Origin of the sequence: Scytonema hankhaensis NUACC26, from assembly GCF_045865695.1 — a bacterium.
In the GTDB taxonomy this organism is placed as follows: domain Bacteria; phylum Cyanobacteriota; class Cyanobacteriia; order Cyanobacteriales; family Nostocaceae; genus Scytonema.
Genome location: NZ_BAACAP010000194.1, coordinates 1 through 57,671 on the forward strand (window position 1 = coordinate 1; position 57,671 = coordinate 57,671).

Annotated in this window: 46 protein-coding genes, 5 pseudogenes and 1 CRISPR repeat array (1 of these 52 running past the window's edge); of the genes and pseudogenes, 25 read left to right on the forward strand and 26 right to left on the reverse strand. The window is 41.4% G+C overall.

The features are described 5' to 3' along the window. Both ACKTT2_RS20705 and ACKTT2_RS20710 read left to right on the forward strand, forming a co-directional pair. The coding region (locus ACKTT2_RS20705) for a hypothetical protein (RefSeq protein WP_407890332.1) at positions 1 to 220 on the forward strand (220 nt) is incomplete at its 5' end. Between the two features lie 33 nt (positions 221 to 253). Further along, positions 254 to 816 (forward strand): annotated as a pseudogene (locus ACKTT2_RS20710) (cupredoxin domain-containing protein). Positions 817 to 1,150: 334 nt separating this feature from the next. Here ACKTT2_RS20710 and ACKTT2_RS20715 read toward each other — a convergent pair. Next, entirely contained in the window at positions 1,151 to 1,510 is a 360-nt protein-coding gene (locus ACKTT2_RS20715) for a hypothetical protein (protein WP_407890333.1), read from the reverse strand. Positions 1,511 to 1,560: 50 nt separating this feature from the next. Between ACKTT2_RS20715 and ACKTT2_RS20720 the strand changes: the two genes are divergently transcribed. From ACKTT2_RS20720 to ACKTT2_RS20750, 7 genes are all read left to right on the forward strand, one after another. Continuing rightward, positions 1,561 to 1,767, forward strand: a complete 207-nt coding sequence (locus ACKTT2_RS20720) for a hypothetical protein (RefSeq protein WP_407890334.1) — start codon at positions 1,561 to 1,563, stop codon at positions 1,765 to 1,767. Positions 1,768 to 1,840: 73 nt separating this feature from the next. Beyond that, entirely contained in the window at positions 1,841 to 2,143 is a 303-nt protein-coding gene (locus ACKTT2_RS20725; RefSeq protein ID WP_407890335.1) for a hypothetical protein, read from the forward strand. Positions 2,144 to 2,403: 260 nt separating this feature from the next. After that, on the forward strand, positions 2,404 to 3,627 hold the full coding sequence (locus tag ACKTT2_RS20730) for a tyrosinase family protein (protein WP_407890336.1): 1,224 nt from the start codon (positions 2,404 to 2,406) through the stop codon (positions 3,625 to 3,627). 497 nt (positions 3,628 to 4,124) lie between these two features. After that, positions 4,125 to 5,015 carry a phytanoyl-CoA dioxygenase gene (locus ACKTT2_RS20735; RefSeq protein ID WP_407890337.1) on the forward strand — a complete coding sequence of 297 codons (891 nt, stop codon included), beginning with the start codon at positions 4,125 to 4,127 and terminating at the stop codon, positions 5,013 to 5,015. Positions 5,016 to 5,176: 161 nt separating this feature from the next. After that, positions 5,177 to 6,910: a CRISPR direct-repeat array (repeat unit 37 nt; unit sequence GTTTCAATCCCGCAAGCGGGTTTCATTTAATTGAAAG). Between the two features lie 521 nt (positions 6,911 to 7,431). Beyond that, positions 7,432 to 8,724 (forward strand): FAD-dependent oxidoreductase, encoded by a 1,293-nt coding sequence (locus ACKTT2_RS20740; RefSeq protein WP_407890338.1) that lies wholly within the window; start codon positions 7,432 to 7,434, stop codon positions 8,722 to 8,724. A 452-nt stretch (positions 8,725 to 9,176) separates the two neighbouring features. Then, positions 9,177 to 10,274 carry a choice-of-anchor A family protein gene (locus ACKTT2_RS20745; protein ID WP_407890339.1) on the forward strand — a complete coding sequence of 366 codons (1,098 nt, stop codon included), beginning with the start codon at positions 9,177 to 9,179 and terminating at the stop codon, positions 10,272 to 10,274. Positions 10,275 to 10,673: 399 nt separating this feature from the next. After that, positions 10,674 to 14,129 (forward strand): non-ribosomal peptide synthetase, encoded by a 3,456-nt coding sequence (locus ACKTT2_RS20750; RefSeq protein WP_407890340.1) that lies wholly within the window; start codon positions 10,674 to 10,676, stop codon positions 14,127 to 14,129. Positions 14,130 to 14,277: 148 nt separating this feature from the next. Here ACKTT2_RS20750 and ACKTT2_RS20755 read toward each other — a convergent pair whose 3' ends face one another. Next, positions 14,278 to 15,330, reverse strand: a complete 1,053-nt coding sequence (locus ACKTT2_RS20755) for a methyltransferase (RefSeq protein ID WP_407890341.1) — start codon at positions 15,328 to 15,330, stop codon at positions 14,278 to 14,280. Positions 15,331 to 15,953: 623 nt separating this feature from the next. Between ACKTT2_RS20755 and ACKTT2_RS20760 the strand changes: the two genes are divergently transcribed. The 3 genes from ACKTT2_RS20760 (at position 15,954) to ACKTT2_RS20770 (ending at position 19,671) form a co-directional block, all read left to right on the forward strand. Continuing rightward, positions 15,954 to 16,970 (forward strand): DMT family transporter, encoded by a 1,017-nt coding sequence (locus tag ACKTT2_RS20760; protein ID WP_407890342.1) that lies wholly within the window; start codon positions 15,954 to 15,956, stop codon positions 16,968 to 16,970. Positions 16,971 to 17,244: 274 nt separating this feature from the next. Continuing rightward, positions 17,245 to 18,414 (forward strand): TauD/TfdA family dioxygenase, encoded by a 1,170-nt coding sequence (locus ACKTT2_RS20765; RefSeq protein ID WP_407890343.1) that lies wholly within the window; start codon positions 17,245 to 17,247, stop codon positions 18,412 to 18,414. Positions 18,415 to 18,438: 24 nt separating this feature from the next. Next, positions 18,439 to 19,671 (forward strand): MFS transporter, encoded by a 1,233-nt coding sequence (locus ACKTT2_RS20770; protein WP_407890344.1) that lies wholly within the window; start codon positions 18,439 to 18,441, stop codon positions 19,669 to 19,671. Between the two features lie 21 nt (positions 19,672 to 19,692). Here the strand turns inward: ACKTT2_RS20770 and ACKTT2_RS20775 are convergent. The 4 genes and pseudogenes from ACKTT2_RS20775 to ACKTT2_RS20790 all read right to left on the reverse strand — a co-directional run bounded on the left by ACKTT2_RS20775 (position 19,693) and on the right by ACKTT2_RS20790 (position 24,614). Then, positions 19,693 to 21,026, reverse strand: a pseudogene (locus tag ACKTT2_RS20775) (ATP-grasp domain-containing protein). Between the two features lie 39 nt (positions 21,027 to 21,065). Next, the gene (locus ACKTT2_RS20780; protein ID WP_407890345.1) at positions 21,066 to 22,463 is read right to left on the reverse strand and encodes an ATP-grasp domain-containing protein; all 1,398 of its coding nucleotides are present in this window, start codon (positions 22,461 to 22,463) and stop codon (positions 21,066 to 21,068) included. 82 nt (positions 22,464 to 22,545) lie between these two features. Continuing rightward, a complete protein-coding gene (locus ACKTT2_RS20785; RefSeq protein ID WP_407890346.1) occupies positions 22,546 to 23,379 on the reverse strand; it encodes an O-methyltransferase in 834 nt (277 codons plus the stop codon). Next, a complete protein-coding gene (locus ACKTT2_RS20790; RefSeq protein ID WP_407890347.1) occupies positions 23,379 to 24,614 on the reverse strand; it encodes a sedoheptulose 7-phosphate cyclase in 1,236 nt (411 codons plus the stop codon). The genes ACKTT2_RS20785 and ACKTT2_RS20790 overlap by 1 nt, the downstream gene beginning before the upstream one ends. 1,077 nt (positions 24,615 to 25,691) lie before the next feature. Here ACKTT2_RS20790 and ACKTT2_RS20795 point away from each other — a divergent pair. Both ACKTT2_RS20795 and ACKTT2_RS20800 read left to right on the forward strand, forming a co-directional pair. Beyond that, positions 25,692 to 26,231 (forward strand): GAF domain-containing protein, encoded by a 540-nt coding sequence (locus ACKTT2_RS20795; protein WP_407890348.1) that lies wholly within the window; start codon positions 25,692 to 25,694, stop codon positions 26,229 to 26,231. Positions 26,232 to 26,331: 100 nt separating this feature from the next. Beyond that, positions 26,332 to 26,526, forward strand: coding sequence for a hypothetical protein (locus tag ACKTT2_RS20800; RefSeq protein WP_407890349.1), 195 nt, complete (start codon positions 26,332 to 26,334; stop codon positions 26,524 to 26,526). A 270-nt stretch (positions 26,527 to 26,796) separates the two neighbouring features. Here the strand turns inward: ACKTT2_RS20800 and ACKTT2_RS20805 are convergent, their stop codons facing one another. Beyond that, on the reverse strand, positions 26,797 to 28,164 hold the full coding sequence (locus ACKTT2_RS20805; RefSeq protein WP_407890350.1) for a pentapeptide repeat-containing protein: 1,368 nt from the start codon (positions 28,162 to 28,164) through the stop codon (positions 26,797 to 26,799). Positions 28,165 to 28,404: 240 nt separating this feature from the next. On the opposite strand from ACKTT2_RS20805, the gene ACKTT2_RS20810 reads away from it, so the two are divergent. Both ACKTT2_RS20810 and ACKTT2_RS20815 read left to right on the forward strand, forming a co-directional pair. Then, positions 28,405 to 29,982, forward strand: coding sequence for a sensor histidine kinase (locus ACKTT2_RS20810; RefSeq protein WP_407890351.1), 1,578 nt, complete (start codon positions 28,405 to 28,407; stop codon positions 29,980 to 29,982). After that, positions 29,879 to 30,547: a response regulator transcription factor gene (locus ACKTT2_RS20815; protein ID WP_407890352.1), complete on the forward strand. Its 669-nt coding sequence runs from the start codon at positions 29,879 to 29,881 to the stop codon at positions 30,545 to 30,547. Before ACKTT2_RS20810 ends, ACKTT2_RS20815 begins: the two co-directional genes overlap by 104 nt. A gap of 203 nt (positions 30,548 to 30,750) precedes the next feature. Here ACKTT2_RS20815 and ACKTT2_RS20820 read toward each other — a convergent pair whose 3' ends face one another. Beyond that, positions 30,751 to 30,948 (reverse strand): hypothetical protein, encoded by a 198-nt coding sequence (locus tag ACKTT2_RS20820; RefSeq protein ID WP_407890353.1) that lies wholly within the window; start codon positions 30,946 to 30,948, stop codon positions 30,751 to 30,753. A 191-nt stretch (positions 30,949 to 31,139) separates the two neighbouring features. Between ACKTT2_RS20820 and dps the strand changes: the two genes are divergently transcribed. The 3 genes from dps (at position 31,140) to ACKTT2_RS20835 (ending at position 33,639) form a co-directional block, all read left to right on the forward strand. After that, positions 31,140 to 31,712 (forward strand): DNA starvation/stationary phase protection protein Dps, encoded by a 573-nt coding sequence (gene dps, locus ACKTT2_RS20825; RefSeq protein ID WP_407890354.1) that lies wholly within the window; start codon positions 31,140 to 31,142, stop codon positions 31,710 to 31,712. Positions 31,713 to 32,250: 538 nt separating this feature from the next. Next, complete coding sequence (locus tag ACKTT2_RS20830) at positions 32,251 to 32,967, forward strand: pirin family protein (RefSeq protein ID WP_407890355.1); 717 nt, start codon at positions 32,251 to 32,253, stop codon at positions 32,965 to 32,967. A gap of 492 nt (positions 32,968 to 33,459) precedes the next feature. Further along, entirely contained in the window at positions 33,460 to 33,639 is a 180-nt protein-coding gene (locus tag ACKTT2_RS20835; RefSeq protein WP_407890356.1) for a hypothetical protein, read from the forward strand. A 122-nt stretch (positions 33,640 to 33,761) separates the two neighbouring features. Here ACKTT2_RS20835 and ACKTT2_RS20840 read toward each other — a convergent pair whose 3' ends face one another. After that, positions 33,762 to 33,887, reverse strand: a complete 126-nt coding sequence (locus tag ACKTT2_RS20840; RefSeq protein ID WP_407890357.1) for a hypothetical protein — start codon at positions 33,885 to 33,887, stop codon at positions 33,762 to 33,764. 276 nt (positions 33,888 to 34,163) lie between these two features. On the opposite strand from ACKTT2_RS20840, the gene ACKTT2_RS20845 reads away from it, so the two are divergent. Beyond that, positions 34,164 to 36,887 carry an ATP-binding protein gene (locus tag ACKTT2_RS20845; RefSeq protein WP_407890358.1) on the forward strand — a complete coding sequence of 908 codons (2,724 nt, stop codon included), beginning with the start codon at positions 34,164 to 34,166 and terminating at the stop codon, positions 36,885 to 36,887. Positions 36,888 to 36,908: 21 nt separating this feature from the next. On the opposite strand, the gene ACKTT2_RS20850 is transcribed toward ACKTT2_RS20845, so the two are convergent. The 4 genes from ACKTT2_RS20850 to ACKTT2_RS20865 all read right to left on the reverse strand — a co-directional run bounded on the left by ACKTT2_RS20850 (position 36,909) and on the right by ACKTT2_RS20865 (position 39,448). Next, a complete protein-coding gene (locus tag ACKTT2_RS20850; RefSeq protein WP_407890359.1) occupies positions 36,909 to 38,210 on the reverse strand; it encodes a phthiocerol/phthiodiolone dimycocerosyl transferase family protein in 1,302 nt (433 codons plus the stop codon). 180 nt (positions 38,211 to 38,390) lie between these two features. Continuing rightward, positions 38,391 to 38,549 (reverse strand): ribbon-helix-helix domain-containing protein, encoded by a 159-nt coding sequence (locus ACKTT2_RS20855; protein ID WP_407890360.1) that lies wholly within the window; start codon positions 38,547 to 38,549, stop codon positions 38,391 to 38,393. A 174-nt stretch (positions 38,550 to 38,723) separates the two neighbouring features. Then, positions 38,724 to 39,059, reverse strand: coding sequence for a XisI protein (locus tag ACKTT2_RS20860; protein WP_407890361.1), 336 nt, complete (start codon positions 39,057 to 39,059; stop codon positions 38,724 to 38,726). Beyond that, positions 39,047 to 39,448, reverse strand: coding sequence for an element excision factor XisH family protein (locus ACKTT2_RS20865; RefSeq protein ID WP_407890382.1), 402 nt, complete (start codon positions 39,446 to 39,448; stop codon positions 39,047 to 39,049). Before ACKTT2_RS20865 ends, ACKTT2_RS20860 begins: the two co-directional genes overlap by 13 nt. Between ACKTT2_RS20865 and ACKTT2_RS52350 the strand changes: the two are divergent. Together ACKTT2_RS52350 and ACKTT2_RS20870 are read left to right on the forward strand one after the other, a co-directional pair. Next, a pseudogene (locus ACKTT2_RS52350) lies at positions 39,381 to 39,683 on the forward strand (DUF7779 domain-containing protein); the annotation flags it as partial. The gene ACKTT2_RS20865 and the pseudogene ACKTT2_RS52350 sit on opposite strands and share 68 nt — an antisense overlap. Beyond that, on the forward strand, positions 39,681 to 40,526 hold the full coding sequence (locus tag ACKTT2_RS20870) for a tetratricopeptide repeat protein (RefSeq protein WP_407890383.1): 846 nt from the start codon (positions 39,681 to 39,683) through the stop codon (positions 40,524 to 40,526). The pseudogene ACKTT2_RS52350 and the gene ACKTT2_RS20870, both read left to right, overlap by 3 nt. 221 nt (positions 40,527 to 40,747) lie before the next feature. On the opposite strand, the gene ACKTT2_RS20875 is transcribed toward ACKTT2_RS20870, so the two are convergent. The 3 genes and pseudogenes from ACKTT2_RS20875 to mads6 all read right to left on the reverse strand — a co-directional run bounded on the left by ACKTT2_RS20875 (position 40,748) and on the right by mads6 (position 43,925). Continuing rightward, positions 40,748 to 40,939 carry a hypothetical protein gene (locus ACKTT2_RS20875; RefSeq protein ID WP_407890362.1) on the reverse strand — a complete coding sequence of 64 codons (192 nt, stop codon included), beginning with the start codon at positions 40,937 to 40,939 and terminating at the stop codon, positions 40,748 to 40,750. 6 nt (positions 40,940 to 40,945) lie between these two features. After that, positions 40,946 to 42,325: pseudogene (locus ACKTT2_RS20880) on the reverse strand (serine/threonine protein kinase); the annotation flags it as partial. Positions 42,326 to 42,335: 10 nt separating this feature from the next. Beyond that, on the reverse strand, positions 42,336 to 43,925 hold the full coding sequence (mads6, locus tag ACKTT2_RS20885; protein WP_407890363.1) for a methylation-associated defense system protein kinase MAD6: 1,590 nt from the start codon (positions 43,923 to 43,925) through the stop codon (positions 42,336 to 42,338). A gap of 372 nt (positions 43,926 to 44,297) precedes the next feature. On the opposite strand from mads6, the pseudogene ACKTT2_RS52355 reads away from it, so the two are divergent. After that, positions 44,298 to 44,469, forward strand: a pseudogene (locus ACKTT2_RS52355) (transposase); the annotation flags it as partial. 127 nt (positions 44,470 to 44,596) lie between these two features. Here the strand turns inward: ACKTT2_RS52355 and ACKTT2_RS20890 are convergent. From ACKTT2_RS20890 to ACKTT2_RS20935, 10 genes are all read right to left on the reverse strand, one after another. Then, entirely contained in the window at positions 44,597 to 45,817 is a 1,221-nt protein-coding gene (locus tag ACKTT2_RS20890) for a hypothetical protein (RefSeq protein ID WP_407890364.1), read from the reverse strand. Further along, positions 45,762 to 46,295: a hypothetical protein gene (locus ACKTT2_RS20895; protein ID WP_407890365.1), complete on the reverse strand. Its 534-nt coding sequence runs from the start codon at positions 46,293 to 46,295 to the stop codon at positions 45,762 to 45,764. Before ACKTT2_RS20895 ends, ACKTT2_RS20890 begins: the two co-directional genes overlap by 56 nt. Then, a complete protein-coding gene (locus tag ACKTT2_RS20900) occupies positions 46,292 to 49,324 on the reverse strand; it encodes a hypothetical protein (RefSeq protein WP_407890366.1) in 3,033 nt (1,010 codons plus the stop codon). Before ACKTT2_RS20900 ends, ACKTT2_RS20895 begins: the two co-directional genes overlap by 4 nt. Positions 49,325 to 49,498: 174 nt before the next feature. Beyond that, positions 49,499 to 49,924, reverse strand: a complete 426-nt coding sequence (locus tag ACKTT2_RS20905; RefSeq protein WP_407890367.1) for a hypothetical protein — start codon at positions 49,922 to 49,924, stop codon at positions 49,499 to 49,501. 571 nt (positions 49,925 to 50,495) lie between these two features. Then, on the reverse strand, positions 50,496 to 51,980 hold the full coding sequence (gene glpK / locus ACKTT2_RS20910; protein WP_407890368.1) for a glycerol kinase GlpK: 1,485 nt from the start codon (positions 51,978 to 51,980) through the stop codon (positions 50,496 to 50,498). 50 nt (positions 51,981 to 52,030) lie between these two features. Beyond that, complete coding sequence (locus ACKTT2_RS20915) at positions 52,031 to 52,858, reverse strand: DUF4007 family protein (RefSeq protein ID WP_407890369.1); 828 nt, start codon at positions 52,856 to 52,858, stop codon at positions 52,031 to 52,033. A 52-nt stretch (positions 52,859 to 52,910) separates the two neighbouring features. Then, the gene (locus tag ACKTT2_RS20920) at positions 52,911 to 53,075 is read right to left on the reverse strand and encodes a DUF8639 family protein (RefSeq protein WP_407890370.1); all 165 of its coding nucleotides are present in this window, start codon (positions 53,073 to 53,075) and stop codon (positions 52,911 to 52,913) included. Positions 53,076 to 53,910: 835 nt separating this feature from the next. Next, positions 53,911 to 54,132, reverse strand: coding sequence for a hypothetical protein (locus ACKTT2_RS20925; protein WP_407890371.1), 222 nt, complete (start codon positions 54,130 to 54,132; stop codon positions 53,911 to 53,913). 40 nt (positions 54,133 to 54,172) lie between these two features. Then, a complete protein-coding gene (locus ACKTT2_RS20930) occupies positions 54,173 to 54,385 on the reverse strand; it encodes a hypothetical protein (RefSeq protein ID WP_407890372.1) in 213 nt (70 codons plus the stop codon). Positions 54,386 to 54,440: 55 nt separating this feature from the next. Then, a complete protein-coding gene (locus ACKTT2_RS20935) occupies positions 54,441 to 55,607 on the reverse strand; it encodes a cysteine desulfurase family protein (RefSeq protein ID WP_407890373.1) in 1,167 nt (388 codons plus the stop codon). 604 nt (positions 55,608 to 56,211) lie between these two features. On the opposite strand from ACKTT2_RS20935, the gene ACKTT2_RS20940 reads away from it, so the two are divergent. Then, a complete protein-coding gene (locus tag ACKTT2_RS20940) occupies positions 56,212 to 56,784 on the forward strand; it encodes a hypothetical protein (protein WP_407890374.1) in 573 nt (190 codons plus the stop codon). A 1-nt stretch (position 56,785) separates the two neighbouring features. Continuing rightward, positions 56,786 to 57,671, forward strand: the 5' end (the start) of a protein-coding gene (locus tag ACKTT2_RS20945; protein ID WP_407890375.1) for a DNA sulfur modification protein DndB. Its footprint extends 1,094 nt past the window's final position; 886 of the gene's 1,980 nt are visible here — the first part of the coding sequence; its start codon is at positions 56,786 to 56,788; its stop codon lies beyond the right edge, outside the window.

Here is a 57,671-nt window from a genome sequence, read left to right on the forward strand (position 1 = left end):
AATTCAACTTAGTCGCGCCACAATTCGTAACATTCGCCAAAACCTATTCTTCGCTTTTATCTACAACGTTGCTGGTATTCCCATCGCCGCCGGGATTCTTTTCCCCATCTTCGGTTGGTTGCTGAACCCCATCATCGCTGGTGCAGCAATGGCTTTTAGCTCGGTTTCCGTAGTCACTAATGCGCTGCGTTTGCGTAACTTTCAACCAAAAACACACTAACAACTTACTTTCATTTGGGCAGGAGGTTTTTCAATGGCGAACAAAACAGCATTCATTGGTAGTATAGCCAGTTTAGGCATTCTATTAGGAATTGCATCTGGTGAAGCAGTCGCACAAACATCCCATGATACACACTCATCTACAACAGTCAAAATCAATCAATTTCAACGTATCGAGCAGCCATTAGCGAGCAAAATAGCCGTCACCCTCGGCGGGTTGGGACTAATTGGCTTACAACTTTGGTGGTTTTTGCTAAGTAAACCTAAGTCTGAGAAAGCAGTTGCAACAGATGGGAATATTCAGGAGGTAACTGTCACCGTCGATGGGGGATACGATCCAAGTCGAATTGTGGTACGAGCAGGGCACCAGTACGACTGAAATTTGAACGCAAAGACCCTAGCAGTTGTTTAGAACAAGTTGTGATTCCAGACTTTCACATTGCCGCTGATTTACCTCTTAATCAAGTAACTTCTGTAGAATTTACACCCAAAAAACCAGGAACTTATCTCTTTAGCTGTGGAATGAATATGTTTCGTGGTGCGATAAGCCGGGTACGGCTTGCGCTTCGCGATCGCAGTCCAAACCGCAGCCACTAGTAAAGAAATAGTTCCTACTCAAATTAATGTTTAATAAGAGAGACTGAATGATATAAGTTGAAGACAAAAATCTCAGCCTAATTTAAATAAATTCCAGATACACGGCGATAAAATACCTTTGTGCATTTGTCTTGAAAAGTTCTAAGTACCGGAAGCCTACACTTAGAACTTTTTGATATGGTTATCTGTGATTGATTTTTTCATGTTTTTTATTTTTCCTCTTGACTCTCCAGATAGATGAGAAATTGTGGTGGAATGGGAGACTGAGGAAGCAAGTGCAGAACTAGACTGTAAGGTATAAAATTTTTCTCTCTGTAAAGAATGATAGAGAGTTTTATGAAATCAAATCGCGTCTTACCGCTTCTGAAATGATACGCCGCAGGTAACTCACTCTATCTTCTGCAGGTAGCCCGTGCAATGCTTCATGCACATCTTGCGGGAGTCTAATACCTGTTACTTTTTTTGAGAGAGGAATGCTATCTATCTCCCCATAAGCTTGAAACTGCTTGCTAATAAACGCTTTTGTTTGAACCGGATTGGGATTGCCTTTTGACATACAGTAGATGGATGCGATCGCCACTTCAACATTATGACATAAATCCCAGTTAACTGCGATTAATAGGTTTTTGAATTGTTGAATTTTTTCCTGAGAATTTGGATTGGGGATTGTATCCCCTGTTAACAGGGAAGACAATTGAACTATGAGGGACAACAAAAAATGAAACCCTCACAGGAGGCAATAAATTGACAGACCCAAATCAAAGTCGCAATGGGAGAGGCGAAGGTTGGATGCCCGTCTTCCGCATCTTCCAATTCCAGTTCAAACAACGAATCTGGGTTGAGATAGATCCCGTATCGGGACAAGAAACTCCAGTAGATAGAGAGGACATCTTGGATGACCTCGACATCCGGGGGGACGAAGAAGAGGAAAACGGTAGCAGCCAACGCTAATCCCTAAACCTCCAAGTGGCCTCCAACTAACCCTTGGGGGCTTTCCTAATTGCAGTTTATCCTAGGAGCAGATATGCAAAAAATAGTTTACCCTATTGAATACCGAGTGATTCAACGCAATATCACTTCAGAAAAGTCTTATTGGCACTTCCTGAAAGGCAGAGTATTTTACAATCCTTTAAATTTGCCAAGCGAGGGTGATATTGAATTCATGTTTGGTACGACAAAAAAGAAAGTTGCCATTGAGTTATTCCGAATCAATGGAGGTAAGCCAGGATATTACTTGGCAAACTTATTAGAGAATAAATACTACTACTGTGGACTTAATTGGGGAGATGTGAAAAATACTTTATCATGTCTTGGAATTGGTCAATAAGTATCGAATTTCAAAACAATTTTCAAATAAATGAACCTAGTATTTTATTGTAGAATAGGTTCTAGTAAAATAGTTTCTTGTAGTACGGGCGTCCTCGCCCGTTTATTTTGAGTGGGTAGCTAAAGACACATACTCAACAAAAGGTTTTTTCTTCTCAGGCATCTTTATTTAACTTGTAAAGAATTGATTACTATTCTTGTGCGTTTTTACTAAAACACTGTATAAGTCATGAAGATTACGCTAGTAATAATACAGGACTCATGAAATACTTGCGAGAAATCATCATAGCATTAAGTGTTGCCTTGATAGTTATTATGACGGCAACAAATACTCCGGCAAAAGATGTCGTCTCAGTGAGAAAGAACGTTATTAACCTAACACAACAGGAAAAATTAGACTTTGTTAATGCTATTAAAGAGTTAAAAACACGACCTGGTACTAACAACAAAAATGTCAGTATCTACGACGAGTTTGTTGGTATTCACATGGGAGCAATGTCATTCACAACAATGCATTTGGGTGGTTTAGTTACGCTACCACAGGATACACCTCCCACAGGTTTGGCCTCAGGAATTGACGCGGCTCACGAAAATGGAGGTTTTCTACCTTGGCATCGTGAATATTTAAACCGATTGGAAAAAGCCTTGCAGTCAGTCAACCCTAAAGTCACTATCCCCTACTGGGATTGGGCAGATCCTAGATCTGTTGATGTTATTTTCGACCCCGACTTTTTGGGGTCAAATGGTTCAGGAGATTTTGTTGACCTTCCAAATGGAGAGAAGCTTGAAGGGGGTCGCGTGGTGTCTGGTAATTTTTCTGAAGCTAACGGCTGGTCATTAATTCCAGAATTGCATTTTAAAATAGACACAGCTGAAACTTTAGGTACGTCACTCATACGCTATTTACCTCCACAATCTGCACCCGGCGTTCTGGGATTCCCCTTAGATAAAGAACAAACAGACAGAATACTCCAATCTAAAGACTATAAGACATTTCAGCTTTTCGTTGAAGGACAGATTATCGTCGATGTGAATGGTGTCGAACAACGATGCGAGCGAGAACCATGCAATCATAACCTCATTCATGCATTGCTGGATGGCAATATACAAAATCCTATTGGTCCGGGTCCCGCACTACGAAGCACTTTGAACAATGTTCCGGCTTCTCCTAACGATCCTGTTTTCTGGTTGCTTCATGCCAACGTAGATCGTCTTTGGGCAGAATGGCAGAATAATGGTCGCCAAGGCAGCAAGTTTTATGCTATTCCGGGTACAGAACTATATGGACACAATCTTAAAGACAAGATATGGCCTTGGGATGGAGGTGATTCCATACCAGGGTCGGTTGGTAGCATTGATATACGTCCCTACTTACCAGTTATTGCACCTGATGATATTGTCAGACCCAAAGATACATTGTCTCTCCGAAAGTATGGCTATACTTATGACACTCTTGTCAAATACTCTTTCAAAACTTTTCACTAATAATATGTTAGTCATCAACAAGGTTTGAGTTGAGAAGTCTTCTTTATACAGAGCTAATTCTATCAACATTTGCAAAAGTAAAGATGCGCCATGGCGCGTCTTTACATAAAATCTTGCTAGAGCTAATTTGTCTTATTTGAACAGTATTGTATACCAGTTTTCAATAAGAATCTAATATTAGAAGTATTTATAATTAATTAAAAAATAAGGTGGTCGTTTTTAAAGTATCAGTACTTGTGTTTGTAATTTTAGATAAAAGCTTGCCAATCTTTAAAGAATAAATATGTAGATTTTTTGGGTGAAATGCTAATTGCTTTCTCAGCATAATTACTTATATATTTCATGAAAATTTTGTCGTATCCGCAAAGAAGATTGGCAATTTATCCCTACTTTTTTATTTTTGTAAGTATCCGGATAAAGTTCATGAAATATGGATTATGAACAGAGCCGCCTCAATTTCTAACTGACAAATATTAAAGTTTAAAGGGACATATATCATGTTCAATTCTATTAAACGTAAAATGCTGGCTGTGTACTCTGACTCAATGTGTCAAATTGCGCGTTGGAAGTATAAGAAAAATTTGCCAGCATTGGAAGAAAGAGATCGGTGGATTGTTGATACTCTTAAACGTGATGGCGTTTGCGTAACAACAGTTGCAGATTTAGGATTAAATTCAAGCTCAGAACTGCTTAAAGCTGCCGAATGTCAGTTGTCTCGTATGGAAAAGCTAAATAATGAGCATCTCGATGAAAGATGGCCACAAATTCACACGGTTACAGGTTTACCAGAGTTCTTTCGTTGGGCAACAGAAAAAAGATTACTCAACATTATAGAAAATTATATTGGTCTTCCTATTACTTTTCATGGCGTACATTTACGGAAAGATTTTCCCAGCGAGCGCCAATTCGGTACATTACTATGGCACAGCGATGCAGAAGATCGGCGTTTAATCAAGATTTTCCTTTACTTGCATAATGTAGAAGAACAACATGGAGCATTTCAATACATTCCACGTTCTTTAACCTCTGTATTTAGTTGGCAATATTACCAACTTTATTACAAACTTTGGAAGTCAAGTTATATGGGTATAGATGATGAAGATGTAGAAAAAGCTATTCCCAAATCAGCTTGGAAATCTTGTCCGGGTTCAGCAGGTACGATTGTTCTTGTAGATACAAAAAATGTTTTACATCACGGTACAGTACGTACACAGACTCGCTCAACGCTATTCTTCTGTTATACAGCTAATCCCCCTGAGAGACCAGATCTCTGCACTCAATATTGGGATGATACTTATCCCAGAGCTGAGTTACTTTTGCCAGATGATTCAGTGACATATCCAGCCACACCACTACTGAGTCAGCAAAAAACTCTAACCTTCAAATAATCTTATAACCTTGCGCTCTGCACTACAGAACTTTCACTTTACCCAGCATTTTTAATTGAAAGCTGAGCTGCGAGCGTGCGATCGTCAAAGGCTGAGTGAGGAATCGATAAGATGCCTAATAATCTGGGTCGAGTTTCAGTTCCGCTAGATTTTACTCAATGGTTTCAATCCCGCCAGCGGGTTTCATTTAATTGAAAGGATTTTGGTAGAACAGACCCTACATTTGGTATTCGGTTTCAATCCCGCCAGCGGGTTTCATTTAATTGAAAGTCCCAAAGCCGCTTAAACAATTTGTTGTATTGAGGTCGTTTCAATCCCGCAAGCGGGTTTCATTTAATTGAAAGACTACACCCATCCATTGAGTAGTAGTATTTGTGGGGTGTTTCAATCCCGCAAGCGGGTTTCATTTAATTGAAAGTTTTATTCGATTTACTAGATAAAAAAGCGGCAATTAGGTTTCAATCCCGCAAGCGGGTTTCATTTAATTGAAAGAGGAGTTGGTCATGTCTTTAGACTGCTCAAAAGGTTTCAATCCCGCAAGCGGGTTTCATTTAATTGAAAGTCACGGTGCAGTTTGCAATTGTTCGGATCTCATGAATCGTTTCAATCCCGCAAGCGGGTTTCATTTAATTGAAAGAATGCACGTATGGATTTATTGCCTCTAACTTGACGGGTTTCAATCCCGCAAGCGGGTTTCATTTAATTGAAAGTGGCGATCGCCTGCAGGCGGTGTTGATCAGCCAATTCGTTTCAATCCCGCAAGCGGGTTTCATTTAATTGAAAGATCTGAGTAGCATTCAGGTAACGTGTGGGGATTGTTTCAATCCCGCAAGCGGGTTTCATTTAATTGAAAGCCGATGGGTTGCCAAACATCGAGGGCGCGGTTATTCTCGAAAGTTTCAATCCCGCAAGCGGGTTTCATTTAATTGAAAGCATTGCTTGACTCAAAGCAAGAATCGAGCACGACTAAAAGTTTCAATCCCGCAAGCGGGTTTCATTTAATTGAAAGCTCCAGCACCAGTTCGTAGCATTAATCGCTGCTTTCAATGTTTCAATCCCGCAAGCGGGTTTCATTTAATTGAAAGCACCGTCGCTATGTTGCCCAGTATTTTCGCTGTTAGGTTTCAATCCCGCAAGCGGGTTTCATTTAATTGAAAGCTGGATCGGAACTCATGATGTGACCGCTATTCCTGTAAGGTTTCAATCCCGCAAGCGGGTTTCATTTAATTGAAAGCTGCTGCTGACTCTCCCATAAATCCTCCGTCAACGGGTTTCAATCCCGCAAGCGGGTTTCATTTAATTGAAAGTAGATACCGCACAAATGAGGGCACACTCATCACAGTTTCAATCCCGCAAGCGGGTTTCATTTAATTGAAAGATTGATTGTCCTTCAGCAGTGGACATTTAACAATTCTGTTTCAATCCCGCAAGCGGGTTTCATTTAATTGAAAGTCTAGCTCTATTAGCTCATTCCGATAGCGGTCTAACGGTTTCAATCCCGCAAGCGGGTTTCATTTAATTGAAAGCAAAAGACATTGTTATTGGGCAAAAGTTTATCTTAAGTGTTTCAATCCCGCAAGCGGGTTTCATTTAATTGAAAGCTAAATAGCTCATACCAAATCATATTGTTGGTTAGACGTTTCAATCCCGCAAGCGGGTTTCATTTAATTGAAAGGTTTATGAGTGGTCGGATAATGGAGCACTGAAGATTGTTTCAATCCCGCAAGCGGGTTTCATTTAATTGAAAGATGTACAAAGATGCTATATCAATCGCATTGTACAAAGGTTTCAATCCCGCAAGCGGGTTTCATTTAATTGAAAGTTTGCAATTCTTCAACGCGCTGCTTCTCTTCTTTTGGTTTCAATCCCGCAAGCGGGTTTCATTTAATTGAAAGGGCTGGGGTCTGAAACGAGGATTTAGAAAGAGTTTTGCGCTGCATTTTGGCAAAGCTCTCTCAAAAGTTCATTTCAGGCTTCGTTCGCTCACAGCGAGAACTACCATAAAACGCTGTATCTATTACATTGTCAAGGTTCTGAAGTTTTGGCAGTACCCCCCGGTTTTTCGACCGCGCTTCGCCTTGCCAAAATTTATCTGTGTCTTCATGATAAAATAATGGCATCGTCTTGTCGAGGTTTGTTGAAACCGTAGGTAATTATTTTTTTAGCGCCTATATCTAGAATGTGGAGATTTGAGTAAAATCTTCTGCCTTCAGTAACTTTTACACATAAGTTGTATTTTATCGCGAGATGGAATGTGTTAGTTAATCTGGACGATTAGTGAGGCTGGCAAGGATAGCGACGGAATAGCTAATTCTATCGTCAGTTAGATTTTCCCAACTCTTCAACCTCTGACTCTCAGAAAACTGTTATCATCCCAGGAAAGCGGCTCTTGTTGACGTCGCTATTGATAAAAGTTATGGTGAAGAAAGTTGCGATTGTTGGTGCGGGACCTAGCGGGCTTTTGCTTGCTCATTACCTGTTACGCCGTGGCGAGCGATATAAAATTGATATTTATGACCGCCGTAGCGATCCAAGAAAAGTCCCATTCTCAAACTCCAGAACCTTTCCTATCTCCCTGAATGAAAGAGGTATGAGGGCTTTGAGAAATATTGAGGGTTTGGAGGAGGCGGTTGAAGCTATTAGCCTGAAAATGACTGGAACGATTTTTCACCAAAGGAATGGCAAGCAACGGGTAACGAATAGGAAAAAAGCTCTGACGACTCTCGATCGCACTAGTTTAGCGATAGTTTTATTAGAAAAGGTAACTGAAAGATACAATAGTAGCCACATCGACGTTCACTTCGATTGCCAATGCACTAATGTGGATTTTACAGCGAAGAAGCTAAAATTTCAGAACTTGGAGTCGGAAACGGATTTTGAGGTTGATTACGATATTTTAATTGGTGCAGATGGCTCGCGCTCTGTTGTGAGAGAACACTTTGCACGCACTAAGGATTTTCATTGCGAACAAAAGTATGTTCCCAACAACTATAAATCGATTTTTCTTCCTCCTCCTAAAGATGCAAAAATCAATTTAGAACAAGGCAAAATTCACTCGTGGATACTCAAAGATGGCACATTGGTGGTTTTATTGCATCAACGGTTTGGAGGAATGGGTGGTGTCATTCTATTTCTCCATAACAAGAATCAGGTAGATTCTCTTTCTACGACGGATGAAGTTTGCCAATTTTTTCAAAGTAATTTTCCAGAAGTCGCTCAACTCATGCCACAAGAGGAGGCTGAGGCTTTTCTGGCTAGACCAACATCAAGAATTTTAACAATCCGTTGCGATCGCTATCATGAGGGTGATAGCGTTTTGTTGATAGGAGATGCTGCTCATGCCGTATCTTCTTCTATAGGTCAAGGTTGCAATGCGGCTTTGGAAGATGTGGTTTTGTTAGATGCTTTGTTGAACGAATATTCTGATGATTTTTTATTAGCGATAGAACAATTTACTGTTCGTCGAAAGCAGGATGCTCTTGCTTTGGTTGAGCTTGGCGATAACGCTTTTCCTTCAACAACAAGACTATTTATTGAGTTTGCTTTAAGAGAGAGCGTTGCTCGATTTCTACACAAAGTATTCCCACAATACTTTATACCTCCTCTTTCTGAGTTGATATTTGAAACAACAACTCCCTATTCAGATATTTTGGATTTATACAAAGGTTGGATCTCTAAAGTTAGAAAATCCAATGCTTCTCTTCAATAAGTCTCACTCACTATCCCCCTTAAAAAGCTACAGTGTATACACAAGTTGAATTTACCCCCCTTTAATATCTTTAGAGGTTATTTATAAAGTCAATCTTAAATCGCTTTTTTCCAAATTGGGATGCTCCCGTTTAAAAGAGTTACAGCAGTTCCCACGTTCGTGAGGTACAACTGCTTTCATCCCCCCTTGGCAAGGGGGGACAGAGAGGGGTAATTTTTGTACCTCCCCAAGTTGAAATCTGCTGTATTTAGTATTAACTCTTACATAAATTAAATGGTATATAAATCTAGAATCCACATCAGGTAGATTACTGATTCTTAGTTTTTTAAACCAATTCTTTAACATATACGTCTCAATTATTTTTTTCTATTAAAGATAATCAATTTTTGTAGTCATCTTTGGAAATAGAAGACGATATTTATGTCAGAGACATCAGATAAAGAGTTTTAAAAATGACAACCAAACAATTGATACGCCTTACTCAATTTGCAGTTCCTTTCGTAACGACTTGCATTCTGGGTTTTTCCGGTTATGCTAACGCTTCTACACTAGGTATTGCTTCAGATTTCAACGCCTTTGTTCTTGGAGATATGAAACAATCATCTGATACCGAAGGTAGAGTTGCTATAGGTGGGAATGGGACATTAACTAACTATGGTGTGGGAGATAGACTCACTAATTCACATGGTACGAGAGACGATATAATTGTTGGTGGTACATTAATTTACAACGGTGGTCAGGTATTTAACGGTAATGTTGTATATGGTACGGGTTCTGCTCCAACAGTCAGTACTCCAAATGGTAGTATCAGACAAGATAACTCAATTGACTTCACTGCTGCTGGACAACACTTAAAAAGTCTATCTGCATATTTAGCGGGTTTAACTCCTAACGCTACTACAACTGTTCATAACTGGGGAGGAATCGAATTACAAGGGAGCAGCTCAGATTTAAACATTTTTAAGATTAATGAAAATGTTTTTGCACCAAACAACTATGTTAATAATTTCAGCATTAACGGACCTTCCACTTCTAGCCTCATCGTCAATATCGGCGGTACAAATATCTCCATGAAAAACTTTGGTTTTTCTAATAATCTTATGTCCGGTTTGAGGCAGAAAGTTTTATTTAATTTCTATGAGGCTACTAGCATTGAACTAACAAACATAGGTTTTCAAGGCAGTATTCTTGCACCTCTAGCGCACTTGAAAACCACATATGGTGAAGTGAATGGTCAAGTCATTGTGGCTTCATCGGAAGGAAGTGGAGAATATCACGATTATCAATTTACAGGTACTTTACCTGATATGCCATCCACTAATACCAATACTTCTACTGATAGCACAACTAGTGGCGCTCCCTCCACTGGTGGCACAACTGATAGCAATACCTCTACTGGTAGCAATGATACTGTAGTTGATAGTACTATTAGCAATACAACAACTAATAGCAATTCTCAAACCACAACAGTTCCTGAACCAGCGACTGTGGCAAGTTTGAGTTTGATGGCTGCTACAATGAGTTTGATTCGCCGCAAGCGTATGAGATGAAATTGCTTTGAGATGTTTGTCAAAATTTGCAAGATATTTGCTCTCAAAATCAATCAACCATATACTTAGGTTGAGCCAGAATCTATACCATGAAAGAGTGTCGATTCTGGCTATATATTAATTTTAACTTATTCAAAATTAGTCGCTTTTTTTAATAAAGCTGCTATGAATGGGAAGTATATTCTGACCTACAATGCCGCCTAAGACTTATTAGTCATCCATCATTGGTAAGAATTTTAGTTTTATTATACTCTAGAATGTATCTCTATTTCTCCTACCTATTGAGTGTAGAGCTACTTAATTTTGTGATATTCTTAAACAGGGCAGGAGTAAGCCTCCCATATAAGTACAAGAAATTAACAGTCGGATCTGCGATCGCTCGCAAATAAGTCATTAGATATGAAAGCATCATTTTCTTCTATCTCGAAGCTGAAAGAATATTGGGAAGAATACTTATCTGGGGAATTACCTTTACTCGAATTACCTACTAGTTCACCTCGCTCTTCTGTAAAAACTTCCAATGACTTTTCATACACCTTTGCAATCGATAATAGATTAACTGCGTTATTAAAGCAACTCGCTTTCTCTGAAAATATTAGTCTCGATCGCCTTCTTTTAGCAGCATTTAAAGTTCTGCTTTACCGTTATACAAATGAAACAGATATTCTGGTTGGTTTGCTAGTAAATCAGCAAGATAGCTCTCAATGTGGAGAAGTAACGAGCAACTTTGCTAATGTAGTTATTTCACGAGATTTTATTTCAGAAAAGGTTTCATTTAAAAACTTTTTAAGTCAAGTTAATCATACTGTTTCAGAAATAAGGAAGTATCAAGACTACCCGTTTAGATTGTTAGTAGAAGAATTACAATCAAAGTCTAACCCAAGCTATTCAGCTATCTGTCAAGCTTTATTTACTTTCCAAAATGGAAATAAATCAGAAGCCACATCAAAGTTCTTTGAGACATTAGCCAATCGGCAGATGACAAACCAAGAACTAGAAGACAGGGAACACTCGCAGCAAAAAGTTGAATTTGGTTTAAGCTTAGAAGTCATTCAGCTTTCTGAATCATTACAGAGTTCCTTTAAGTACAACAGCGGTCTGTTGGATGAAGCGATCGCTGCTCAAATAAGCGAACATTTCCAGAATTTACTAGAAAGTATTGTATCAGATCCAGAACAGTCAGTCGCTCAGTTACCATTACTTAGTGAGAGAGAACGAGAGAAAATATTGGTTGAATGGAATACCACTGAGATTGACTGTGACCCTACTTTATGTCTTCATCAATTAATTGAAGCACAAGTCGAGCGAACGCCAAATGCGATTGCAGTTTCTTTTGCAGAGGAACATCTTACCTATCGCGAACTGAACGAAAGAGCCAATCAATTAGCACGTTACTTACAAACACTAGGAGTTAAGCCAGAAGTATTGGTGGGTGTTTGCATCGATCGCTCTTTGGATATGCTGGTAGGACTTTTAGGGATTTTGAAAGCTGGTGCTGCTTACTTACCTCTAGATCCTGGTTATCCACAAGAACGCTTAGAGTTAATCTTAAGCGATTCTCAAGTACCAGTATTACTGACTGGCGATCGAAAGTTATTTGCTGATGATGAATATAGAAAAGTCATCTGTTTACACGCGGATAAGGAAAAAATCGCTACCCATAGCAAAGATAACCTCATAACAGATATCACTGGCAAAAATTTGGCTTACGTTATTTACACTTCCGGTTCAACTGGTAAGCCTAAAGGAGTGGTAATTCCTCACAGTGCTGTAGTCAATTTCTTAAAATCCATGCAGCATAAACCTGGAATCACTGAGTCGGATGTACTTTTGGCAGTGACTACAATATCATTTGATATTGCTGCCTTGGAGCTATACCTGCCCTTGATTACAGGTGCTAGAGTGGTGTTGGCTACTCGCGAAGTGGCGAGCGATGGTAAGCTGCTCAAAGAGCTAATTAATACTTCTGGTGCGACAGTGATGCAAGCCACACCAGCAAGTTGGCGAATGTTGCTTGCTGCTCAGTGGAATGGTTCTCCTCAACTGAAAATTCTTTGTGGTGGGGAAGGCTTAACTAGCGATTTGGCACAGCATTTGTTAGAAAAAGGTGCTGCTGTCTGGAATCTTTATGGACCGACTGAAACTACTATTTGGTCAACTGTTTGTAAAGTAGAAGTATCGTTACTATCTCGTGCGTTAGTCCCTATCGGGCGTCCTATAGCCAACACGCAAATCTACATATTAGATTCCTTTCTTCAACCAGTTCCTGTGGGAACGATCGGCGAGTTGTATATAGGTGGTGTTGGAGTTGCACGCGGTTATCTCAACCGTCCCGAACTGACTGCTGAACGATTTATAGATAGTCCTTTCTCACTTGATAGCCGTCTTTACAAAACGGGAGATTTAGCACGTTACCTGTCTGATGGTAATATTGAGTACGTTAGTCGCATAGATAATCAAGTAAAAATTCGAGGTTATCGGATCGAACTTGGAGAAATAGAAAACACTTTATCTACTCATCCACAAGTACAAGAAGCGGTTGTAATTGTTCGTTGCGTTCGCGAAGCGACTTTGAATGAGTACCGCTCCCCGGAAAAACAAATAGTAGCTTATATCACTAGTAAACACGAAACTCCAACTCCTGAAACTTTGCGTGACTTTCTCAAACAGAAGCTACCGGATTACATGATACCAATAGCTTTTGTGACATTGGATAAATTACCTTTAACTCCTAGTGGAAAAGTAGATCGTCGTGCTTTGCCAAAGCCAACAGTTTCTAACTTCTGCCAACATAATCAATTTGTCGCACCAAGCAGCGATACCGAACGGAGATTAGCAAAAATCTGGTCAGAGATTTTGAACATTCAGCAAGTCGGGGTGAAAGATAACTTCTTTGAAATTGGTGGCAATTCTCTTTCAGCAATTCATTTAATAGCTTCTATTGAGAAGCACTTTGGTAAAGAACTACCCGTATCACTAGTGCTAATCAATCCCACTATTGAAAAATTTGGACGCCTTCTCGATACCAATTCAGAGACTTTTGATAACTCCCCCTTAATTCCCATCCAACCAAAAGGTAACAAGCAGCCATTTTTCTGCGTACATCCGGCGGGAGGTCATGTTATGTGCTACTTTAGATTAGTGCATTATCTAGGTGCAGACCAACCGCTTTATGGCTTGCAAGCACAGGGGTTTCATGGAGGAGAAGAACCCTTGACGCGAATCGAGGATATGGCAAGATTGTATATCCAAGCCATTCAGAAAGTTCAACCTCAAGGTCCCTATCAAATTGGCGGTTGGTCATTTGGGGGAGTTGTAGCCTATGAAATGGCACAACAATTGCACAAGCAAGGACAGGAAGTTTCTTTGTTAGCAATACTGGATTCCTACGTTCCAATTTTGTTAGATAAAAACAAAAAAATTGATGCTCCTTACTTGGTGGGTGCTCTTTCTAGGTACTTTGGTGGAATGTTAGGTCAAGATAATTTAGTCACTCCTGATGAAATTAAGCACTTGAGTGCTGACGAACAAATTGAATACATTCTTGATAAGGCAGTAGAAGTCAAGATATTACCATCATCAAATCAAAACCGACGTATTGTTGATGTGTTAGTTGGAACGCTAAAAGCTACTTATTCCTATGTGAAACAGCCTTATCCAGGAAAAGTTACTGTGTTCAGGGCTACAGAAAAGCATATCATGGCTCCCGATCCCACCCTTGTGTGGGTGGAATTATTCTCTATAATGGATGCGGGCGATATAAAGATAGTTGATGTTTCAGGTAATCACTACACATTCATCTTGGAACCTTATCTACAAGTCTTGGCAGAATGGTTGAAGTTATGTCTGGCTTGATGATTAGGGATTGGGAAAAAGAGGTTACCATTCTATTTTTGTGAGCGCTCGCTTTTGGTACGCTTTGCCAATGCCTGTAGTAGGGTGGGCATTGCCCACCCTACAAAATTGGTAATGCTAGGGAAAAAGTTTTCATAACAATAGATGTCTAGCGGGATTTTGGAGAAGATTGTTTAAATTCCATTACGGTTAAGCTAGTTCCCGTGTGAATGACTTGTTCTAATCGAAAACCACTAGCTTCAAACAGCTCCTTATATTCCTGTTCCGTGCGCCAGTATCCCCCAGGATTAGTCACCATCATTTGAACTGCAGCAAGAGCTGGGACAGTTCCGTCTGGATATTCTACTGGCGCACCACGAGGTGGCACTAGTGTTTGTAGAAGTATAACTTTACCGTGTTCTGGCAGAGCTTCTCTACAGCGAGTTAGTACGTGAATAGCGTCTTTAGTGTTAAAGACGGAGAGAAAATACTTCATCACGATTGCATCTGCACCCTTTGGTACTTCCTCCAAGACGTTACCACCAATGACTTGCACTTCATCTTGATTCAGCCCTTGCTCTGCTAGGAAAGTAGGAGCTGTTTCAACCTCATGGGGTAGATCGAACAACATACCTTTACAGCCAAATTTTTTGACAATATGAGCAATTAATGCACCTTGATTGCCTCCAACGTCCATAACTGTCTCAAATTGGTGAAAATCATAGACTTCAAATAGCGAATCAACTGCTTGATTCGTTAAATAACTCATGGCATTGTTAAACAGATTTCTACTCTCAGGGTTCTCTGCTATGAAGAAGTCGTAGAATTTCTTGCCATGTGCTCTTTCAAAAGCCACTTCCCCTGTTTTCAAGGAATCCCCTAGTTCCCTCCATGCATCCCACATACTAGGTTCTGCAATATGGAGTAGGAAATGTCCCAGAGAAGGTTCTGCGTTTGTTATCAGTTGTTCTGAGAGTTCTGTTGCTGCAAATACACGTCCCGGTTTTTCTACAAACACACCTAAATGAGCTAAAGCACGCAAAACAACATACAAATTTTCTACTTTCGTGGAGGTTGCTTTTGCGATCGCTTCTACAGCCATTGGTTCTGAATGTAGGAGGTTAGGTATACCTAAGTTTGTTGCAATGTAAAGGCATTGGCTTTGCCAGTAGCCATAAATCATTTGAGCAAGCTTCTTGGATGCTGCGGTGGTTCCTAACAAATTCTATTTCTCCTTATTAAAAATTTTATGTTACTCTTTATCTACATTAGAGTTATTAAACTATTATTCTAGCAGTTTTATCCCTCTTACATATCAACTTTCTCGCCGCTTTTGTATTTGTGGGAGCGGGCATTCTCGTGCCTGCAATGTTAGATGCGATAGGCTGAGTACAGCTTGCGCTTCGCTCCGATGAAGCCTCTGTGAGGATAAGAGGAATACTTGTCGGCGTCATATCATGTCCGGTTAAACAATTATGATTTACCTTATGCAAAGGCGAGGCAGCGCGTTGCGGGGGTTCCCCCCGTTGTAGCGCCTGCCGTCGCAAAGACGCGAAGAAGTCTGCTGAGGTTTTATGATAACTAATTTGTCTGACATGATATCACACCCATTTGAGAAAAGTGGGTTTTGTTCGGTATCGAACATCGCTAGCATATTCACAGGTATAAAATCATAAAAATCAGATATAACAGTAACATCATTTCTAGCTTATACTTAAATATAAATTCGGTTTACTTAACAGTAATGCTGTCGTAATACTTACATTTTACGGGTAAAACCAAGAAAAGTAAAAAAGTAGCGAGAAATACCTCTGCACATAGTAGTAACACTTTTGGAAGACATTAATGAAGGTTAATCTGAAGTTCCCACAAGAACATTTATTTGCAACACAAACTACGACAGCATTTGCTTCATTGCTAATTAGCTTAGTGGCTCTGTCTTTTTCGCCAATTCTGATTCGCTTGGGCGAAGGCGAACTCAGTCCAAATGCAATAATCTTTAATCGCTTTTGGATCTCTACTGTTGCTTTTTTGCTGTGGATGGGAGTAACAGCAATACGTCAGCGATTGTCTAATAGCCAACCTCAAAAACAGCCAGTTTACACCATCCGACTACTTGTACTCCTATTAGGAGTTGGGTTTGTCATGGTAGCTACTCTTGTTCTCTGGGCTTGGTCGCTCAATCAGACTAGCGTTGCAAACTCTACGCTCATGCACAATCTGGCTCCAGTATTTACCGTCCTAGGAGGGTGGCTGATCTGGGGAAAGCGCTTTGACATGAGATTTATGTTCGGTATGTTGGTAGCAATGGCGGGAGCTTGCATCCTAGCATACCATGATTTCTCATCTACTACTGGAGGAGAATTCCAAGGAGATCTATTAGCATTACTGTCAGCTGGTTTTCTTGGTCTATACCCACTTATCGTTGAAGAACTACGAACGCAATTGAGTTCAATCGTTATCATGACTTGGTGTTCTGCGATCGGTACTCTTTTACTTTTACCTGTTATGATTCTGTCGGAAGATAGACTTTTTCCCTGTTCTTTAAGCGGGTGGTTAACCGTAATTTCTCTAGCTTTAATATGCCAAATACTGGGGCTAGGGCTTTATGCTAATTGCCTCAAGAAGCTATCTTCAGGATTTGTCTCCTTATGCGATTTGTTCGTACCTGTCCTTAGCTCTCAGGAAGCTTGGGTTATCTTTTCAGAAAGCCCAAGCTGGGCTACCTTGATAAGTTTTGCGGTAATTGTGTTAGGAATATATATAACTTCATTTAGCGAAACTGTTATCAAGTCAAGCGAGCGCGGTAAAATCTTACCACCTAGCACTGAAAAGCTCTCTTCCCTAGCCTCTAACCCTTGACCTCTAGAAGAGGGAATGGGAAATGGCGAATGGGGAGTAGGGAATGATACCAATTTTTGTAGGGTGGGCAATGCCTACCAACATCAAACGATGGGCATTGCCCACCCTACGCCTTATTTTCAAGCTAGACACTCATAGGCAATAGCCCACAACCAGGGGATGAAAATGTCTCTTTCCCAGTCCCCATTGCCCCTCAACAAGGAGGGGAGTCCGAGTTCCCCAATCCCCAGTCCCCATTTCCATCAGAATCAGTTGTTTCACCTTAATGAAGACGATGCAAAATCTTCCAATTTCTATTTCAGACAACATAAGATTACGGTTTTTGCAGGATGAAGAGAAAACCTTTTCGAGTTCTGAAACAGAACTACCTCTAGTTGTACAGCCTGTCAATGACAAATCTTTTGCAGTTTTAGAAGCACGACTCCACGAAAGCAGCGACTGGTTCAATAAACAGCTAGATAAATACGGAGCTATTTTGTTTCGGGGATTTGAAGTGGAGAGTGCAGAGCAATTTCAAAAAGTTTTAGAGCTATTGCACGTCCAGCTTGAGTCACATTATCACTTTGGTAGCGCTCATCGTGTCAGAATAACCGATAAAGTCTTTACCTCTTCTGAAGCTCCACCAGATACAATTATTGCTCCTCACAACGAACTCAATATGGTACCAGTGCGACCTGGCATACTTGCTTTCTTTTGTCAAGTTCAACCCGATCGCTATGGCGAAACCCCTATTATAAATACTGAAAAGTTATTTTACGACCTCTCTCCCAAGTTACAGCACAAAATTGCCAACTATCCTCAGCGATTTGTGCGATATGTTCCCTATCATTTATTAGAGATTGTCTTCGAGGATCTTTCACACGAAGAGATTACCGAACTCCTCCAGAAACAAGGCTTTGATTTTAACTGGGAAAAAGATGGCTCCATTTCTTTTGAGTGTTCTTATATTCCTTTATTTAGTCACCCAAGAACGAGCAAACTCTGCTTTTGCCTTAGCATTGTTGATTGTTTAGTCAGTCGTGAATGGTATCGAAACCTCAGACAACGGTATTCATTGAGAAAAAGGCTCTATTACGATTTCCTTCCAGCCAACTTGTATAAAAGTATTCAACAAGGATTAACAACAGCAGCAACTGTTGTCGATGGTTCGCAAAAACGAACGAGTACCCTGAATGCATATTTTGTGAACGAGAGCGATCGATATGTAACAATGACAGAAGCAGAAGCACAAGAATTAGGCAAAGCTGAATGGAAAAATGCTGCCATCTTTTCCTGGAAGCAAGGCGATGTTCTTGTCATTGATAACTTACAAGTTGCCCATAGTAGGCTGAATACTAAACTCAAGCGTAAAATACTTACCGCTTTCGGAAATATGTGTAACATTCACGACATGAAACCAGCTTTATTACAAAGTCTCTCCCAGTCCCTAGTCTCCAATCGCTAGTCCCCATTTTCAAAATATCAACTCATGTATAACAACACCATAGAAGATCGCAAGGCAATGCAAAGAGTTATTTGCATCATGATCCTGTTTTACTTAATTCAATCATACGGGGCTTATCCAGGGCTTTTCGGTCTTCCTCTGACTATATATCTTAAAGATAACCTTGGACTTTCGCCAGCACAGTTAGCAACCTTCAGCAGTTTGATTTTTACTCCCTGGCTAATCAGACCGCTATATGGAATTATTGAAGATACCATTCCAATTTTTGGTTATCAGTTCAAAAGCTATTTTTTGATTTGCTATACATTAGCAACTACCGTCTTACTAGGATTAAGTGGCTTACAATTCAATACAGTTTCTCCACTAATAGGTGGCTTAATATTAGTCAATATAGCTATAGCCTTTAGCGATGTATTGACAGACAAAATAATGGTCGTTCAAGGTAAAGTTTTCAACAATACTGCTCTCTTACAAGCAATTCAATGGACGGCTTTGAGTCTCGGACAAGCGCTGTTGTATTACATTGGTGGCTGGCTTGCTCAAAATTCCAGTTTATCAATCGCTTTTCTGCTAACTGCAATTGTACCGTTTCTTGGTCTAATTGCCACCATCGTATTACTTGCTGATGAAAAAAAGCAGCCAAAAACAGGTTCATTTCAAAGAGGTTTAAAATCTCTTTGGTTAGGAGTAAAATCACGACAATTTCTAACCGCTCTAGGCTTTATTGCTTGCTTGGAGTTTACTCTCATTCCCTCCTTAGTTAATTATATCGTCTATTATCAAAAAGAAAGTTTGAATTTCGATCCTCAATTTATAGGGATTTTAGGTACGGTTGAAGCTGTTGCCAATGCTTTGGGCGCGATCGCTTTTGGTATTTTTGCCTCCAGAATTTCACGACGGTGGCTGCTCAATCTTGCTGTTGGCTTCAGTGTTGTTTCTACCCTCGGTCTGTTATTTATTTACAATATGCAAAGCGCTATCTTAGTGAGTCTATTTTTTGGATTTTTTTCCATAGTAGCTATGCTAGGCGTATTGGAAATTGCAGCTAGAGCCTGTCCTGTTGGTGCAGAAGGTTCAACGTATGCGGTGTTCATGTCCGTGTATCATTTAGTTAAACAACCCGGTACTATCTTGGGTGGTTATCTATACGATCGCGGAGTTCCAGTTTCCACCCTTGTCATTATCAGTGCAGTCTTTACAGCCTTCTGCTGGTTTTTAATTCCTCTACTTAGGTTAGCGCAAAAGCCCAGTTTATAGAACGGGCACAAAGACATGATATCACTCTATGAGCTCGCCAAGGTTAAAATCTATTCTTACCCAACCTTTGAGTCTTCGTAGATTGTCGAGAAGGAGTAAAGGAATTTGCCAGTGATGTACCATTAGGAACGGTAGGGGGTCATCCACCTCAAAAATTGCCTCTTTCCCCCGCCAAACGTTTCTTATCCAGGTTTGTAATTGCTTCAACGATCTAATCCCAGTCAGCCTCCAGACTTCGTGGTACAGCCAATAAGTTGGCTTACTATCAGGTAGAGGTTGCAAAGGTTCAGCCAGAGGTTCTTTACCAAGGTACGCATCCGCTACCCCTGGATGGTTGTAAAACATAGTAATCGCGGAGTGAGTGCGGGGGTTGCACTCAATCGGATAAACAGTTCCGTCAACAGCTTGAATGATATCAAAGGAAGCCTCTCCGGTCAGTCCCAGTTCTTTGACAAAATGACTCACCCATTGTAAAATTTCAGGCTTATCAATATTTTCGTAGTTGACTTGAAAGGCGGATGACTCACAGCAGCAGTACAGTCTTAACTCCCCATTTCGTATGGTACCGTGAGTACAGTATTCCTGTCCGGGGATGAATTCCTGCATAATCCAAGGCTTCTCCTCGCTGATAGGCAGACTCTTGACAAATGCTGCTGTCTCCTCAGAAGTGTCGCAGGGTAGCTTGGTCATGTTCAAGCGGCGCAGGCTGTCGTAAGGAATGCTTTTGAGAATGTACTTATTCTTCTCGTGGGAAAAGTCGAAGTTTAGAACTTGCTCTGGAGCGGTAATTTTGAAGGATTTGGGAACTGATAAACCGAATGAGCGTGCTTTTTCGGCAAAGGCAAACTTATCATCCAACCATCGAAGTGGAAAATCTCGCAACAGCCAGATAACACTGGCTTATCCTCGGGGTCGAAGTAGCTGACGGCGAAAATGGCTACCGGAATAAAAAAGTCTATGTTTTCTTTTTCGGCGATCGCACGTAGGGATTGAGTGTAGCCTTCTAGGTCTTTCTGGGGTTCAGGAACGGTGTAATAGCCTGCGACAGCCTTGGAAAATCGATGACCGGATAACCAGTATTTGTGAATGTCAACTAAAATTACCCGATGACCCGCAGCGTGAAAGGAGCGCGCTAGTTGAACGGTTTTGGTCATCCTACCGCCACCAATCAAGATATTTTTGGGATTTTCGGTTAAAACCACTTGCTTGTGAAACGGACGAGCGATCGAATCCCATAGCAACGCTGCTAAGACGACAATGCAGTTCAAGGGAAAAGCGATCGCCAGTAATGCAAGGGTTCCCAAGTTTTGGAACACTGCAAAAATACGCGCCTTTACAAATTGTAATTGAATCATTAGCTCTAAAATTTTGTTTTGAAAGTAATTAAAAAAAGCTTAATCGCCACCGAATTCAACCAGCTTCCCGATATTAAAATCTATTCTTGTCCAACCTCGAAGTTGCCATAAGTTATTCAGCAATAATAAAGGAATTTGCCAGTGGTGTACCATTAAAAATGGTAATGGATCGTGTAACTTGTAGATAGCATCAGTTCCTCTGAAAATGTTCCTTACCCAATTTTGAAGTTGAGAAAAAGAACGAATCCCAGTTAACCGCCAAATTTCATGATATAACCAATATGTAGGCTTGCTGTTGGGTAATGGTTGTAAAGATTCGGTTAAAGGCTCTGTTCCCAAATAAGCATCACTGACTTGAGGATGATTGTAGAACATGGTAATTGCCGAATGGGTTCGGGGGTTGCACTCAATTGCATAAACCTTCCCGTCATCGGCTTGGATAAAGTCAAAGGATACTTGTCCGGTAAATCCCAAACCCTTGACAAAATGCTTCACCCATGCTTGAATTTCAGGATTCTCAACATTTTCGTAATTCACCTGAAAAGCCGAAGATTCCGCACAGCAATGCAGTCTTAACTCTCCATTTCGGACTGTGCTGTGAGTACAGAATTCTTTGCCAGGAATAAACTCTTGCATAATCCAAGGCTTTTCTGGAGCGATCGGCAAACTCTTTACAAATGCTGCTGTTTCTTCAGGTGTATTGCAGGGTAGCTTAGTCAGATCTAAGCGACGCACGGAGTCGTAGGGAATGCTCTTAAGAATATACTTGCGAGTTTCTTGTGAAAAATCGAAATTCAAGACTTGCTCTGGATTGGTAATCTTGAATGATTTGGGAACCGATAAACCTAGCTCTCGTGCTTTCTCACTAAAAGCAAATTTATCATCTAGCATTTTCGTCACTTCAGCATCGAAGTGTAAGACTTCGCAATAAGGCGATAGTGCTGGTTTGGCTAGAGAGTCGTAGTAACTAGCAACTGGGCTGGTAACAGGAACATAAACATCGATGTTTTCTCGCTTAACGATGTCTACTAAGGCTTGAATGTATGCCTCTGGATCGTACTGTGGAGTAGGAGTGGTGTAAAAGCGAGAAACAGCATTAGAAAATCGGTGTCCTGATAACCAGTACTTGTGAGTTTCTATAAGTACAACTCTGTGTCCTACAGCCTTGAAGGAACGTGCAAGCTGCAAGGCTTTCGTCATTTTGCCACCGCTAATCAGGATATTTTTAGGGCGTGCAACTGTCGCTTGTTGGGTACTGAAAAGACGAGTTAAGCTATTCCAAATTAAGGCAATCAGAACAAGAAATGCATTCACAGGTAATGCTAACAAGAGTAATGTTAACGTACCTAGGTTTTGGAACAGGGCAATAATACGTGCTTTTACGGAAACAGGTGGTGTTGTTGGGACTGGTGAAGAAATTGAAAGGGATTGTGTCATAAAGGGGTGTTAGTTAGTAGATAGTGGTTAGTCGTTAGTGGTTAGTGGTTCAAACAATTATCAACTAACAACTAACCACTATCTAAATCCGTCGGATGATAGTTAACCCGTCTCTTAATGGCAGCAAGACTTGTTCCACACGCGGATCGTCAGCAACGGTACGGTTAAATTGAGCGATCGCTTCACCATTTGGAGTACGGTTCTCAGGGGAAAGATACACTTGACCTTGAAGTAAGGTATTATCTACACAGATAAATCCACCAGGAACGAGCAACTCTTTTTCCAACAAAGTGTGGAAGTACTGAACGTACTCTTTCTTATCGGCGTCAATAAACACAAAGTCAAATGTTTCACCAGCTGCTGCAAGTTTTTGCAAAATTTCTAATGCACCACCCACTTCTACACGGATTTTTTTTCCATGAGAAGATGCTTGAAAAGCAGCTTGGGCAAATTCTGCCGTGTATTGGTCAATTTCACAAGCCACTAGTTCTCCATCTGGTGGTAGTGCTTCTGCCATTGCCAATGCAGAATAGCCAGTGAACATACCTATTTCCAGGATTTTCTTAGCTTTGGTCATATGAACAAACATCTTGAGAGTCTGTCCTTCCACATGACCGGAAAGCATTTCCTGTTCTAGTTCCCGTACCGTAGCCCCTTCATCAAAGCGCTGACCCCAAGCTTCATAGGCAGTTTTCTTTGCTAACTCTGCTAAAGCAGGAGATTCATTCGTGGTGCATTCTTCTAGGTAAGGGTCTAAACCAGCAGCCAAACTCCATGCTAAATCAAGCTCTGCTGTTAGCTGCTCGGATGTTTTCCCATCGAGGGTTTGCAGAATAGTTTCTAGCTGTTTTGCTAAAATTCCTAACGGTGTAACAGGTCGAGCGATTGGTTTTTCAGCAACTTGAGATTGAGACATTAAACTTCGCTCCCAACAAGTTCTGGCTTGTAGCTATCTGGATACATTTCTACACCCTCACCACCACGAGGATAGTTTTGGCATATATGTCTGTGTTCCGAGATAGCCGCCGCTAGTTCCTCGCGAGTTAAATCGTTCATAAAGAAGCAATTGCCAATGGGTCTGGGCATTGCTGCTCTTAATAAACCGTCTCTTGTCAGGATAATCGATTGAGTCGCACGCCACATGAGTTCTTCTTCCATCAGGGGATGATCTAGGGCGAGACCGAGACGATTCATCAAGCTGAGAATGCGATCGCGTTCTGAGTTAGTAATATAACCTCGTTTTGCAGCAATTGTTGCTGATAAAGCCATATCAATGTTCACTGCATGACCGTGGAATATGGGAACGCGAGGAGCTAATTCCAAAGTCGGACTCCAAGTGTGACCGTAAGCGATTACGCGATCGAGGTCTAACTCGTGGAGGTTAGGAATTTCTAACTCCAACATAGTTTTGATCGCTTCATAAGTCGCTTTATGAGCTATATCCTTAACTTCTGGTGCAGCATCAATGTAACCAAAATGAGTGCGGAGTAATTCTTCACCATACTCATCCAACAAATCGAAAACCTCTTTGTTCGCAACCACAGCAATTTTCACGAGTTCCGCCATACCATTACGGACTTGTGCTGTGGGAAGAGTTTGCAGAAATGAGAAATCAAGGAAAACCTTTTTAGAAGCGTGATAAGCACCCAAGCGGTTTTTCAGCTTTTTGTGATTAAGAGCTACCTTAATCGCCACGCTCGCATCAATCAAACCAATGAGAGTTGTGGGAATACGAATGTAATTAGAACTCCGACGATAAGCAGAACAAGCAAAACCCGCTACATCTGTAATCAATCCTCCGCCAATCACAAGTACGGGTTCCTTCCGAACCAACCTGAAATCCGCAAAAGCATCTATAATCTTCTCGAAAGATTCAACAGTCTTGTTTGGCTCAGCGATCGTAATAGAGAAAACTGTGAGGTCAATGCCGTAATACTCAAAGTACTCCTGCATTCGATCGCCGTATAGCCTGTTTACATCTGTATCCACAACAGCCAGACAGCGACCAAAATCTTTATAGACTTCTGCCAACTCTGTATTCTTGATTGAGAAAACCCCATCAACATAAACCAGGCTATACTCAATCTTTTCGTAAGCTTCTACGTGAAAAGCGCTGTCAGTAGCTTCAAACTTTGTTTGTACGGTACTCATTCTTATTGACCCTAAGTTGACAATATCCCCTAATAAAATTAGGGGACTATTCGCAAAGCAATTTAAATCTGCACACTATCAAACCCTAGATGTACCTTTGAATAAATCACCCAAAAGGAACATCCAATACATTAGACAAGTGTGCATTGACTCTTATTTCTTCCCCAAATGCGGTTTCAAGCATACTTTTGTGAGTTTGTAATGAAACTGCTGAGCCTTTTTGAGAGACAAAATCTCTTATATCAGGTTACTTGCTGGTGTTTTGCAGAAATCCCGATACAAGAATAGAGTTTTTACTCAATGGTTTTAACTAACCTATTTAACAAAATATCATGTTTTATAATAAATGCTTAACATTAAACGGATTTTTTCTCAGAAATTACAAAAATCTGTCCCTAGTATAAAAAAAGTTAGATTTGTTATAAATAATTGACTCCTATATATAAAAAAATTTTCATCTTCTTTTATGGTTTAAGTATTTTTACTCAAAAAAATTGCTGGTAGAACATGACACAGCTAAAATCGTACATCAAAAAAATATCAAGCGGAGTTAATAATACTTATTGACTATTAGATTTAAGATGTGACAGTGCTGACATCGTGAAATGTAAATGAGACATAGTTTAATTTTCTTAACAATTTTTTAATGATTAGAGAAAATTAAGTCTGCTATCCCAACAATATAAGAATCATGACAACAACATCCCTGCTTCTCAAAAAATCATTCGGGTATTCAAGCAAAAACAACTAGTAAGGATTCTCATTCTTTGACAGGGGGAAGAGTTTTAATGTCTCACTTAAAGTAAACACTCTATTTTCTGATACTTGTAACAAGCTAACTCGATAGGAGTCTCGTTGTTTAGTGGGATAAGAAAGATTTTGAATTCAAAATAATAAAATTTTTTTACCATTTTTGACTTCTCTCTAAAGGTAGAATTACAGCTAAAGGTATAAATAGACTGTTGGCGTCGTCCAAGCCTCGCTCCTAATTGACAGACAACCCACTACAGATTGATGAGATAATAGTCAAATTTTAGATATAAAGTTAAATGTACTTTTTTTACAGTTATTTTATTTATGTTGAACTCAACTTTACCAAGCACTCTTCAAGAGATTTTAGAAAAACATAATGAACCAAACGCTGTTTTTAATGCTTTGCTACCAGCACTTGGAAAAGAGTTGCAGTGCGATCGCTGTTTTCTTTACCTACGAAACCCAGAACTCAAACTAGGAAAAATTACTCATTGCTGGAGACGAAGTTCAGAAATTCCCAATCCTATGAAGCCTGAGTGGGAACCAGAACCAGAATCTTTACCAAAAGAAGATCCTCTATTTGCAGCTGCTTTACGAAAAGCTCCTTCGGTTTATGTAGAAGACGTAGAAACAGCCAATCCAGAAGTTGTCAATCGAGAGTTTGAGCGAAAAAATTTTGGACATCGAGCGCTGATACACTCCCACTTAGTTTGGAACAATGAACTATGGGGAATCCTACAGCCTTGCGTATTTGGGAACAATAGAGTTTGGTCAGCCTTGGACCATGCGATCGTCACCGAACTCGAAAACCAGTTACCACCTTTAGTAGCTGCTTACGTTCAAGCTGCTACTAACCAACATTGAAAACCGCATTTTTTAGACGGTTTTCCCCCACTCCTATTGCCGTTATCTCACCTGGAATTTCGCCATAATTTAAATATGCTCCTCTTTCACAAGGCGAACTATGTTTCCATTTTCTTTTTGGTATAATAACTCTTGCTATGGTGGGGAAACAGTTTCTCGCAAAACCCGTCTCGAACGCAAGCTAAAATTTTTAAAAACGATGCGAGATGATTTAGAAACCAAACTTGCTGGTCTTAATGCTGCTATTAGTAATGTAGAGCAGCAGATAACTCGAGAAGATGTAACTCAGGTGTAATACTCTTCAGAGAAGACGTTAAGATCCCCCTAAATCCCCCTTAAAAAGGGGGACTTTGAACATTCCCCCCTTTTTAAGGGGAGCTAGGGGGGCTCTTGGTATAATAACCGTACAAAATAAATTATTCCATATTGTGGGATGGGCGTCCTCGCCCGTCCCTTATTAATACCGGGCATCTTGCCCGCACCACAAGAAGTTTTAATAGGAATTAATACCGGGCATCTTGCCCGCACCACAAGAAGTTTTAGGACATTTTTTATTTGGAAGCCCCTAAATCTTTGATAAGTTAGGTAATGGAGTCATTAATTTAGTAAACTCGCCTTCTTTAAACGTTTCATCCCAGTTAGCAGGTAGACGATGGGGATTGGGATTATCTTTAGTTGGCACGTACATAAAAGTATAGTCACAGTGTACGCCATCTAGCTTTGTATCCGGAGTGACGCTCCAATTTCCGATATACGTACCTGTCAGAGTTGCGCCTCTCAAATCGGTTTTATCTAATTGCGCTTCTGTAAGATTGGCTCTTGAAAGATCGGCTCCTTGCAGGTTCGATTCATTGAGCTTGGCTGCAATGAAGCTAGCATCTTTCAAATTTGCATCTTGCAAATTCATACCTTGCAAATCCCAACCATCAAAAGTTTTGCCTTGTAAATCTTTTGTAATTAGCAGTTGTCGTAGATTTTTATCCTCAAGATAGGTTGTCCTAACATCAGCCCGATTCATTGTTTTTGCCTGAAACCAGCAAGTGCGTGTGAGGACAGATTTAGTAAAATTTGTATTTTTTAGTCTTGCTTGTGTAAAGTTGGCATCTGTCAAATTGCTAGCTTGAAAATTCGTTCCACGTCTTGTTACAAAATCTAGAGCTACATTGCGAACCCAAGTTTGTTTTTCATCTTCAAAGAGTGCGCGACATCCAATATCAGCAGAGAGAAATATTGTCAAGATAGAAATCACTCCTGCTAACGCTCCTACAACTGGACCGCCTATCCTCACAGCAGCGATCGCACCGACTCCAGCTATAGCCCCTGCGACAGACACCGTAATTGCCACTGCTAGTAATCCAGCAGCAGATCCTGCCATAGCTGCTGCCCCAGCTATCAGGACGACGCCAGTTGCTGCTGCGATCGCTGCTATGGCTCCTGTAACGACGACTGCCACCACTGTTGCCAATTCCATGATTCCTGCCTGAGTTCCAGCCTTTGCCCATGTCACTGCCACTATTCCAGCCCATATAACTCCTGCTACAGCAGTCCACGTCACAGCTACTGCCAAAAAACCAAAGGCTGCAGCGACTCCTTGGCGCATCGTGATGAGAAAAAACACAAACAAGACTGTTAAAGTGACTGCAGCAACATAAGTATTTTCGTAGTTACTATTAGTAAGAATATACCCTATGAGAGAACCACTCGTAGCTGACAGCAATCCTGATATAGCGGACAGCAGTAATGCAAGAATAACTGTAGCAATTACCCAACGGCGTTGCAGCCCTGCTTTAGCATGACTGAAGTTTGCTCCTTTAAGGAAGGCACCAGTAAAGTCAGCGCCTCGGATATCTGAATAGGAGAAATCCGCACCTGTTAGGTCTTGCCCTTTGAAGGATTTACCTCTAAGTTTGGCACGCTGGTAGTTATGAGCCACGTTTAAAAAGGGGATTGGGGATTAGCGACTGGGGATTGGGAAACTCCTGTTTCCTTGGAAAATTAAGATAGTCAATTATTATTAAAGGTTGTAGCCTACCAGTTTATGTCAGGTTGCTGTAGGTGTCAAATATTAGGGATCTGGGAATAGGTAATGTGTCTCTCTTTCCCCATTGCCCCTCAACAAGGAGGGGGCACCGAGTTCCCCAATCGCTAATCCCCAATCCCTACTTTTAGAAAAATGGCAAATAGATATCAAGCAAATAGCAAGTCTACAGAAATAATCGCAAAATATCCACCTCCACAAGGATGGCGCAAAATTTTCTATAGCGTCCGCGCCCGTTTGTTAGTTTGGTACTTTCTGCTAACAGCTTGTACGGCAATATTTTCTATACAAACAACTCGTCAGATCTATTGTGATGATTTGAAAGCAAGAGCGGACGCCTCTTTGATTAAAGAAGTAGCACGATTTCAATTACTGGAAAAGCAGTATATTGCAAAACAATCGAAAAATGCAGTGAAGACGATCGCATTGTTTGATAAATTTTTGGCTACTTATGCTCCTACACGGAATGAGTATATTATTACTCTTATTAATGACGAAATTTATAGATACAGCCCGATTTTACCTTCGGAGCTTTTAGAGCAGTATCCAGCTTTGATACGGCGTTGGACTCACCTTACAAAACCAAGGACTGGTTACATACAAACTTCTACACAAAGAATTCGCTATGTAGCATATCCAGTCAGTACAGGTGGAGAAAGAGCCATGCTTATTGCCATTCATGATGCTTCAGCCGCTTTTCAAGCAGGAACAAATGCCATTTTCCTAGTCATGCAAGTCACTCTGATTGTCCTGCTCATCTTTTTCTTACTAGCATGGGTTACAGCTGGACGGGTACTATATCCCCTACGTTTGCTGACGAAAACTGCTCAATCCATTACTGAGTCTGATATGACACAGCGTATTCCAGTCAAGGGAGCGGATGAAATAGCGGAGTTGACGAAAACTTTTAATGAAATGCTGGATCGGTTGCAGTTTGCTTTTGATAGTCAGCAAAAGTTTCTCAACGATGTTAGTCACGAATTGCGGACTCCCATTACTGTGATTCAGGGTCATTTGGAAATGTTACAGTTTTGCCCGGAAAAACAAGAGGTAACTATTGCTTTGGTGATGGATGAGTTAGACCGCATGAGTCGCCTGGTGAATGACTTACTACTGCTAGCAAAAACCGAACGCCCGGATTTTCTGAGGATAAAGCCAGAAGAACTCGATTGGCTGACAGAGGAAATATATCTCAAAGCGCGATCGCTTGCCAATCGAGATTGGCGGTTGGAATCTAAAGGGTTGAGCCCGGTGATGGTTGACCGTCAGAGGTTAACTCAAGCAGTGATGAATTTAATCCAAAATGCAGTTCGCCACACGAGTAATGATGATACTATTACACTTGGCTCCTCTGCTAAAGGGGATTGCATTAATATTTGGGTAAAAGATACTGGAGTTGGAATTGCCCCTGAAGACCAAAAACGCATTTTTGAGCGTTTTGTAAGGGCGACAAAAGAAGACCAGCATGAAGGGCATGGATTGGGATTGGCGATCGTGCAAGCCATTGCTCAAGCTCATGGTGGATGGGTCGAGCTTTCCAGTCGTCTGGGTCATGGGTCTACTTTCACAATTGTAATTCCCCTAGCGTCTGACGAAGAGGACCGAATTTATGAATCGGATTCTTATCGCCGAAGACAATCATCGCATCACAGCCTTCCTGGAAACCGGGTTACAAGCACACGGCTTCATAACCACAGTAGCCACCAAGGCTAGAGATGCATTGAATATGGCGGATAGTAATAATTTTGACTTGTTGATTCTCGATCTAGGTTTGCCAGATAAAGATGGTTTGGATGTATTGCAAGAGTTGCGGGGAAGAGGAGAAACCTTCCCCATTATCGTCCTGACTGCTCGTGATGGTGTCGATGATACTGTTGCAGGATTGGAAGGAGGTGCTGATGATTACATTACCAAACCATTTCGGTTTGAAGAACTGCTAGCACGCATCCGAGTGCAATTACGCAACCGCCATGTACCCAGAGCGAAGGAAGAAACTATTCTGAGAGTTGGTAATATTGCTTTAGATTTGATTGCACGAGAAGTTTGGGTGGAAGATAGGCTGGTAGAACTTTCCACTCGCGAATTTATATTGGCAGAAGTGTTTTTACGTCACCCAATGCAGGTTATGAGTCGAGAACAATTACTTAACCGCATTTGGGGTTATGATTACGATCCGGGATCGAATATTGTAGATGTTTATGTGGGTCACTTACGGAAGAAATTAGGAAGCGATCGCATAGAGACCATCCGAGGAATTGGTTATCGTTTGCGAACGTAACGGGAACCAGTAACCAGTGACTAGTGAATGGTTAATGAGAGATAACTCACAAACAGACATCTTCACCTTCGTTCCCAAGCTCCGCCTATACCTATCAATCCACTGATAAGACTAACGAGGGCGATCGTAAAATTGAAACGTTCAGATGCTGAAAACACTTTTTTAGCACCTTTGCATAAGCGTGCGTACCTATTATTCCCGCTCTACAATAGAAATTCACCTTCATCTCCAAGCCGCTCTGGGAATGCCTTCTGCTCTCTACCTTTCTTTGTAAATAAATGTTCGGTAGTTGAGTTTAACTTTAGGAATATCGGCGACACAATGCGATCGCGATCGCTCGATGCTTTCAAATTGCCTGCGATCGCAACACTAGGGCTGCTACCTGCAATCTCGAACAACATAAGTTTCACTTTTGAGTCAGGGCTACTCAAGGGATAAATTATACTTTTTACCTATAGATTTATAAAAAATCATTAAGAATCATTATAACTCTTTCGGATAAAAATCCATCTATCAGGAGAAGGTTTCCGAAATCAAACAAATTTTTGTAAACTGAGTGGTATCACGCCGATGAAAGAAACAAACACTTACTATGACTGACAACAAGCTCGCATCACGTCTTTATCCAACCCGTATTGACCTTCCTGCAGACGCACGTGCCAAGATAGTAGCAATTCTCAACCAATCCCTAGCAGCTACTTCAGACCTCAAATCTCAAACCAAGCAAGCGCACTGGAACGTCAAAGGAACTGACTTCTATCAATTGCACGAATTGTTTGATGAAATAGCAGGTGAGTTAGAAGAGTTCATCGATTTAATTGCTGAACGTGTCACTGCTTTGGGTGGTTATGCTTGCGGAACAGTCCGCATGGCAGCTGCTAATTCTATTTTGCCAGAGTATCCTACAGAAATTATCGCTGGCATGGAGCATGTCACTGCCTTAGCAAATCGCTTTGGACCTTATGCTAAGCATTTACGCGAAGCGATCGACAAAACTGAAGATCTAGGCGATACTGATACTGCCGATCTTTACACTGAAGTTTCCCGTACTATTGACAAGCGGCTCTGGTTCCTAGACGCTCATTTACAAGCAGCTGCAAATAACTCAGGAAATGGTGTTCCTGCTACTGCTCAGAATCTAGACAGAGCTGCTGTGAGAGTGTGAAGTATAAAGGATAAAGTTCATTCCCAATTTTCGCTCTCGTCTTGTAAGTCTTAATTAAGGCAAGCCATATCATTTGAGTGCCAGAATAAAATCTCTTTTCTAATGTGCTCTCTGTACCTGGAGCGGTTTAATAAATTATTTTTGAACCGCTCCAGGTACAGAGTTACAAAGGAAAGAGAGCCTTTTTGTCTAAAAATTTAGTTATTCTTTATGAGAATAGGTGGGTGTAACCACCATTTTTTATATTTTGAACTGCCTTAAGATCTTTTTGATAAATAGTAAGTAGGGTGGGCATTGCCCACCATTTGCTGTTGGTATGCAATGCTTACTATATAAAAAAATAGTCATTTTAAAGCGAGAAGAGAAGTAGTATCTTTTTGGTAAGTACGGCACTTTAAAGTGCGTACTTTTCATTTTAAATATACATATTCTAAGATAAGGATAGTTGAAAAAGAGTTGCAAAAAGACTCGTTGTTACGGTTGATTATTCAGAAACTTACAAACATTAATTGTGAAATTTTAAGCGGAGGAAAAACTTATGGCTGTTAATTCTAAAACACACCTCATTCACGATCGCAACGCACGAGGACAAAGTAGAACGGGCTGGTTGGATAGCCGTCACACATTTTCTTTTGGTGGTTTTTACGATCCAAATCGCATGGGCTTTCGTTCTTTAAGAGTGATTAATGACGATCGCGTAGTTCCTGGTGCAGGTTTTCCAACCCACGGACACAAAGATATGGAAATCCTGACATATGTTTTAGAAGGATCGATAGAGCATAAAGATAGTTTGGGAAATGGCTCAATTATCTATCCAGGTGACGCACAAATCATGAGTGCTGGTACTGGTATTTTGCATAGCGAGTACAATCCTTCTGAAACAGAGCCAGTTCATTTTCTTCAAATTTGGATTGTTCCTAACAAGCAAGGGTTGCAACCAAGATACGAACAAAAAAGTTTTCCTATTGAAGAAAAACGTGGAAAGCTACGTTTGATTGGCGCAAAAGATGGACGCGATGGAGCAGTCACTATTTATCAAGATGTCGATCTATACACATCTATTCTAGAAGCTGGTGATGTTATTAACTATCGCGTTCAATCCAATCGTTATGCCTGGTTGCAAATAGCTCAAGGCGTAGTAACTTTGAATGGAGAAGAACTCAGAGCAGGCGATGGAGTACAAATTAGCCCAGAAGAACAACTCGAAATTAGTACAGATGTTGGTGCAGAAATCTTGCTCTTCGATCTAGGCTAATGTATTTGCAATTCTTCACAACTCTTGTGGGACGGGCGAGACGCCCGTCCTAATTATGCATAATTTCTGTAAAATCTCCCCTTACTCACCCTTTGAAACTTTATTGGGGTCAAACAACCGCCCATCACCAACAATCTCCTCTAAGCGTTGATTGAATCGGGTAAGGAAATATTCAGGATCGTTCAGCTGTTACTGGACAAACCAAGCTTCAAATCTAAACCGAAATAATAATTAGTTTACCGACTCTATAGTATCAAACCATTATTTTTAGCTTGAAGTGCGATCGCTGTTCGCTTTTTAGCAACATAGACGGGCGATAGTAGTAACAATTCGCTATGACAATCGCCTTTGAATTCGTAAGCTAGCTAAGTGCATCTCGTCTTGACAATTGACTTTTTATTCGCATATGTTAAGCTCTATAACTAAGAAGAATAGTAATAAAATAATAATATAAAAACTTGATTTGTCTACAGCTATTTAACCTTCACGGAAATGATTTCGCATAGCGCTCAGCGCAAAACAGCCCCTCCCATAACTCGAAAGATGGTTAGGCTTATCGGTCAGGAACTCATATTTAGCGATCGCAAAGCACGCTCAGAATTGGGTTATACTTCGATTGTGACTCGCGATTTGGGGTTAGAGGAACTCGCAAAACTCCCCCGATACATATAAATATAGCAGTTGTCAGTTGAATAAAGTACAGATTTATCTGCGTCCATCTGCTACAGGCTGCGGTTCCTAAATCATTTAATGTATTGCACCCAACTGAAAACCGCTATAATGCCTGTTTTATTTCACTTAACCTCAACGTAAATTTCTCTACCAATCTGTCGAAACTCATCATCAAGATGATATTGTGAATCACGGATAGCTTGACGCAGTTGCAGAGCTGGTTTTAGGCAATCGCGATCGTAATCCATCAATTCTAAGCCACACCATACCCTGTATACGGACGGTCTCCTAAAGAACAACTTGTGTCTTGAGATGCATTGCCTTTTTGTTAAAATTATCCAAAATTATAGATGTAAAGGACTGAGTAAATTGTGAGCAATATGGCGTTTCATCAGCAATACGTCAGTATTCAACAGCCAGCGCTCGGAGGACTCCGATGCTACGTTACGGGAACTCTGCTAGGAAATGCGAGGAAAATACTTCATATAAGAAATTAACACATGAGGGCAGAGGAGTCCAGGGCAATGGCTGAGAATTGGTTTGTTGGGGGCGGCGAGTTGGGGGCGTTGCTGCGAAACTCCTTCTCCTTCGGAGACGCTTTGCGATCGCACGATTGGTCGCAAACGCCATTAGGTCCTATCGAAACTTGGTCAGAAGACCTGAAAACAGCGGTGCAGCTTGTACTGACTGAACTCGATGGAGCACAGGCATCTGAAAAGAAGCAACAAGATTTTGACCTGCTAGAGGATAGCTCTGCCGTCGCCGCCTTACACCAAGCCAATCAACTCAATGCGTTCCGCGTCAAACTGGCGGATGCTCTCCGCCCGCTTACCGATGCTTCAGAGATACAAGCGATCGCCGCTCGCATTTTGGGGGAGTCTTTGGGGGCAACTCGTGTTATTTACATTGAAGTGGTATCCAATGGCGAGGAGGTCATCGTTCATCGCAATTATACGAACGGCGTAGCCCAATTGAGCGGACACTATCGTTTGGATGACTACCAACGCAACCTGACTATTGACCATTGGGCTGGGCGCACCCAGGTTGTGACCGACATTCCCAATAATCCGAGATATACGGATGCCGAAAAGGCGAGATACCGCGAGATCGATATTGCCGCACACATAGATGTGCCACTAGTCAAAAACAATCAATTCGTTGCCCTGCTTGCCGTTCACCAATCCACGCCGCGTCAGTGGACAGAAACAGAGGTCAAATTGGTTGAAGAAACCGCAGAACGAACCTGGGCTGACGTGGAACGCGCCCACGCCGAAAAAGCCCTACGCGAATCTGAGGAACGCTATCGCACGCTGTTTGAGTCGATCGACGAAGGTTTTTGCATCGTCGAGATGCTGTTTGACGAGAACGACACGCCAATCGATTACCGCTTCTTAGAAATTAATCCGGTGTTTGAGCAACAAACAGGGCTGCAACAAGCCGTCGGTAAAACAGCACGTCAGTTAGTGCCAGATCTAGAAGACTTTTGGGTTGAAACTTACGGCTCAGTTGCATTAACGGGGGAACCCGTTCGCTTTGAGAATGGCTCTGTACCTATGAGCCGCTGGTTCGATGTGTATGCTTGCCGCACCGGACAGCCGAAAGACCGAAAAGTGGCGATCGTGTTTAAGGATATTAGCGATCGTAAACGTGCTGAAGCCGCCTTGCGGGATAGTGAGGAACTGAAGCAACGCATTTTAGAGAGCAGCAAGGACTGCATTAAAGTGTTAACTCTCAACAGCGAAATCGTTTATATAAGCACAGGTGGATTGTGTTTGTTGGAAATCGACGATCCGACGCTCGCTCTGAATGCCCGATGGCTTGACTTCTGGCAAGGTGAGGATTATGAAAATGCTAAGACTGCGATCGCGGCTGCCAAAGCTGGCAACACAGGTCAGTTCCAAGGCTATCTTCCCACTTACAAGGGCACGCCTAAATACTGGGATAGTATCGTTACGCCCGTGCGGAACAGTGCTGGACAGGTCACTCAACTGGTTGCAGTCTCGCGAGATATTACAAAGCAAAAGCAAGCTGAGAGCGAACGGGAACGACTGCTAGCACAGGAGAAGGTTGCACGAGAAGCTGCTGAAACTGCCAACCGCCTCAAAGATGAGTTTTTAGCAGTTCTGTCGCATGAGTTGCGATCGCCCCTTAATCCCATCCTGGGTTGGGTTCAATTACTACAGAAAGGCAAACTCGATGCTGCTCGCCAGAGAGAAGCCTTGGCAACCATTGAACGCAACGCCAAACTCCAGACGCAATTGATCGAAGATTTGCTCGACATCTCCCGCATTATGCAAGGCAAACTATCTTTAACTATAGCTCCTGTTAGTTTGAACTTTGTGATTTCTGCTGCTGTAGAAACAGTGCGATTGGCGGCTGAGGCAAAAGATATTCAAATTACACTTGACCTCGATACAGAGATTGCTCCTGTTTCTGGGGATGCCACCCGATTGCAGCAAGCTGTGTGGAATTTGCTCGGCAACGCTATTAAGTTCACGCCTAAGAACGGACAAGCGATCGTTGAACTGCGGCAACTCAATCGACTGGCTCAAATTCGAGTCATTGACACGGGCAAAGGTATCAATCCACAGTTCTTGCCTTACGTGTTTGAGTATTTTCGACAGGAGGATGGCTCGACGACACGCAAATTTGGCGGGTTGGGATTGGGGTTGGCGATCGTGCGGCAAATTGTGGAGATGCACGGGGGAACAGTACAGGCAGAGAGCCAGGGTGAAGGGCAAGGTGCAACCTTCACTGTGCAATTGCCAACCATGCAACAGACATTACCCATCGTATCTGAAACCATCCTACCCCAAACAGATGCGGGACTGCCGCTAGAGGGTATTCAAATTTTGCTGGTAGATGATGAGCCAGACACCCGTGAGTTTCAAGCTTTTCTGTTGGAACAAAGCGGGGCGAGGGTGACAGCTGTTGCTTCTGGCTTAGAAGCATTGCTTGCACTGGAACAATCGATTCCCGATGTGCTCGTGAGTGACATTGGGATGGCTCAGATGGACGGTTATATGCTGCTCAAAGAAGTGCGATCGCGTCCCTACGAGCAAGGCGGAATGATTCCAGCCATTGCATTGACTGCCTATGCCGCAGAGATGGATCGACAGCAAGCACTTCAGGTCGGATTTCAAACCCACATCACAAAACCCGTGGAGCCAGAGGAGTTAGTGAGAGCGATAAGCCGGGTGGCTTGCGCTTCGCGAACGCACGGATTGCACCTCCTTTCACCTTCATAATATATGTTGCTGAACAGCTTTCTATTCAATGATGTCTGCGTATTGGGTGACAACTTCGTCGAGTCGCCGCATTGCCCCTCGCTGGATTTTCTGTGCAATCGATTGAGGAATAATCGACTCTAAATAACGAAAAGTAATACACATGCGATCGCCAATTGTGGTTACTCCCAAAATAATCGGTTCTTTTTCAGAACCTGTGACAGTCAGATAAAGTTCTTGGAGATGCAACTGACCAAACTGTTGTGGTATATTCAATCGTCCAAGATTAGTCACAGTCAGATCGGAACCTACTAATTTATCTGCATACTGTTTGGTTGCGATCGGATCGGGTTTAGTGCTCAGAAAGCGGGATAAAGCTGAGCCGCTTCGGAATATATTACCACTTATAACAGCTTGGTTAATTTGCTGCTTAACCTTGTGGGCTATCTGCCAGAGTTGGCTCACATCACTTGGATTGTTACACTGATGTCTAGTCATAATCCGAGAAATGTATTGCCCAAAATCCTCGCCTATAGGCGGCACAAGGTATTTCCGGAGACTAAGCGGAGAGAGACACTTAACAAATTCTTGATGACGTAGGTCAATCTCAGCCGCAATAGATAGCAGGAATGCAGCACATAGTGCCCCTTGAACAGTTGTTTTTTCTTTCCGACAACAGGTCACGATCGCATGAGTTTGTTCTGGTGATAAGCTCCAATGGAACAAACGAAGTTGCCATTTCTTGCTCTCACGATCCAGAAAATTCTTTTGCTCTGACCTACTTAGCGATCTATCCTGCTCCAAATATTCTTCTTTGGCGCGATCGATACTTAATGTTTTCTGGAGCGGAGGCATCATTTCTTCCCAGGGAGGCTGTTTTGGCAATCTTTGCGTCTGAGTGTCGGGTTGACTAGCTGCATGGAGGATGTCTCTTACAAGATAAGCCCCTGATAAACCATCACTAATACAATGATCGATGGTCACAATGAGCTGACAAACTTCAGTCGAATGTAGGAAAGTTACACGTACTAGGGGTCCTGTATTCCAAGGTATAGGATAGAATAGCTCTTCCTCTACCTCTTGACACCAGCGTTCTTCTTGCCAGTCAATCACCCGCAAGGGAATATCCGGAACATCTTCTTCCGTAAATAATGGTTGATTCTTGTCATCAGTAGTAATCTTCACTGAAAGTAATGGATGCCGATATTGTACCTGCTTTAGTGCCTTGCGGAGCTGGTTTATGGTAAGAGTTCCTTTAACAGAGGCGCAAAGGACAATATTCATTGGTGTGGATTGGGAAAGTAACCATAGAAAATGCTCTGATTGTCCTAGTAAGCGATGCATATTTTTTGAAAGAACTTACCGTTGGCTTAATCGCGTTTGACTAAGAGCTGACTTTTCCATTGTATAACAGCAGGCTAAACCCCGCGAAGCTAACTGACGAATCCTAAACGACTTTCACTCGCACTGCTTGACGAATATCTTCCCAATCTTGAGCAGTCATAGCAGTTGCAACTCCAGAGTTCAAACTCTCCAACAACATACCTTCGAGACTTCTTGTGCTTTACGCTTTTGGTCAAGGCGCACTAACTCACAGAAGTACTCACTGACGCTGCTGTAGCTACCACTTGCTACTTGTTCCTCTACATAGACTTTCATAGAGTCAGGTAGAGAAATATTCATACTTTTCACGATTTGTTACCTGATTGACTCACTATTCTGAATTATGGCAACTGTTGCCATTTCTTGCTATCTATCTACGATAATTTCTGTAAAATCTTTTCATGTGTGTTCTGTTTGATTACCATTTCATCAAACGATCGCTAAAGTTACTTAGTAAAACAGCAATATTCTCTCCTACGCTACACCATAGCCTGTATACGGACGTTTGTAGGGCGGATGCAATCCCAAGACAATATCTTCCTTTGAAACCCCCATCTCTACTAATGCTTGAGCAATATCTAGCTCCGTCGTATTGCGCTGAATCCAAATCTTACTATCTTTGATATCCACATGGATAAAACAGTTATAGACTCGCTTGAGTCCTTCCCAACCAACATCCAGTAATTGATAATGGTTATGTTCTGTATCAAAAACTAACTGACACTCAACATCTGGGTTACTATTTTCCATAGATGCTTGTTCAGTTAGCAAGTTACGGATGCATTGGCGGTAGTATTCTATTCTCTCCATTCAATGACCTCCTCTTTAATTGGATCGTAGACAACGAGCTTTAGTTGGTAAAACTTGACCGCTTCTCGAACAAACAGTTCTTGAAAGAACGTATTAAAAGTATCAAAAGGTACTGCTAGATAAAGCGTCCTGTCTGGTTCTTTCATTTGCAAGGCAAGCCGATAGTTGAGAAATTGTCCCAAAGCTACGTGAAAGTCAGTAATTGCCGAAGTACTTAGAAAACTTTTTACTTCGACTGCGATTTTTCGCCCTGCTTTCTCAGCTCCTAATATCTTTTCTGCTGCTAAGTCAATCTCAAACTTCACACCTTCAATCTTGATTATGAAGCATCCAAGCGTAACTATCACTTTTTCTCTCGCCTTTAAGAAGTTATTAGAAAGCAACCCAATAGCATCCGATTTGATTCGCGTTTCTGCCTTTTTAGCACCGGATGCGATTCCCGAAGAAATTTTTACTCTTGGTGGGACTCAATTGGGGGAAAATCTCAGCCGATTGGCAAACAACCCCCTGGATTTTGTCAAAGTCATGGCAGAAGCGGGACGGTTTTCATTGATTTACCGCAACCCAATTCGTAAAACTTTTGATATTCACAGCTTAGTGCAGTTCGTGTTAAGAGCCGAGATGGATGAGGACAGCCGCCGTCTTTGGGCAGAAAGGAGCGTGTGTGCGATCGCACAAGTCTTCCCTGAAGCTGAATATGCAAATTGGGGAGTCTACGAAAGACTTTTACCCCATGCTAGAGTTACAATTCATTGGATTTCTCAGTGTCAATTTGAGTCAGAAACAGCCGCTGTGTTACTGAGTTGGACTGGCTACTACTTGAAAGAACGCGGTCGGTACTCGGAAGCGGAACCACTGTTACAAGAAGCATTGCAACTTTATCAACGCTTGCTTCCAGAAGAGCATCTCGATGTCACTGCCAGTTACAACAACTTGGCAGAACTGTACCATTCCCAAGGAAGTTACAGCAAAGCGGAACCACTGTACATTAAAGCATTGCAACTAACGCAACGCTTGTTGAGAGAAGAGCATCCCTATGTCGCCACCAGTTACAACAACTTGGCTAATCTCTACAATTCCCAAGGAAGGTATAGCGAAGCCGAACCACTGTTTCAAAAAGCATTGCAACTCACGCAACGCTTGCTTGGTGAAGAGCATCCCTATGTTGCTACCAGTTACAACAACTTGGCTAATCTCTACAATTCCCAAGGAAGGTACAGCGAAGCCGAACCACTGTTTCAAAAAGCATTGCAACTAACGCAACGCTTGCTCGGAGAAGAGCATCCCGATGTCGCCACCAGTTACAACAACTTGGCTAATCTCTACAGATCCCAAGGAAGGTACAGCGAAGCCGAACCACTGTTCCAAAAAGCATTGGAAATTGCTTCAAAAAGTTTAGGGGTGAATCACCATACCACAGCTACTATTCTTGCAAATCTAAAATCTTTGCGCGATCGCGATGCTTAACGCTATAATTATAGAAATAGCACCAAATAATTTGATTGAATGTTGGGTTTCGTTCCTCAACCCAACCTACCAAATCATTACGCAACTTCTACGGTATTTTGGGTGGTTGCATAAGAATTCATCTATATCGAATCCTTGGCTAATAAACATTTGCGCGATCGCAATTTGAGATTCTGGTGTTAGGTTTGTACTGCTGATTTCATGACCTGCAAATTTAAAGGTTAGTTCTCCTGATGATCGCTCCAATCGGGACGTTGCTTGACTACCTTAAGAGCAATATTGGCAATACGTTCCTTACCAGCTTGGTGTAGGGGAAGAGGCTTGAGAACTTCGCCTTGGGTGCGGTACAACTGCTCTTCCCAGTATCTATATCGTTTCCCGGTCTCTTGAGGTACAAATTTATCCGCGTCCATCCGCGTTCATCTGCGGTTAATTATTTTTTTATCAAACTCTTGTGTAAGAAAATCGGGAATCGCCAAAGGATATTTCCCTAGTTCGGTTATCTCCGGTTTGGCAATACCAAGCCAACAACGCAAAAGCTGAAACTTATCTTCTGTTAAGTAATAAGTCGCCAACTCACAGTCTTGAAACTTTTGCTGCCATACCTTCTCTAAAGGACAGCACTCTCGTGGAACTCGAAGTGTTAACCATGTGGCAAGATGAGTGATGGAAGGTTCTCCAAGCCAAACTTCCTCATGACCCATGACATCCACAAGTAAATATGTAATAGGATTTTCTTGAGGATAAGAATCAAGCCTGGTGACAAGAGCCAGTATTTGTTTGTCAGTCCACTCCTGAGGTAAAGGTAAAGAGCCAAACAAACTTTGCAAGCGCAACCTGGGATTCGACTTAATCTCCGTCACCTCATCCATTCTATTCCAGACCTGCAACCATTCCACAGCCCAATCACACAAACGCTTACTTTTAACCCACCAAGGAGAACCACTCACACCAAAAGATCGCATCCACTCCAGTTCAGTTACGATCGCAGTATAACCAGCAGGAACCTCATACAACCCCGTAGGATCAAGAACTATCGGCTTCTCCCCATTAACCGCATTCCCAACAGAAAACTCAAACAAAGAAATACTCCCCTCACTCCTCCCCTCTCTTACCTCCGCGTCCTCTGCGCCTAGAAAGTTCATTCTCCCAACATCCAACAAACCAATCCCCGCCAAAAATTCCTCCGCCGAAGAAAAACGCTTGGATCTTTGAGGAGCGATCGCACGCATCAGCAATTTTACCAATTCTTCATCCAAATCCTCACAACCTTCCACATCACGAGGGTCTCGCGGTAACTTCCCCCTAGGAGGCTGAAATTCATCAAAAGGATAACAACCCGTCACACATTCATAAAAAACCATACCCAAAGCATACAAATCCCGGTCTACTTTCTCCTCCAAAGTTAAATTCGATGTCAACTTGCGATCGGGAGGTAAATAGCGACGAGTTCCAACCCCAACACTCATCTCATCACCCTCAGACAGCGCCACATTAAAATCAATAATTCGCACACCCGTATCCGTCACCAACAGATTAGAAGGCTTAATATCTTGATGGCAAACCTTATACTTGTGCAAGTGAGATAAACCAGTAGCAGTTTGTAAGACAATCTCAACAGCTTTTTCTATAGAGATCGCTTTGGTTTCGATAAGATGTTGAACATCTTGACCTTCGACATACTCAAAAACAATAAAAGGAGTCTCATCCTTTAATTGACCAGCCCAAATCACCTCTACTATATAAGGATGTTTGGGAACTTTTTGCAAAGTCTTATACTCCTGTTGTAACCTCTCGTAAACCGAACGTCTATACTTTCGTGACCAACTTCAAAACTCGTTCAACCTCCCCCAAAGTCTCAAAGACATGGTATGCTACACCAAAGCTACCGGGACGACCCAAGCGTTTGATAATTCGGTAACGGCGATCGATAATCGTATCCGGAGGAAGGTTAGTTATATCCAACCCTTCCAAAGAAGATTCTTCCACAGGAATCGGGTTCGACATCAAAGAAGAGAGTTCCCGCAGTGCTACAGCAGCATCAGGAAAGCGATCTTGAGGCGCAAAAGCACAAAGCTTCTGCAACCAGACATCCCAAGCAGGAGAGAGTTCGGGATTTCGTTCCGAAGGTTTGACAGGAAACCGAGCATTCTCATCGCAAATTTGATTCGCATCTTCAAAAGCTGAAACCCCCGTCAGCAAAGTGTAGAAAACCAGCCCAGCAGAGAAAAGATCCGAGCGATCGCTAGCTTGAGAAGGGTCATTTTGACATTCCACCGCTTGGTAAACAGCATACTCTGTTAAATCTTCCGCAATCTCATCAGCAATAGTACTCGTGCGATTGGGAACGCGAGCATAATCAAAACCCGTCAAACTCGCTTGTCCGTCAGCAGAAATTAAAATACTATCAGGAGTAATATTGCGGTGAATCACCCCGTGTTTGTGGACGTGTTCCAAAGCCAGGAGAACATCCCGGATAATAGAAAATTTCTGTTCGAGATCCAGATTGTGCTTTTTAACGTGTTGGCTGAGAACTTGACCTGGTACATCATCAATCACCAACACAACACAATCATCAGTATTGCTAACAAAATAATCCCGTACTGGTAATATATTGGGATGATGCTTAATCTTATCAACCGCCAGAAAAGCAGTACAAATTAGCTTTAGCTGTGCTTTCCTTTCAAGAGGTTCTAACAAGGGGTCAACCGTGTAAACCCGCAAACGTACCGTACAGTCAGCAGTCCCCATCGTTTGATGTGTTGCACGGTATTCAGTATAGCGGTCATTGCCTCCCAATTTTTCCTCAACTTGCCAATGTAAATAAAAACGAGGAGAAGATTTTGGCTGAGATTTTCCACGAATCGCTAGTTCCACAAATTTGACATAGGGCTTGATAATCCTCAACCTTTGGGGTGGAACACAAGCAGCGCTTTGAAAGTAGTCAAGACAGCGTTTATCAAGATAAGTCACATGGTCGCCATCTTTATCACCATTATCAATGACTTGCACGTCATCAGAAGTCATCAGCACAGCCGCTTGGATGTGAACCCTACTCAAATTCTGCTGCAATGCGCGGTTGGTATCACAGATCGCGCTACTGAGAACTTTAGCGTGTTTTCTTAATTTCTTCAGAGGCGATGAGTAAGGCTGGTGATTCTCCAGATACCAATGTCGGTCATCAATTTCAATACGCCCGCGCCAGTGCTTAATATCAACGACATAAACACAGTGAGGTGCTATTATAATCAAGTCTATCTCAAAAATTTCCACACCTTGTTTAATTTCCAAGTTGGCAAAAATTTTGTAAGAATTAGGCAAATGACCGCGCAGATAGCTAAGCGCCATCCGTTCCGATTCGTTTTCCGGTTCACCAAAGGGAAAGTATTCAGCTGGCATTACAATTTCTCCTTTATAAGTAAGTCAAGGATGTAGGTTGGGTTGAGGAACGAAACCCAACATTTAATCAAATTGTTAGGTGTCATCTAATCAAATTATTGGGTATCATGTAATCAAATTATTGGGTGTCACTTCGTTCTATCCGACCCACACAATACATTTGGCGATTTAAGATTTACTTTATAAATGACCTCTTATTTCCGCATAGATACTTCTTCAAAAAAATTGCGTTCGCAAAGCGCAAGCCGTACCCGGCTTATCGCACTTAGCTCCCTTTCCGCCCGAAGATTACTTATTTAAATGAACCGCAAAGACGCAAAGAGCAAGGGAGTAAGAGGAGAAGAAGATCGGTAATCTTATAGCGGGAAGGGAGTAGTTAATTTCAAGGGTGAGCCTGTAACATCGGATGTACCGATTTTCATTAATTGCGGAACTGAACAGAAAAAGAGAAATAACGTCTCGGTTGGTAGCATATTTCAAAGTAACCCGTGAGCCAAACAAAATTGTGCATCTAGTTAATAGCTTAATTGCACAAACAGTATATTGTCCACCTGCGGTTAATTACTCCCCTTCCGCCATAAGATTACCGATCTTCTTCTCCTCTTACTCCCTTGCTCTTTGCGTCTTTGCGGTTCATTTAAATAAGTAATCTTCAAGCGGGATAGGAGTCTTCATTTTAAATATCCTTCTAACTTCTTCAGCAGACCTTCTTGTTTCCTACGCGGAAGACCTTCAAATAAAGTAATAATTTTACTCTCCGTATCCCGACCTTCAATTTCCACACAAAGATTAACAATCCGTTCTAAAGTTTGCCTTTGTTCCAGTTCTAAAATGCGTTCGTATTGATATTTCTCCTGAAGAATGCGCTTGTGCAAATTATTAGCTGCTGTAAGTTTTTCCGATGCATCAGCACACTTTTCCAATCGCTTAAACTGAATTTGCAAGTTATCCAACCACCTTTTTACAGAATCTCTCTCCTTCTCAATATAGCTCTGCTTTCTTCGCAGAAGATGCTGTTGTAATTGTTGGGTTTTCTGTCGAAAACGTTCTCTATTATGTAATTTAAGCTGTTCCTTAGCAAGAGTTTCCAAAGCGCGATCGCAGGCTCCAACTGATTCGCTTTGCTCGTACAGATTTTCCCAAGAGCGAAGCTGTTCTATGTCTTCTGCAACTAAATTGATTTCGGTTTGCAGTTTTTGATAGGTAGCGTATTCTGTAGATTCTTTAAAGACAAAATCCAGCTTAGCATACTCCTCTCGCAGGTGATTTATTTGTTGTGCTGTTTCGACTTGAGACAAGCGATCGCGCAATTTTTGAAGATTATTTTTATCCTCTAATATCTTGTTGCTAAATTGCTGAACCCGCGTATTTATCTCCTCCATCAATGGCTTTGGTGAATTCAAATTATTTTGCAAACTTGTCACAGCACGAATTGCTTCTTCACAAAGATAAATTGTGTTTGCTTTTTGTAAAGTATACTGGCGAATAGAATCCATCGTTTGGCTATCTTGCTGGTTTTCTATATTTTGAGATGTTTCTGCTGCTTTTTCTTCTGTCTCCCTTTGCAGGATAATATTATCAAGACGTTCTACAAGAGTATTTAATCTTTGTCTGCTTTCATCATTAAAGCGGTTTAATTGACTGTGGATGCTCTGACTTAACTGTACGGCTTGAAGAAGTGACATACTGGGAGAAAATTGAGTTTCCCAAGCGGTAATTTGTGCGAGAAGAGAATTTTGTTTCTCCTCCAAAGATTGGATGATATTTCTATACTGACTTGTTTCTCTAACAGCCGGAACACCCAGCACTAAAGCTTCAATTTGAGATTGGAGATCGCTATACTCGCTTTGAGTTGCGATAAGCTGGGTACAGCTTACGCTTCGCGAACGCACTTAGACTGTTATAACGACTGTTTATGCTTTCCAAGCAATGATTAACTTTTGTTTGCTCTTCGATTTCTGCTAACCTCATATTGGATGTTTGAATGGCCCTTTGTAAAGTTTCTAAAAACCGAGAAGGTAAACTAGGAACTAATTGAATTCGCTCTATCAATCTTTGGAGATTGTCCTTATACGCTCCACACTCAACTTGCGTACTTAAGGATTCACCACGGACTTTTTCCGCTTCCAGAAATCGTCCTATTGTCTCGATAACTGCTTGCTGGACTTCTCCACGCTTTGTTGTTTGTTGTGCTGTCAAACGGATAGATAATCCATCCTCCGCGATCGTCGATAACGGTTCATGCAATGCAGAACAAATCGGTAACAAACTCTCAACATCTGTTTGTGTAATATTTTTTGTTTGAAGTAAATTCTCTGCTTGCATGACAGGTTTCATCTGTTCATTAAGTTGTTCTACTCCTTTCTTCAATTTTGCTTGCTCTTCAGTTCGGAAACTTTTGCAGGGTCTGGTGGGTTGACGAGGTAGTTGTCAATATCTTGAATGAATTGCTGTGTTTGTTCCCAATCAAGGGAACTGGGGACTTCAGGGTAAGCAATAGGCTGACGGCGAATTAAAAAAGTTTTGCCGTTTTTAATCCAGGTATTAACAAACACTTTGGGTCTATCGAAAACATTTGTTGAAGCCCAAGTTTTAATGGGTTCCGTCCGTATCAACACTGTATCCGTTTTTTTCTGAGGAATACCAAAGCGACCTTTGAGGATAACTTCCGCATGATGGTAAGCCAACCAAGCAGCAAATAAAATGGTAAATGTGTACTCGTTGTGTCCGTAGGGAGGACTTGAGAGGGTTTGCCAAATTTTGATAATCTCAACAGTTTGCTCTGGTTTGTCACCTAAGTCTGTTATCTCGGAGATTTTATCCCAAGCGGCTTTGATATTGCGATGGGTTGGAACAACGACAGAATAGTGTTGAGACGTTGTTTTGAGCAACCTCCAAGAATTCATAAAGATGTCAACAACAGTACTATAACTCTTGTTAGGAAAGATTGAACGCAGGTCGTTTTCTAGCAAGCGTTTGGACACGTAGCCGATAATTTCAGAACCGGCTGTACTCTTCCGCGCCATTTTATCGCTTCGCTCGACTGGAGGAGCATAGGGATAGAGTTCCTGAAGGACTGCGCTAACAATGGGAGAGAGGTGATTGCGATCGCGTGGAGGAATTTTGTCCTCAATATAACAGTGATACGAACAGGATTTGAATATGTCTGAGGTGATGTCTTGAATTTGCTTTTGATATTGCTGCTTGAGTTGAGACACTGCTTTGTCAAACTCTGGAAACGATTTTTTCTCAAGCACTAAGTTTTCCCTTAGCAGTTGCGCTAGTTTCTCTATAGGTTGAGAGGTCATAGCAACCACAACTTGACGTTTAATTGGGGAATGTTCTAATAGTTGGGAAACTTCATTCTTGAGGGCTAGTAACTCTTCAGTGGTTTCACCAATGACATAAGCGACGATACCAGATGCGTCTAGTGACTGAATATTTTGTACGCTTGAGAGAGCTTGTTTGAATTTGGCGACACTAAAAACCTTGTTTTGGAAACGCCAATCTTCACTCCACAGACGATTCGACTCAATAAACTGAGTGGGTGTGGTATCGTTACTAATGTAGGATTGGCAGTGAATTTCTACTTGTGCGTTCGCGAAGCGCAAGCCGTGGCTTATCGCAGCAGGCTTATTACCCGTTTCTTCTTTAATGCGTCTTTTTAACTCATCAATGCCAAATCCACTGGAGAAAAAACTATAGGTATTGTCTGCTTCATTGAGAAAAATGACTTCTCGTATTTGACAAAGCTTATCTAAGGCTGTCCTAACTGCTGGAGCAGACAATCCCGTTAGCAAGCTTAAAATTTCTTCATGTCTTTCACGATCCGATTTGGTCAACTTACCACGACTGGCGTAGAATAGCAGCAAAGCTTTTAAGACCAACATTTCATTGCGATCGGCATCAGCAGACGCTTTCACCTTAGTAGCAGAGTTATTGTAATTTGAATACAGTGAGGAATATTCTGAATTAGCTTCAGGATTGGCAAAATTACTTTCAAAAGCATCAACCAAAGCAACAGGATAAATAAGATTGAGACTACCATTATTTTCCACAGCTTGTTCTTGAATAAACCTTTTCACATCTTCTTGAACAAACTGGATAGCAGTACGCCCCTGAGTAAAATCTAAGTTACACAGCAAATAAGAAGTGAGGGGATGAAGTGGGTAGCAACCAACACCGACATTCCGGAAAAACTGTTCATCTGTCCAGTTCCGGTTTTGATAATAGTTAGCAGTACGGCTTTGGAAAATCTTTGTATTAGTAGCAAGTAATGTACTGCGCCACTTGCTGAAAAATTCTTGCCATGCTGCTGTTTTCTCTTGCTGAGTGAGTAAACCATTTAAAACCAATTCCAAACTCGCCGCCGGTTCGTAAGTGCTGGGAAGCAGTTCCAGTCGGGAAACCAATCTATTGTAATCTTCATCATTTTTTAATGGTCTGACTCTTCCCGGTCTTCTTTGAGTTAAACTGAGGAGAGCAATTTTTCCTTTGAACCTTTCACAAACATTAGTGATATTTTGAAGTGCAGTACTACCAGCCCGAACTGGGTCGCTCGCCCACAGTTGCAGATAATTATAAAGTTCATCAAATAGAATTAAAATCCCTTGGAAGCGCGGTTTTGTACCCGTACATAAGTTAGTAATTAAATTGGAAAGGATTGCTTCTATATCAACATTTGTTTCAAAATCTAGTGGTATACCCGTCCGCGTCAGCTTGCGGCTAATTTCTTTAACAAGGGAAATCACCTCATAGTTATCATCCCTAAGAAGCTGTATAATGGTATGAATATCACCCTCAGGGTTCCCCAACTCTGAGAGATATTCCTCAGCTTCCTGACGTTGTTCTGGAGTTAAGTTTTCCAGATACTCAAGAGGTAGCCGACAAATTTGTTGACCTAAAGAACTCACAATTCCTTCTGCTTCTAAAGTTATTTTCACAGCTTTGAGGAAATGCTTGTGGAGGTCTATAGATTTGTCACCACTTAGACAAATGACCAAATTTCTACCACGTTGTTTGTATTGTTTCAAATCCTCTAAAATAGGGCTGTTAGCAGAAGTGACGTATTCAATCTGCTGTAAAACACCCCGTACTTCTTCACTGTCATAGGGTTTCTGAAAAAAGTTAGCAACTGCTAGAGCAAAGTGAGATTTTCCTTTACCATAATCCTGCACCATTAAGTGAACATTTGGCTCACTTGGACTGTGAAAGCTATTCCTTAAAGCCCTCAACACACCCACTGTAGTGGAATTTATCTTTTTGGGATCGGATTCATAGTTAAATACAAAACCCTGACACAAACGCAAATTTTTATCCCTGTCCTCCATGAGATCAAAAGTGACAGCATTGGCGACAAGGGCGGTTTCATTGATTTTTACAAGTTGGTTGAGGAGCATAGAAAATGGGGAGTGGGGAGTGGGGAATAGGGACTGAGGACTAGGGAATGGGTCTGTGCTTTCTTCTTTGCGACGCCAGATGCTTCAACGGGGGGCTTTGGGGTCCCCTTTGGGGTTGGGGGGAAACCCCCGCAACGCACTGGCTCGTCTTTGCGCCTTTGCGTGAGAAATATCTCAAATACGCAAGATGCGGCTATCATCCCAGTTAGGAGGAGTTAATTTACTAGGTAGTAAAATCCAAAGGATGCTTTGTAAATGTCTTGTGTAAAAAAGGTTTTGCCAGAATAGAGTAATTGGACTGTCCGATCGCACGCGCAAATAAGTAATCAGACAATCCAAGTCTTTCAGAAGCACGACGGGATTGGAAGTGTTGGCGCACATCGCTTTGATAGCATCCAGTTCTCTCTCCAGCCAAAGATGCAGGGTGAGGAAATTTTCAGCATCAATACGGTTAAGGAGATGGGTGCGGTAACTAATAACTTCAGCGTTCTCTCGGTAGGCTAATGCTTTGAGTTCTGGGTTGGAGGGGGTGTCCCATAGGAGTAAGTGAGGGCGATCGCTTAGTTGTGCTTCTCGCAATTTTAAATCGTCAATTGGCATAAGCTTTTTCCAGCACCCATAGAAAGTCAGACCAACTGTGAGATAAAAAATCGCAGAGGTGCAGAGTCCGCAGAGAGAGTGGGAATCGAGGCATGAATATACAAATACAGTTAATAATGTATAAATTATATCTTAAAAAAAGAAATTGCCATCCTGCTTAAGAAGCTCAAAGAATCCCATAGCATCTATAAGAGATGATTTATAAAGTAAACATTAAGACATCGTAGGTTGGGTTGAGGAACGAAACCCAACATTTCATCGAATTATTGGGATCGTTGAGTTCTACCCAACCCACACAATACATTTGGCAATTTAAGATTTACTTTATAAATGACCTCTAAGAAAACAGTAAATATAAATTAGACCTCTTTCTGCGTCCGTCTGCGTACACTGCGGTTCAACTACTAGCTTCAACTTAGACACTTATACCAATTGAGGAGATTCTGCTGAAGTTGTTGATAAGATGAGATTTGTGACGGAAAAAGGCACGAATTAACCAGAAACAATGGCTTCAGACAATACCCTGACACAAAGCTCCCGCTCCAAAAGCCTCCCCTGTTTCCCCTACTCTCTACCTATGCCGTGTCTGGGCGATCGCTTGCCGCCACGAGTCCAGTAGTGTTTCTCGACGATCGGCGCTAATTGTTGGCTCAAACCGTTTCTCAACTTGCCACTGCTGCACAATTTCCGCTTCGCTTTCCCAGTAGCCAACAGCTAATCCTGCCAGATACGCAGCTCCCAAGGCAGTCGTTTCGGTGATTTTTGGACGGACAACCGGCACACCCAAAATATCAGCCTGGAACTGCATCAGCAGATCGTTGCGGGAGGCACCACCATCTACCCGTAGTTCACACAGATCGAGCTGAGAATCCTGACGCATCGCATCAATCACATCAGATGTTTGATAGGCAATACTTTCTAGCGCTGCACGGGCGATATGGGCACCCGTTGAGCCGCGACTTAAACCCACAATCGTGCCACGAGCGTAGCTGTCCCAATAAGGTGCGCCCAAACCAACGAAGGCAGGTACAAAATACACACCATCATTATCAGGAACGCTGCAAGCTAACGCTTCCACATCCGCGCTGTGCTTAATAATTCCGAGTCCGTCGCGTAACCATTGCACAACTGCCCCGGCAATGAATACGCTGCCTTCTAGAGCATAATTAGTTCGTCCACTTATGCTCCACGCGATCGTGGTCAGCAGCTTGTGATGAGATTGCATCGGCTTATTACCCGTATTCAGCAGCAGAAAGCAGCCCGTACCGTAAGTATTTTTTACCATGCCACATTGCAACGATGCCTGCCCAAAGGTGGCAGCCTGCTGGTCTCCGGCAATTCCAGCAATGGGAATGCGGCTACCTAGAAGACCTTCAGATGTATACCCATATACTTCTGACGAACTCCGCACTTGGGGAAGAAGAGAAGGGGGAATATCGAGAATGGACAATAATTCCGAGTCCCACTGCTGAGTGTGAATATTGAACAACAACGTCCTGCTAGCATTAGTCACATCTGTGATGTGGAGTGCCCCCTGAGTGAGTTTCCAAATCAACCAGCTATCGACGGTTCCAAATGCCAGTTCTCCACGCTCGGCTTTTTCGCGAGCGCAAGGCACACGATCGAGCAACCACTTGAGTTTAGTGCCGCTAAAGTAAGCATCGATTACCAGTCCCGTTTTTTTCTGAAATGTTGGTTCATGTCCAGCAGCCTTAAGTTCATCGCAGTCAGCAGCAGTGCGGCGGTCTTGCCAAACGATCGCATTATGAATTGGCTTACCTGTTTTTCGATCCCAAACTATCGTAGTTTCTCGTTGATTGGTAATACCAATAGCAGCAATATCTCCAGCTTTGATACCAATGCGAGCTAAAGCTTCATGAGCAACACCAATTTGGGAAGCCCAGATTTCATCAGCATTATGTTCTACCCAACCGGGCTGCGGAAAGATTTGTTGAAATTCTTTCTGAGCAATGGTTAGGATCTCGCCATTGCGGTCAAATATAATAGAGCGCGAGCTGGTGGTGCCTTGATCGAATGCTAGAATATATTTAGTCATGGGAGAATAGCAGAACTGTTAAGTAACTCTTATAAAATGGCTAGTTTAAATCAGCTATCAGCATATGCTTTTTCCAACAAAGCTAAAGGGTCAGTCCAACGGCGAATTACCTGGGCTGGGGAGACAGTACGCCTTTGTTCGACGAGCGCCAAAGTTTCCAACTGATTGAGACACTCCTGCAATGCTTCGGTTTCTATACCAAGAATAGGAGCTAATCCCATTTTTTGCTGTAGGAGATCGTCAGTTAAGACTGAGGTTGCGTCGCCAAAATCCCGTTCCCACAATTTGGTGAGAAAATATCCAGTTAAGTAAGAATTGGGTAAAGTAGCATTTTGATTGGAATATTTGTCTTCTTTAACAGTAAGAAACTTACAGGATGCTAAAGCTTGGTTTTCGGTATATGCTCGCAAAATATATTTTATTCTTGTAGAAATAATCTTGCTTTCTTCTTCAAAGATAGATGTAAAATGGTGCAGTAATTCATCAACAGTAAATGTATTATACTGAGGGAGAAAGCTAAAGATAAAATAAGACCAACCACCCCAATCGGCTGGTTGATTTGGTGCTTTTTGTAGTCCTTTGTCACCAAAACTGAGATAAAAGTGCATCAACCAGTTGGTGATGTATGACTCAAAGTAACGGTCTAGACGCCAAACAATTTCCCCTTCAGGGCTGGGACGATTCTCCTGAATTAAACCCGCACGACTTGCCCAACTTTTGATTCTTCCCACTTTAGCATTCCCCAAGCTGGTTCTGTCCATCAGGTTTTCAAGGCGATCGTTTAAGCCTGGTTCTTCTGTAGCTGCTTGGAGTATTCTGGCAACCTCTTCTCTTTTTAGGGAAAAATTGCCGTTAAAATGCAGTTGTAATTTAGCCATAGGTGTTTTTAGAGAACACAACACGCGGATTTATTAATTTAAAATTTATACCTTAATAGTCACTGTCTGCCACACAAATTCCTTTACATTTAATACCGTTCGTAGCTGTGCGCTGACAATGAGGACATAGAACTTTTTCGTTTTCTGTTTCTCGAGCGCTCTTTACACTGGTGTTTGCCTGTAATGTGTCTTTTTCTGTCTGGATTTTTACAGTCATAGGGGTAGAGGGATTTTTTGCTGTTTATATTTTACAAGTCAGTTAGAAGCGATCGCCTACGATGCGATCGGGCGAAGTACTACCGGGTTTAGTGCAGTGATACCTTTAACAAGAGGCATAGGTGTAAAGAACTTTAGAAAAGTCTAAATATTCGAGAAATTCTGTAATTAATAATACTAATGATTAAGTATTAACATTTAGTTGGGTTATGAGTGTCAGTGTCCACAAGGAAAGCAATTAAATAAGCGTTATTTTTTGCCATCCACTTCCGTTATTTTTTTAGCGTCAGAGGCTGAAAGTACTAATTTTTCGTAGAGCGCCCCTATTTTGAAGGGTAAAATCGCTTGATTCACTTCCGCTATTTTCTGAAACTAATGTCCTTATTTTGAAGCAGGTGTCGATCCATTCCCGTGCTAGATCGTCAGTCCACTAATATATATTGACAAAAACAGAAGTATGTGTATAAGGAAAAATCGTTTATTTTAGGCTAAATATTTGGGTCGGGTTCTTAGCGATTCTCCTATGTCCTGCGGACACGCTACGCGAAGGTCGTCGCTACGCGATCGCATTAAAACGTAACGCCAAAATCCCTAATTTTAATAGCATCCATATTTTGCGTTTTACGTCAAGCACTTCTACTGGATTGGTTCTCCAGTACTTAGATTCTCCTTTACCGCCTGAAGACTACCCATTTAAATGAACCGCACAAGGGCGCAAAGAGCAAGGGAGTAAGAGGAAAAGAAATTCGGTAATCTCATAGCACCGAAGGAAGTAAATACTCTCAAATTTAAAGCGCAGAAACTGATACTCAAAGGAAGATTATAGCGATCGCTTTCTAACACCACAAAACGAAGGTCATTGGTTTTACCAATTGCGATTTTTCCTGAGTATCAATTCTGAAGGACAGGTTTTCCAATATTTCTAAAATCTGATTGTGATTGTAAGGGTGATAAGCCGGGTACGGCTTGAACACCTCAATAACAGCACGTGCTCCCTCGATAACTCCCAAATGCCTTACCAAAAGATGATCGTAAGTGAAGCGTGGAACAAAACTCATGGACTAACGTAATGTATTGTACTGAAGGAGAAAGCTAAGCTCAAACCCAATCATCAGGGTTGCCGAGTTTTGCTAGTCCTTTGTTACTATAGCTGAGGTAAAAGTGCATCAGCCAGTTCGCGATGGTTAATTTGAGATAGAGGTTTTTTTCGAGAACGATCTTTCCTTCCGGGCTGAGGTAATTGTCATGAACTAATCCTGTCCTCATTGCCCAACTTTTCATCGGAGCTACTTTCTTATTTTCTAAACTCATTCGCCCCATAAGGTTTTCTATGGTATTCCTACTAAAATTTTACATAAACCTTGCTTTAACAACACATAACTTGACGGATTAGATTAATGGCAGACGACAGAATTTCAGCCGCCTGTTCGATTTCTGCACTCGTTGTAAATTTGCCAATCCCAATCCTTAGCGCTCCTTCAATTAAGTTAGAGGGTAAGCCCAAAGCTTGCAGAACATGAGAAGGTGTTTCTACACCTGATGAGCAAGCAGCACCCGTAGAAATAGCTAGCTGATGCCGAACTCTAGCAATAACTGCACTATTGGGAACATCAGGTATCGAAATATGGAGATTTCCTGATAAACGGGAGGATAAATCGCCGTTAACCGTTAAATCGGGAATTTTCTCTTGCAGTAATTTTTGTAATCTATCTCTTTTGATTGCGATCGCTTGTTCATCTTCTTCCATTTCCAACTGACGCAAGCGACAAGCTTCTCCCAAGCCAACAATACCGGGAACATTGAGAGTTCCAGAACGCAAACCCTTCTGATGACCACCGCCGAATAAAATTGGCTTTAGACGATATCCTTTACGGATAACTAAAGCACCAGAACCTTTGGGACCATAGAGTTTGTGAGCGGAGATCGCTAGATAAGTAATTCCCCACTCTTCAAAATTAATCGGAATTTTGCCTACAGCCTGGGAAGCATCGCATAGAAAAGGGATGCCGTACTGTTGAGCAATTTGCCCAACAGCTTGAATGGGGTAAACGTTTCCAATTTCGTTATTCGCTGCCATAACGCAAAGTAAGGATAGCCCTGATGCACAAACTTGCTCGAGATATTCCAAGTCAAGCCTTCCTTTGGAATCAACTTTCAAGTAAACAATCTCAGCAAGTCCCCGTTTAGCCAAAGCGTGGCCAGTGTCCAAAACTGCTTTGTGTTCAACGGGTAAAACAGCAATTCGGTGCTTTTTGTGCGATTGAGAAAGCAAACTGCCTTGAATAACTATATTTATGCTTTCAGTTGCGCCAGAAGTAAAAATGACTTGCTTTGGCGATGCACCCACTAGTTTAGCAACCTGAAAAGCAGATTTTGAAACGGCTCGTTCTGCCTCATCCCCATATTCGTGATCTATGCTGCTAGCATTACCAAATGCTGTAGTCATGTAATGCAGCATCAATGGTGCGACTCTGGGGTCTACGGGAGTCGTTGCATGATAATCTAAGTATATGATGTTACCTTTTCTAGTCACTGGACATTGATATAAATTGCTCTACTAAATTCTCAGAATTCACCCATTTTTGCCATAAATAACAAAAAAATTATAATTTTATCAAATATAGAATAACGTACTTATAACATTCGACAGTTATGTTAACAATTCGTGCGAATTAAGCATATTAACTTAAGTAACCGCCAATTAAGACGGATACTCAAAATATTCTACTTAGCCAAAGTTGTTAACATTAGCACAGATCCTCCTTTGAGAGGTTCACCTACTCTGTTTTCCTTAATCATTCTTTACAAAGTCTACTTTATTTGTGTCCTTCTACTTAGATGATGAAGTGTAAACATCAATCTAGTTGCGTAGTGTTTAGATTGACCAAGTAAACCCGACACTGTACTATTAGTGAGATAAAACTTTTTATGCCAAATAGGTTTCTACTAACGTGTCAACTATAACTTAGTATATAGAATACCGCTTCTACATGAGTACTTGAAGTTAACATCCCCTAAACAGAAAAAGTCCCAAATTAAGTATTTTTACTTAAAATTGATTTTGGAATATAGTATTTTTTAAGTAAAAATACAATTGTCTTTTTTTTATTCTTAGCTTAGAAAAGTAGTATTAAAAAATGAATTCAAAAGCCTATTCAGTTAGAAAACTGCAAGAAGTTTCCGAAGTTCCAGGTATTTATGCTTGGTATCTTTTATATAATCAAAAAATTGATCTACAGGCTTATCATAGTGTTTACAAGCAGAGGCAACTATTCTCTTTTCTCAAAGGAAATCTACAGGATAATTATCAAGGAACTCTTTCCGCTCAACCTTATTTATTTGACAAGCCTGTGCAAGACTTAAATTTACTGGCTGGTGCAATAGATGTCTTTTCTCCCCCTATTTATATAGGAGTCTCAAATAATCTTAAAAGAAGACTGTTAACTCATATAACAATGCTAAACCACATTTTGTACGCCGATCATGTTGAAGATATAGTTGACATTATAGAATCTGATATAGATTCTGATAAAGAATCAAAACATTTTGCTCAAAGAATTAGCTCAGTCATCAAAGGCATCAATGGAATAGGTTTAAATTCTTTTAGAGTTAAGGTTATTGAACTTGCTCCCGGTTATTCGTCTACAATGTTAGTTGAAGTTGAAAATTTTTTAAATCGTACTTTTATTCCTTATTATGGAAGGAGATAAAATGGAGACACCATTTATAGAACCTATTAATAAAATTACTATTGATACATATGGACTGATTGGTTCTTTTGAGATAGATAATAAGTCAGTAAAAGTCAAATATTTTTCTACCAAGGCTAGTAGCCGTGATAAAAGCTCAGGTGAATTTGCTCTTTTAAAAGAGTTAAAACCTATGCGTGAAAGAGTACCACCAAATAAGCTAAAAAATTTAAATTCTTTACTTCAAAGGGATCTAAGTGATGCTCGTGTAGCAACAGAATTAGTACCATATTTGAAAAAACCATCAAAAATCGCTTTTTTTCCAGCTATTTTGGCTGTACTTATTCCATCTGGTTTTATTATGAATGAGGGTCGGGATTATCCTACGCCAGAATATAAGGAATTAAGTAGCAAAAAAATTACTAGTTACGGTGATTGCTGGTCTCTCACGGCATTTCAAACTGGAAATTCATATGGTCCATTAGGAATGTTGTCTATTGATTCGACTCAAACAGATATAATTGTCCTGGACGGTCAGCATCGAGCAAATGCATTTCGATTTCTATGTGGAGTATTTGCAAATGATGATGCAGATATCCATTCAGCTTTTTATCAGGACATTTCTGTACCTGAATCTTTCAATGCAGAATTACCAGTTACATTGGTGTGGTTTGAAAGTGAAGAACAAGCTATTGATCCTACCTTAATATCAAGAAACCTTTTTGTAGATGTAAATAACTCTGCTAGAAAAGTTAGTAATTCAAGGAATATTCTTCTTAACGATCGCGAAGTCACTTGTTTATTAACTCGATTCTTATACTCAGCTATAGCCCGCAAGGCATCATTTAAATCTGAAGAATTTTCTTTACTACATAGTGCATTTGATATAGATTCAGAATTGACTATCC

Bases quoted from the DNA above. Each gene is read 5' to 3' on its own strand.
- ACKTT2_RS20725 (WP_407890335.1), top strand. From the start codon at position 1,841: ATGCAAAAAATAGTTTACCCTATTGAATACCGAGTGATTCAACGCAAT.
- ACKTT2_RS20730 (WP_407890336.1), top strand. From the start codon at position 2,404: ATGAAATACTTGCGAGAAATCATCATAGCATTAAGTGTTGCCTTGATA.
- ACKTT2_RS20735 (WP_407890337.1), top strand. From the start codon at position 4,125: ATGTTCAATTCTATTAAACGTAAAATGCTGGCTGTGTACTCTGACTCA.
- ACKTT2_RS20740 (WP_407890338.1), top strand. From the start codon at position 7,432: ATGGTGAAGAAAGTTGCGATTGTTGGTGCGGGACCTAGCGGGCTTTTG.
- ACKTT2_RS20745 (WP_407890339.1), top strand. From the start codon at position 9,177: ATGACAACCAAACAATTGATACGCCTTACTCAATTTGCAGTTCCTTTC.
- ACKTT2_RS20750 (WP_407890340.1), top strand. From the start codon at position 10,674: ATGAAAGCATCATTTTCTTCTATCTCGAAGCTGAAAGAATATTGGGAA.
- ACKTT2_RS20760 (WP_407890342.1), top strand. From the start codon at position 15,954: ATGAAGGTTAATCTGAAGTTCCCACAAGAACATTTATTTGCAACACAA.
- ACKTT2_RS20765 (WP_407890343.1), top strand. From the start codon at position 17,245: ATGCAAAATCTTCCAATTTCTATTTCAGACAACATAAGATTACGGTTT.
- ACKTT2_RS20770 (WP_407890344.1), top strand. From the start codon at position 18,439: ATGTATAACAACACCATAGAAGATCGCAAGGCAATGCAAAGAGTTATT.
- ACKTT2_RS20780 (WP_407890345.1), bottom strand. From the start codon at position 22,463: ATGACACAATCCCTTTCAATTTCTTCACCAGTCCCAACAACACCACCT.
- ACKTT2_RS20785 (WP_407890346.1), bottom strand. From the start codon at position 23,379: ATGTCTCAATCTCAAGTTGCTGAAAAACCAATCGCTCGACCTGTTACA.
- ACKTT2_RS20790 (WP_407890347.1), bottom strand. From the start codon at position 24,614: ATGAGTACCGTACAAACAAAGTTTGAAGCTACTGACAGCGCTTTTCAC.
- ACKTT2_RS20795 (WP_407890348.1), top strand. From the start codon at position 25,692: ATGTTGAACTCAACTTTACCAAGCACTCTTCAAGAGATTTTAGAAAAA.
- ACKTT2_RS20800 (WP_407890349.1), top strand. From the start codon at position 26,332: ATGTTTCCATTTTCTTTTTGGTATAATAACTCTTGCTATGGTGGGGAA.
- ACKTT2_RS20810 (WP_407890351.1), top strand. From the start codon at position 28,405: ATGGCAAATAGATATCAAGCAAATAGCAAGTCTACAGAAATAATCGCA.
- ACKTT2_RS20815 (WP_407890352.1), top strand. From the start codon at position 29,879: ATGAATCGGATTCTTATCGCCGAAGACAATCATCGCATCACAGCCTTC.
- ACKTT2_RS20820 (WP_407890353.1), bottom strand. From the start codon at position 30,948: ATGTTGTTCGAGATTGCAGGTAGCAGCCCTAGTGTTGCGATCGCAGGC.
- dps (WP_407890354.1), top strand. From the start codon at position 31,140: ATGACTGACAACAAGCTCGCATCACGTCTTTATCCAACCCGTATTGAC.
- ACKTT2_RS20830 (WP_407890355.1), top strand. From the start codon at position 32,251: ATGGCTGTTAATTCTAAAACACACCTCATTCACGATCGCAACGCACGA.
- ACKTT2_RS20835 (WP_407890356.1), top strand. From the start codon at position 33,460: ATGATTTCGCATAGCGCTCAGCGCAAAACAGCCCCTCCCATAACTCGA.
- ACKTT2_RS20840 (WP_407890357.1), bottom strand. From the start codon at position 33,887: ATGGATTACGATCGCGATTGCCTAAAACCAGCTCTGCAACTGCGTCAA.
- ACKTT2_RS20845 (WP_407890358.1), top strand. From the start codon at position 34,164: ATGGCTGAGAATTGGTTTGTTGGGGGCGGCGAGTTGGGGGCGTTGCTG.
- ACKTT2_RS20850 (WP_407890359.1), bottom strand. From the start codon at position 38,210: ATGCATCGCTTACTAGGACAATCAGAGCATTTTCTATGGTTACTTTCC.
- ACKTT2_RS20855 (WP_407890360.1), bottom strand. From the start codon at position 38,549: ATGAATATTTCTCTACCTGACTCTATGAAAGTCTATGTAGAGGAACAA.
- ACKTT2_RS20860 (WP_407890361.1), bottom strand. From the start codon at position 39,059: ATGGAGAGAATAGAATACTACCGCCAATGCATCCGTAACTTGCTAACT.
- ACKTT2_RS20870 (WP_407890383.1), top strand. From the start codon at position 39,681: ATGGATGAGGACAGCCGCCGTCTTTGGGCAGAAAGGAGCGTGTGTGCG.
- ACKTT2_RS20875 (WP_407890362.1), bottom strand. From the start codon at position 40,939: ATGGACGCGGATAAATTTGTACCTCAAGAGACCGGGAAACGATATAGA.
- mads6 (WP_407890363.1), bottom strand. From the start codon at position 43,925: ATGCCAGCTGAATACTTTCCCTTTGGTGAACCGGAAAACGAATCGGAA.
- ACKTT2_RS20900 (WP_407890366.1), bottom strand. From the start codon at position 49,324: ATGCTCCTCAACCAACTTGTAAAAATCAATGAAACCGCCCTTGTCGCC.
- ACKTT2_RS20905 (WP_407890367.1), bottom strand. From the start codon at position 49,924: ATGCCAATTGACGATTTAAAATTGCGAGAAGCACAACTAAGCGATCGC.
- glpK (WP_407890368.1), bottom strand. From the start codon at position 51,980: ATGACTAAATATATTCTAGCATTCGATCAAGGCACCACCAGCTCGCGC.
- ACKTT2_RS20915 (WP_407890369.1), bottom strand. From the start codon at position 52,858: ATGGCTAAATTACAACTGCATTTTAACGGCAATTTTTCCCTAAAAAGA.
- ACKTT2_RS20920 (WP_407890370.1), bottom strand. From the start codon at position 53,075: ATGACTGTAAAAATCCAGACAGAAAAAGACACATTACAGGCAAACACC.
- ACKTT2_RS20925 (WP_407890371.1), bottom strand. From the start codon at position 54,132: ATGAGTTTTGTTCCACGCTTCACTTACGATCATCTTTTGGTAAGGCAT.
- ACKTT2_RS20930 (WP_407890372.1), bottom strand. From the start codon at position 54,385: ATGAGTTTAGAAAATAAGAAAGTAGCTCCGATGAAAAGTTGGGCAATG.
- ACKTT2_RS20940 (WP_407890374.1), top strand. From the start codon at position 56,212: ATGAATTCAAAAGCCTATTCAGTTAGAAAACTGCAAGAAGTTTCCGAA.